Annotated in this window: 49 protein-coding genes and 2 pseudogenes (2 of these 51 cut by a window edge); 24 read left to right on the forward strand and 27 right to left on the reverse strand. The window is 67.8% G+C overall.

Annotated features, from left to right (window positions below):
• A protein-coding gene (locus FR943_RS13145) for an Rv2576c family protein (RefSeq protein WP_504970601.1) crosses the window boundary here: on the forward strand, positions 1 to 231 show its 3' portion. Its footprint begins 213 nt before the window's first position; 231 of the gene's 444 nt are visible here — the last part of the coding sequence; the start codon falls outside the window, past its left edge; the stop codon is at positions 229 to 231.
• Positions 232 to 280: 49 nt separating this feature from the next.
• Here FR943_RS13145 and FR943_RS13150 read toward each other — a convergent pair whose 3' ends face one another.
• Positions 281 to 1,720 (reverse strand): hypothetical protein, encoded by a 1,440-nt coding sequence (locus FR943_RS13150; RefSeq protein WP_217157709.1) that lies wholly within the window; start codon positions 1,718 to 1,720, stop codon positions 281 to 283.
• 145 nt (positions 1,721 to 1,865) lie between these two features.
• Between FR943_RS13150 and FR943_RS13155 the strand changes: the two genes are divergently transcribed.
• Complete coding sequence (locus FR943_RS13155; protein WP_217157711.1) at positions 1,866 to 3,032, forward strand: hypothetical protein; 1,167 nt, start codon at positions 1,866 to 1,868, stop codon at positions 3,030 to 3,032.
• A gap of 154 nt (positions 3,033 to 3,186) precedes the next feature.
• Here FR943_RS13155 and FR943_RS13160 read toward each other — a convergent pair whose 3' ends face one another.
• Positions 3,187 to 5,880: a cation-translocating P-type ATPase gene (locus tag FR943_RS13160; RefSeq protein ID WP_308170539.1), complete on the reverse strand. Its 2,694-nt coding sequence runs from the start codon at positions 5,878 to 5,880 to the stop codon at positions 3,187 to 3,189.
• A 141-nt stretch (positions 5,881 to 6,021) separates the two neighbouring features.
• Between FR943_RS13160 and FR943_RS13165 the strand changes: the two genes are divergently transcribed.
• Positions 6,022 to 7,032, forward strand: coding sequence for an Rv2578c family radical SAM protein (locus tag FR943_RS13165; protein WP_217157713.1), 1,011 nt, complete (start codon positions 6,022 to 6,024; stop codon positions 7,030 to 7,032).
• 15 nt (positions 7,033 to 7,047) lie between these two features.
• Here FR943_RS13165 and FR943_RS13170 read toward each other — a convergent pair whose 3' ends face one another.
• The 5 genes from FR943_RS13170 to FR943_RS13190 all read right to left on the reverse strand — a co-directional run bounded on the left by FR943_RS13170 (position 7,048) and on the right by FR943_RS13190 (position 12,007).
• The gene (locus FR943_RS13170) at positions 7,048 to 7,482 is read right to left on the reverse strand and encodes an SRPBCC family protein (RefSeq protein WP_217157715.1); all 435 of its coding nucleotides are present in this window, start codon (positions 7,480 to 7,482) and stop codon (positions 7,048 to 7,050) included.
• Between the two features lie 80 nt (positions 7,483 to 7,562).
• Positions 7,563 to 8,840 (reverse strand): acyl-CoA dehydrogenase family protein, encoded by a 1,278-nt coding sequence (locus tag FR943_RS13175; protein ID WP_217157718.1) that lies wholly within the window; start codon positions 8,838 to 8,840, stop codon positions 7,563 to 7,565.
• Positions 8,841 to 8,842: 2 nt separating this feature from the next.
• Entirely contained in the window at positions 8,843 to 9,985 is a 1,143-nt protein-coding gene (locus tag FR943_RS13180; protein WP_217157720.1) for an acyl-CoA dehydrogenase family protein, read from the reverse strand.
• Positions 9,986 to 10,025: 40 nt separating this feature from the next.
• Positions 10,026 to 11,255, reverse strand: coding sequence for an amidohydrolase family protein (locus FR943_RS13185; protein ID WP_217157722.1), 1,230 nt, complete (start codon positions 11,253 to 11,255; stop codon positions 10,026 to 10,028).
• Positions 11,256 to 11,368: 113 nt separating this feature from the next.
• Positions 11,369 to 12,007 (reverse strand): TetR/AcrR family transcriptional regulator, encoded by a 639-nt coding sequence (locus FR943_RS13190; RefSeq protein ID WP_217157724.1) that lies wholly within the window; start codon positions 12,005 to 12,007, stop codon positions 11,369 to 11,371.
• Between the two features lie 92 nt (positions 12,008 to 12,099).
• Between FR943_RS13190 and FR943_RS13195 the strand changes: the two genes are divergently transcribed.
• On the forward strand, positions 12,100 to 12,951 hold the full coding sequence (locus tag FR943_RS13195; RefSeq protein ID WP_217157727.1) for an LLM class flavin-dependent oxidoreductase: 852 nt from the start codon (positions 12,100 to 12,102) through the stop codon (positions 12,949 to 12,951).
• Between the two features lie 62 nt (positions 12,952 to 13,013).
• Positions 13,014 to 13,856, forward strand: a complete 843-nt coding sequence (locus FR943_RS13200) for an acyl-CoA thioesterase (protein ID WP_217158225.1) — start codon at positions 13,014 to 13,016, stop codon at positions 13,854 to 13,856.
• An 87-nt stretch (positions 13,857 to 13,943) separates the two neighbouring features.
• Here FR943_RS13200 and FR943_RS13205 read toward each other — a convergent pair whose 3' ends face one another.
• From FR943_RS13205 to ypfJ, 7 genes are read right to left on the reverse strand one after another with little or no spacing between them, the layout of a single operon-like run.
• Positions 13,944 to 14,762, reverse strand: a complete 819-nt coding sequence (locus tag FR943_RS13205) for a mycofactocin-coupled SDR family oxidoreductase (RefSeq protein WP_217157730.1) — start codon at positions 14,760 to 14,762, stop codon at positions 13,944 to 13,946.
• On the reverse strand, positions 14,759 to 16,318 hold the full coding sequence (locus tag FR943_RS13210; protein ID WP_217157732.1) for a flavin-containing monooxygenase: 1,560 nt from the start codon (positions 16,316 to 16,318) through the stop codon (positions 14,759 to 14,761). The genes FR943_RS13205 and FR943_RS13210 overlap by 4 nt, the downstream gene beginning before the upstream one ends.
• Positions 16,315 to 16,905 carry a TetR/AcrR family transcriptional regulator gene (locus FR943_RS13215; protein ID WP_217157735.1) on the reverse strand — a complete coding sequence of 197 codons (591 nt, stop codon included), beginning with the start codon at positions 16,903 to 16,905 and terminating at the stop codon, positions 16,315 to 16,317. The genes FR943_RS13210 and FR943_RS13215 overlap by 4 nt, the downstream gene beginning before the upstream one ends.
• Before the next feature lie 32 nt (positions 16,906 to 16,937).
• The gene (locus FR943_RS13220) at positions 16,938 to 17,384 is read right to left on the reverse strand and encodes an SRPBCC family protein (protein ID WP_217157737.1); all 447 of its coding nucleotides are present in this window, start codon (positions 17,382 to 17,384) and stop codon (positions 16,938 to 16,940) included.
• The gene (locus FR943_RS13225) at positions 17,384 to 18,313 is read right to left on the reverse strand and encodes an RNA polymerase sigma-70 factor (protein WP_372448126.1); all 930 of its coding nucleotides are present in this window, start codon (positions 18,311 to 18,313) and stop codon (positions 17,384 to 17,386) included. Before FR943_RS13225 ends, FR943_RS13220 begins: the two co-directional genes overlap by 1 nt.
• Positions 18,314 to 18,361: 48 nt before the next feature.
• Complete coding sequence (locus FR943_RS13230; protein ID WP_217157739.1) at positions 18,362 to 19,996, reverse strand: DUF885 domain-containing protein; 1,635 nt, start codon at positions 19,994 to 19,996, stop codon at positions 18,362 to 18,364.
• A complete protein-coding gene (ypfJ, locus tag FR943_RS13235; RefSeq protein ID WP_217157741.1) occupies positions 19,989 to 20,879 on the reverse strand; it encodes a KPN_02809 family neutral zinc metallopeptidase in 891 nt (296 codons plus the stop codon). The genes FR943_RS13230 and ypfJ overlap by 8 nt, the downstream gene beginning before the upstream one ends.
• Positions 20,880 to 20,953: 74 nt before the next feature.
• On the opposite strand from ypfJ, the gene FR943_RS13240 reads away from it, so the two are divergent.
• On the forward strand, positions 20,954 to 22,429 hold the full coding sequence (locus FR943_RS13240; protein WP_217157743.1) for a carboxylesterase/lipase family protein: 1,476 nt from the start codon (positions 20,954 to 20,956) through the stop codon (positions 22,427 to 22,429).
• Here FR943_RS13240 and FR943_RS13245 read toward each other — a convergent pair.
• Entirely contained in the window at positions 22,426 to 22,929 is a 504-nt protein-coding gene (locus FR943_RS13245) for an SRPBCC family protein (RefSeq protein WP_217157745.1), read from the reverse strand. The two genes, FR943_RS13240 and FR943_RS13245, sit on opposite strands and share 4 nt — an antisense overlap.
• A 111-nt stretch (positions 22,930 to 23,040) precedes the next feature.
• Here FR943_RS13245 and aspS point away from each other — a divergent pair, with 111 nt between their 5' ends.
• The gene (gene aspS, locus FR943_RS13250; protein ID WP_217157747.1) at positions 23,041 to 24,810 is read left to right on the forward strand and encodes an aspartate--tRNA ligase; all 1,770 of its coding nucleotides are present in this window, start codon (positions 23,041 to 23,043) and stop codon (positions 24,808 to 24,810) included.
• On the opposite strand, the pseudogene FR943_RS13255 reads toward aspS, so the two are convergent.
• The 8 genes and pseudogenes from FR943_RS13255 to FR943_RS13290 form a co-directional block, all read right to left on the reverse strand.
• A pseudogene (locus FR943_RS13255) lies at positions 24,807 to 27,694 on the reverse strand (FAD-dependent oxidoreductase). The gene aspS and the pseudogene FR943_RS13255 overlap by 4 nt on opposite strands.
• A complete protein-coding gene (locus FR943_RS13260; RefSeq protein WP_217157749.1) occupies positions 27,691 to 28,092 on the reverse strand; it encodes an SCP-2 sterol transfer family protein in 402 nt (133 codons plus the stop codon). Before FR943_RS13260 ends, FR943_RS13255 begins: the two are co-directional and overlap by 4 nt.
• Entirely contained in the window at positions 28,085 to 29,107 is a 1,023-nt protein-coding gene (locus FR943_RS13265; RefSeq protein ID WP_217157752.1) for a hypothetical protein, read from the reverse strand. The genes FR943_RS13260 and FR943_RS13265 overlap by 8 nt, the downstream gene beginning before the upstream one ends.
• Positions 29,104 to 29,370, reverse strand: coding sequence for a hypothetical protein (locus tag FR943_RS13270; RefSeq protein ID WP_217157754.1), 267 nt, complete (start codon positions 29,368 to 29,370; stop codon positions 29,104 to 29,106). The genes FR943_RS13265 and FR943_RS13270 overlap by 4 nt, the downstream gene beginning before the upstream one ends.
• Entirely contained in the window at positions 29,367 to 29,822 is a 456-nt protein-coding gene (locus FR943_RS13275; RefSeq protein WP_217157755.1) for a hypothetical protein, read from the reverse strand. Before FR943_RS13275 ends, FR943_RS13270 begins: the two co-directional genes overlap by 4 nt.
• A complete protein-coding gene (locus FR943_RS13280) occupies positions 29,819 to 31,000 on the reverse strand; it encodes a polyprenyl synthetase family protein (RefSeq protein WP_217157757.1) in 1,182 nt (393 codons plus the stop codon). The genes FR943_RS13275 and FR943_RS13280 overlap by 4 nt, the downstream gene beginning before the upstream one ends.
• 9 nt (positions 31,001 to 31,009) lie before the next feature.
• Positions 31,010 to 31,825: a hypothetical protein gene (locus FR943_RS13285; protein ID WP_217157759.1), complete on the reverse strand. Its 816-nt coding sequence runs from the start codon at positions 31,823 to 31,825 to the stop codon at positions 31,010 to 31,012.
• Positions 31,826 to 31,898: 73 nt separating this feature from the next.
• The gene (locus tag FR943_RS13290) at positions 31,899 to 36,185 is read right to left on the reverse strand and encodes an AAA family ATPase (protein ID WP_217157761.1); all 4,287 of its coding nucleotides are present in this window, start codon (positions 36,183 to 36,185) and stop codon (positions 31,899 to 31,901) included.
• Positions 36,186 to 36,325: 140 nt separating this feature from the next.
• Between FR943_RS13290 and FR943_RS13295 the strand changes: the two are divergent.
• Positions 36,326 to 36,613: pseudogene (locus tag FR943_RS13295) on the forward strand (nitroreductase/quinone reductase family protein); the annotation flags it as partial.
• Positions 36,614 to 36,688: 75 nt separating this feature from the next.
• Here the strand turns inward: FR943_RS13295 and FR943_RS13300 are convergent.
• Entirely contained in the window at positions 36,689 to 37,873 is a 1,185-nt protein-coding gene (locus FR943_RS13300; protein WP_217157764.1) for a thiolase family protein, read from the reverse strand.
• A gap of 96 nt (positions 37,874 to 37,969) precedes the next feature.
• On the opposite strand from FR943_RS13300, the gene FR943_RS13305 reads away from it, so the two are divergent.
• Positions 37,970 to 38,434, forward strand: coding sequence for a winged helix-turn-helix transcriptional regulator (locus FR943_RS13305; RefSeq protein ID WP_217157766.1), 465 nt, complete (start codon positions 37,970 to 37,972; stop codon positions 38,432 to 38,434).
• Positions 38,435 to 38,528: 94 nt separating this feature from the next.
• Positions 38,529 to 39,458, forward strand: a complete 930-nt coding sequence (locus tag FR943_RS13310) for a DUF389 domain-containing protein (protein WP_217157768.1) — start codon at positions 38,529 to 38,531, stop codon at positions 39,456 to 39,458.
• Here FR943_RS13310 and FR943_RS13315 read toward each other — a convergent pair.
• Entirely contained in the window at positions 39,445 to 40,146 is a 702-nt protein-coding gene (locus tag FR943_RS13315; protein ID WP_246584978.1) for a GAP family protein, read from the reverse strand. The genes FR943_RS13310 and FR943_RS13315 overlap by 14 nt on opposite strands.
• 145 nt (positions 40,147 to 40,291) lie before the next feature.
• Between FR943_RS13315 and FR943_RS13320 the strand changes: the two genes are divergently transcribed.
• The 5 genes from FR943_RS13320 to FR943_RS13340 all read left to right on the forward strand — a co-directional run bounded on the left by FR943_RS13320 (position 40,292) and on the right by FR943_RS13340 (position 47,214).
• On the forward strand, positions 40,292 to 42,940 hold the full coding sequence (locus tag FR943_RS13320; RefSeq protein WP_217157770.1) for a circularly permuted type 2 ATP-grasp protein: 2,649 nt from the start codon (positions 40,292 to 40,294) through the stop codon (positions 42,938 to 42,940).
• Positions 42,937 to 43,863 carry a transglutaminase family protein gene (locus FR943_RS13325; protein WP_217157772.1) on the forward strand — a complete coding sequence of 309 codons (927 nt, stop codon included), beginning with the start codon at positions 42,937 to 42,939 and terminating at the stop codon, positions 43,861 to 43,863. Before FR943_RS13320 ends, FR943_RS13325 begins: the two co-directional genes overlap by 4 nt.
• Positions 43,856 to 44,881 carry a zinc-binding metallopeptidase family protein gene (locus FR943_RS13330; RefSeq protein ID WP_217157774.1) on the forward strand — a complete coding sequence of 342 codons (1,026 nt, stop codon included), beginning with the start codon at positions 43,856 to 43,858 and terminating at the stop codon, positions 44,879 to 44,881. Before FR943_RS13325 ends, FR943_RS13330 begins: the two co-directional genes overlap by 8 nt.
• A 98-nt stretch (positions 44,882 to 44,979) precedes the next feature.
• Positions 44,980 to 45,813 (forward strand): DUF3097 domain-containing protein, encoded by an 834-nt coding sequence (locus tag FR943_RS13335; protein WP_217157776.1) that lies wholly within the window; start codon positions 44,980 to 44,982, stop codon positions 45,811 to 45,813.
• Positions 45,814 to 45,843: 30 nt separating this feature from the next.
• A complete protein-coding gene (locus FR943_RS13340) occupies positions 45,844 to 47,214 on the forward strand; it encodes a replication-associated recombination protein A (protein ID WP_217157778.1) in 1,371 nt (456 codons plus the stop codon).
• Between the two features lie 67 nt (positions 47,215 to 47,281).
• On the opposite strand, the gene FR943_RS13345 is transcribed toward FR943_RS13340, so the two are convergent.
• Positions 47,282 to 47,590, reverse strand: a complete 309-nt coding sequence (locus FR943_RS13345) for a GlsB/YeaQ/YmgE family stress response membrane protein (RefSeq protein ID WP_217157780.1) — start codon at positions 47,588 to 47,590, stop codon at positions 47,282 to 47,284.
• An 88-nt stretch (positions 47,591 to 47,678) separates the two neighbouring features.
• Complete coding sequence (locus FR943_RS13350) at positions 47,679 to 48,299, reverse strand: antibiotic biosynthesis monooxygenase (protein WP_217157781.1); 621 nt, start codon at positions 48,297 to 48,299, stop codon at positions 47,679 to 47,681.
• A gap of 115 nt (positions 48,300 to 48,414) precedes the next feature.
• Between FR943_RS13350 and FR943_RS13355 the strand changes: the two genes are divergently transcribed.
• The 9 genes from FR943_RS13355 to aroB form a co-directional block, all read left to right on the forward strand.
• Positions 48,415 to 48,816: a secondary thiamine-phosphate synthase enzyme YjbQ gene (locus FR943_RS13355; protein WP_218045559.1), complete on the forward strand. Its 402-nt coding sequence runs from the start codon at positions 48,415 to 48,417 to the stop codon at positions 48,814 to 48,816.
• 116 nt (positions 48,817 to 48,932) lie between these two features.
• A complete protein-coding gene (gene alaS / locus FR943_RS13360; protein WP_217157783.1) occupies positions 48,933 to 51,623 on the forward strand; it encodes an alanine--tRNA ligase in 2,691 nt (896 codons plus the stop codon).
• A 5-nt stretch (positions 51,624 to 51,628) separates the two neighbouring features.
• Positions 51,629 to 52,147 carry a Holliday junction resolvase RuvX gene (gene ruvX, locus FR943_RS13365; protein ID WP_217157785.1) on the forward strand — a complete coding sequence of 173 codons (519 nt, stop codon included), beginning with the start codon at positions 51,629 to 51,631 and terminating at the stop codon, positions 52,145 to 52,147.
• On the forward strand, positions 52,140 to 53,384 hold the full coding sequence (locus tag FR943_RS13370) for an endolytic transglycosylase MltG (RefSeq protein ID WP_217157787.1): 1,245 nt from the start codon (positions 52,140 to 52,142) through the stop codon (positions 53,382 to 53,384). Before ruvX ends, FR943_RS13370 begins: the two co-directional genes overlap by 8 nt.
• A complete protein-coding gene (locus tag FR943_RS13375; RefSeq protein ID WP_217157789.1) occupies positions 53,374 to 54,183 on the forward strand; it encodes a shikimate dehydrogenase in 810 nt (269 codons plus the stop codon). Before FR943_RS13370 ends, FR943_RS13375 begins: the two co-directional genes overlap by 11 nt.
• Before the next feature lie 15 nt (positions 54,184 to 54,198).
• Positions 54,199 to 54,615: a prepilin peptidase gene (locus FR943_RS13380; protein ID WP_372448140.1), complete on the forward strand. Its 417-nt coding sequence runs from the start codon at positions 54,199 to 54,201 to the stop codon at positions 54,613 to 54,615.
• 117 nt (positions 54,616 to 54,732) lie between these two features.
• The gene (gene aroC, locus FR943_RS13385; protein ID WP_217158238.1) at positions 54,733 to 55,962 is read left to right on the forward strand and encodes a chorismate synthase; all 1,230 of its coding nucleotides are present in this window, start codon (positions 54,733 to 54,735) and stop codon (positions 55,960 to 55,962) included.
• Positions 55,962 to 56,687 carry a shikimate kinase gene (locus FR943_RS13390; protein WP_217157792.1) on the forward strand — a complete coding sequence of 242 codons (726 nt, stop codon included), beginning with the start codon at positions 55,962 to 55,964 and terminating at the stop codon, positions 56,685 to 56,687. The genes aroC and FR943_RS13390 overlap by 1 nt, the downstream gene beginning before the upstream one ends.
• A protein-coding gene (gene aroB / locus FR943_RS13395; RefSeq protein ID WP_217157794.1) for a 3-dehydroquinate synthase crosses the window boundary here: on the forward strand, positions 56,680 to 57,671 show its 5' portion. Its footprint extends 88 nt past the window's final position; the window shows 992 of its 1,080 coding nt (coding positions 1-992); the start codon lies at positions 56,680 to 56,682; the stop codon falls past the right edge of the window. The genes FR943_RS13390 and aroB overlap by 8 nt, the downstream gene beginning before the upstream one ends.

A 57,671-nucleotide genomic window follows, 5' to 3' on the forward strand; every position in this document is an offset into this window, starting at 1 on the left:
GCTGATGCGTACAAGTACCTGCAGAAGGCCACGGTCAATGTCGGACCGGACGCCCCGTGGGTGTTCGAGACGACCCTGGCCGATCCGCAGTGGGCGATCTTCACCGTGGCGAGCACGACGCACGGTGGTCGGGCACAGCCCAATGCGCACTGCGAGATCGCCGTCGACGGCCAGCTGGCCGTGCAGAACGACCATCCGTACAGCCCGCGGTGCCAGCTCGGCCAGTGGTAGTTGGGCCCGCTCCGCGGGCGTGGTGATCCGGCCGGCTATGTCATCCGGGTCATCCGGTGAGTAACTCGCCGGACAGCGTGTAGACGGCGGTCCCGCCGTGGGCGTCGTGGAAGTCGACCTCGATCACGACCTCGTCCGCGCGGGCACCGCCGTCGCTGCCCCATTCGCCGATGGTGAGGGCGGCCTTGCCGCGGTCCACCGGATCGACCTCGTACCGGCGCATGGCGTCGTCGCGGGCGGCGACCACGACGGCTGGGGAGACGTCGGAAAGCCGGAACCGGGTGAATTGGCCCTCGCCGATGGGGTCCTCGGCTGACGGGAACCGACCCGCCTGCGCACGGATCCGGGAGTATCGCTCACCTCGGTAGAAGTCGACCGAGAAGTCGCCGTCGCTGCCGGTGGACAGGTCGATGTCCTTGATGTCGGCGGCATCGGCGGGTATGCCTGCCGCGGCCAGGGCGGCCTCGACCTGGCGCAGCCCGGCGGCCACGTCGTCGGGTGGCCACCACGACGCGATGGTGCCGTCGGTTTTCCCTTGCACGGTGATGCTGGGTTGGCCGAACCTGCCCTGTGCCAGGACCGGACGCTCGGCGCCGAAGATGTCGTCGTTGTTCCGGGCGATCTCCACCACGGCTGCCTCCCGGTGCTCGGGCGGCAGCATCGCCGCGGCCCCGGCGAGGAAATCGCGGACCGAGAACCCCTGCAGGTCGTCGACGGTGAACGTGTCGCGGCTGCGGGAGGCGGTCGTGGCTTCGCTGGTCGTCCAACCGTCGGCATCGCCTTCGTGGACCCGCACACGGTCGGCGCCCAGGTACACCTCGACGTCGACGTCGGTGTCACGGATGTCGAAGTCCAGCAGGGCGGTCAGCGCGTCGGGGGCTTCGGTGCGCAGGTGGGCCAACGCCTCGTCGTACCACTGCCACAGCGGCCGTGAACCGGGGTCGGCGGAGATCGCGCTCGGCGCCGCTGCCGACACACTTCGGGTCAGTGGCTTGAGATCCCAGATGCCGCTCGGCGGCAGCAGCATCGTGGCCCACATCGCGGCCAGCGCCGCCAGGGCGGCCGGGGCGTGCCCGCGCCCACCGCGGTGCTCGGTGACCGCCAGGCCGCCGGGGGGCGCGCCGAGGGCTTCCGACGGCAACTCGCCTCGGCCGTCGGTGACGAGGCCGGCGATCTGCGCGCGCGACAGCTGCGCCTGGTGGTGAAACCGGAACGGGGCATCGCCCGCGGGGCGGGCCTCGCCGGCGACGACGGTTGAGGCGATCGCCGGGTTGGCCGCCGACCGGTCGATCATGTCGACCGTGACCGGGACGAGTTCACCGGCAGCACCGGCGGTGACCGGCCGGGTCAAGGCGCCGGCGACAACCGCCATGCCCATCGCGGCGAGCGCGACCGCGAGTAGCAGAAACCAGCCGCCGGAATGGGCGCCGATCGCGACACCGGCGCCCAGGCACACGCCGCCCACTGTCGCGCGGACGATCGAATTCATGGTTTCCCGACCACCTTTCGATGGCGAGAGTTGGTCCGTCGGCGTTGCTGCGCGACCTCAGACATGGGGTAAACCATACGCACGGGCGCGGTGATCAGCGGCCGCACGGTAGTGTCCGTGGCGTGCGGCGGAACGGTGCGAGGGCATGAGTGTCGGGGCGCCGCCGGGCGAGGATCTCGCTCTGGTTTCCCGTACCGAATACCTTGAGGTGCAGGATCGCATCCGCAGGGGTGTCGGTCTGGCCCTGTTGGTCGCAGCGGTACCGCTGTTGGTCATTCTCGTTGCCGCTGGAATCGCGCCACAGGTCGTCATGCTGATCGTCGGTGCGGCCCTGTCGAGTTCGGTCGCGTTCGGCGTTGCCGGGCGGTGGACCCGGCGACGGGCTGCGGTGCGGTTGGGACTCGTCGACGGGCAGATTCTGATCGGCACCGAGGACAGCAAGGACGTGGTGCGGCCGCTGACCGATCTTGTCGACGTCGGCCTGTCCGCCGCGACGTCGCCCGAGACCCGGGTCGCGCCCGGCGATCGCGATCTGCGTGTTGCAGGTGCGCGCTATCTGCAGTTGACCTTCCGGGACGACGCCAGTTACCACGTCGCCCTGCTGGAGACGGATCCGGTGGCCGCCGAGATTCTGCGTCGGCTGGAACGCGCGGTCCCGGAGAAGCCGCGCAAGTACCAGCAGATGAAGGCCGCCGGGCAACACGGCAGTCCGCCCCCGCCGACCCCCGAGCGGGCGTTCGCCGCGGCGGAGCCGGAAGCAGTGGTGAGTGCACCGAGCGCGTCACCGGCCGCCGATGTGCGGTTGTGGGAGGCGGCCTGCGTTGTCCATCGGCGGGTACTCGCCGAATACGGCGCCTACGAGCTGGATCCTGCGCTCTACCTGCGGTATCCGGGCGTCACCGATATCACCCGCGATCACGTGATGGATTTTCATACGGCGCTGGGCGAGGCGCAGGCGCTGGCCACCGATGTCTATCCGGGCGATGCCGGGTTCGCCGGCCGCTACCGTGCGGCAGTCGACGTGTTGCGCCGCCAGTGGGCGCGGTGCGAGCGGGATGGCAAGGCGACCGGGACCAGTTATCTGGCCGACGACGACCGCGCGGACCTGGATACCGCCGCCAAGCTCTACAACCATGCCCGCGCGGCCGATCAGCCCGGGGAGAAGACGGCCTACCTGCGGAAGGTGCAGCAGATCATCGTTGATCTGGACGGTCGCGGACGGGTGCACCTGCCACGGCCGGTGATCGCCGCGATCGAATCTCAGGTTCGTCTGGCGCTCGAACCGGGGTCCGGTTCGACTCCCACGGATTGAGACGACCACTTGACGTCGGCCTCGAACGGGTGTTCGATAAGTGTGTGCGTACGGGGCGGCTCCGCCTCCGTCCCGGCGCGTGATTGACTGGGCATGCGCCCACGGCGCGCGCCGATGCCGTACCCGAAACCGCGGCATCGGCGCACCCAGTCGTTCAGTACCCGAGCCGGCGACCCACCGCTTTGGCGGCTTCGACGATCAGGAAGATCACGGTCGCCAAGACGAGCGCGATCGCCCAGCCCCGCGGGGAGATCGGCGCGGAGTGGAACCAGGTGTGCATGAACGGGGTGTAGACGAACACCAACTGAAGGGCGATCAGCGCCGCCGCCATTCGCCAGATCCACGGGTTGCCACGGAACACCGCGGGCCGCAGGCTTGAGGCGGTCAGGAACCGGCAGTTCAGCAGGAACGCCAGCTGCCCCATCACCAGCATGTTCACCGCGGCCGTCTGGGCGACCGGCAGCGGGTACCCGGCGGACTGCGCGATGAAGAACACGCTGACCGACGCCCCGGCCACCAGGACGGACACCAGCGCGATCATCGACACGTCCGGCAGCGACACCAGGGAGCGGTTGGCCGACCGGGGTGGTCGCGCCATGATGCCGGGTTCGGCCCGCTCGAAGACCAGCGCCAGGGACAGTGTGATGCTGGTGACGGTGTTGACCCACAGGATCTGTACCGGCTGCAGCGGCAAGGCGAATCCGAACAGGATCGCCACCAGGATCACCAGCGACTGAGAACCGTTGGTGGGCAACAGGAACAGTACCGATTTTCGGATGTTGTCGTAGATGCGCCGGCCTTCTTCGACGGCGCGTTCGATGGTGGCGAAGTTGTCGTCGGCCAACACGATGCCGGCGACTTCCTTGGTCGCCTCGGTGCCCTTGATTCCCATGGCGACGCCGATGTCGGCGCGGGTGAGCGCGGGTGCGTCGTTGACCCCGTCACCGGTCATCGCCACCGTTTTGCCGTCGGCCTGCAGCGCGCTGACGATGCGCAGTTTGTGTTCGGGGCTGGTGCGGGCATAGATGTCGACCTCGTCGACCATGTCGCGCAGCGCCGGTTGGCTCATGGCCTGGAGATCGGCGCCGGTGAGCACCTTCGGATTCGGGTCGGTGGTGATGCCCATCTCGCGGGCGATCGCCCGGGCCGTGCCGCCGTGGTCGCCGGTGATCATCTTGACCCCGATACCGGCGCTGTGGCAGTTGGCGATGGCCGTCACCGCCTCGGGCCGCGGGGGATCGACGATGCCGACGATGCCGAGGAACTCCAACCCGTCGTCGACATCGGCGGCGGTCACCGTGTCGGCGCCGGCGGGCGCACCGGTGCGGGCGGCGGCGAGCACGCGAAGACCCTGATCGCCCAGTTCATCGATGCGCGCCTCCCAGTACGCGCGATCCAACGGCTCGGTGACCTCGCCCCGCAACTGGGTCGTCGACCGGTCCAGCAGACGGTCGGGTGCGCCTTTGACGTGCAGTGTCCGGTCGCCGCCGGGTGCCGCGTTGAGGGTCACCATGAACTTGTTGGCCGATTCGAATGGCAATTCGGCCAGTCGGGGGCTGTCGGCACCATCGAACCCGGCCTTGACCGCCAATGCCCGCAGCGCACCCTCGGTCGGCTCGCCCACCACCCGCCACTGCGCGTCGACCTCGGTGAGGCGCGCGTCGTTGCACAGTGTCATCGTGGCGATCAGGGCCGCCAGACCGGGATCGTCGGCGGGGACCGTCGGGCGGCCGTCGCATTCGATGTGTCCGTCGGGTCGATATCCCGTTCCGGACACCGTGTAGTCGTGTTGTGCGATGCAGACCGTGCGTACGGTCATCTCGTTCTGGGTGAGGGTGCCGGTCTTGTCCGAACAGATGACATCAACCGCGCCGAGCGCTTCCACGGCCGGCAGCTTGCGGACGATCGCGCGCCGGCGGGCCATCTGCTGAACACCCAGGGCCAGCGTGATCGTCACCACCGCAGGCAGCCCTTCGGGGATCGCCGCGACGGCGAAACTGATGCCTGCCGAGATCAGCTCGTTGTCCGAGAAGCCGTGGATCAGCCGGCCGGTGACCAACATGACCGCCGCGATTCCCAGGATGAGCAGGGACAGCTGACGACCGAACTGGGTGAGTTTGCGGGTCAGGGGAGTGTCGATGCCCTTGGCCTCGGTGATCAATGTCTGGATGCGGCCGAGTTCGGTGGCGCTGCCGGTTGCGGTCACCACCCCGGTGCCCGAGCCGGAGGTGACGATCGTGCCGGAGTACACCATCGAGGTGCGGTCGCCGAGGCCCGCCTCGGGGTCGACGTGTGCCACATCCTTGGCCGCGGGCAGTGACTCCCCGGTCAGTGCCGCCTCATCGACGCCGAGGTTGGTCACTGCCAGCAGCCGCATGTCGGCCGGGACCCGGTCGCCGGACCCGATGCGGACGACGTCGCCGGGAACCAGGGCTTGGGCATCGACGTTCACCCAGTCGCCGTCGCGTCGAGCCCGGGCATTGAGCGAGAGCGACTTGCGGATCCCGTCGAGCGCCTGCTCGGCTTTGCCTTCCTGGAGGAAGCCGACGACGCTGTTGATGATCGCCACCACCATGATCACCGCGAAGTCGACCCATTCGCCCAGGATCGCCTTCAGTACCGCGGCCGCGATCAGGATGTAGATCAGGACGTTGTTGAACTGCGCGATGAACCGCATGAGCAGCGATTTGCGCCGGGGTGCGGGCAGCCGGTTGGGTCCGAACCGGGTGAGTCGGGCGTCGGCTTCGGTGGAATCGAGTCCGGCCGGGGAGGAATCCAGCTCGGTCATGACCTCGTCGAGCCCACGTGCGTGCAGCGGCGGCTGTCTGGCCGCGTCAGTGAAGTCCACCGCTGGTCCCGGCAACCGATCCGCCTCTCCCACGAATTACCTTGATCGTCCACGGGATTGGTCGGCGCTGCAACCGTCGGGCCTCTTCGACAGGCGTGGAATTACCTTGACATAAGCATCGAACAGTTGTTCGATGGAAGCATGCGGTGGGACGGTCAGTCGGTGCGGGTGGACGACGGCGCGTTGCCCGGTCTGCAACGGCTGGGCTTCGTGCGCAGCGTCCGCACGCCGCAATTCGACGGCATCACGTTCCATGAGGTGCTGTGCAAGTCGGCGCTCAACAAGGTTCCCGCGGCGTCGGCATTGCCGTTCCGCTTCACGGTCAACGGCTACCGCGGCTGCAGCCACGCCTGCCGGTATTGCTTCGCCCGACCGACGCACGAATACCTCGACTTCGACCCCGGGGCGGATTTCGACAGCCAGGTGGTGGTCAAGACCAATGTCGCCGAGGTCCTGGGCCGTGAACTGCGCCGCCGATCGTGGACCCGTGAGACGGTGGCGCTGGGCACCAATACCGACCCCTACCAGCGGGCCGAGGGCCGTTATGCGCTGATGCCGGGAATCATTGCGGCACTGACCAATTCCGGGACGCCGTTCTCCATCCTCACCAAGGGCACACTGCTGCGCCGTGATCTTCCGTTGCTCGCCGAGGCGTCGGGTCGCGTCGCGGTGAGCGTTTCGGTGTCCCTGGCGGTCGGGGATCCAGAGCTGCACCGGGCGGTGGAGCCGGGCACGCCGACCCCGGACGCCCGTCTCGGCCTGATCACCGCGATCCGTGACGCCGGTCTGGACTGTCACGTGATGGTCGCGCCGGTGCTGCCGTATCTGACCGATTCGGCCGAGCAACTCGATGATCTGCTCGGCCGGATCGCCGCGGCTGGTGCCGGCGGGGTCACGGTGTTCGGCCTGCACCTACGGGGCACGACGCGGGGCTGGTTCATGTCCTGGCTGCAGCGCGACCATCCCGAGCTGGTCGCGGATTATCAGCGGCTGTACCGGCGTGGTGCGTACCTGCCCGGCGACTATCGCGACATGCTCCGGGCGCGGGTGGCACCACTGGTGGCCCGGCACGGATTGCGGGGGCCGGCGCCCGGGGCGAGTGTCGCTACCGTGCCCGAGGCCGTGGCGCCGGCGCAACCGGTGCTCTTTTGACGGCCGAGGCTTCGGCTAAGGTTCCAGCGCCTTGGCGCAGTTGTCGAGGATGGCCCGGAAATTCCACGGGAGCAGCCGTGAGCTGATCGCTTCCATCGCCTTGCCGCCTGCGCGCAAGGGGTGGGTGTAGCTGGTGGTCCAGTCGATATGCGTGCCGTCACCGTGTGGTGTGAAAGTCAGTGTCCCACCGTCATGGTCGAACGGCGGGAACGACCCGATGATCAGATACGAGTAATTGTTCGGCCGGTCGTAGGCGGTGATCTCCTCCCGAAACCACATGCCGGCCCCGGTCACCGCCCGGATCGCCGCGACCACAGGTTGCGACCAACCCGCCGCCCAGCCTGACCGCAGCACCAGCGGTGCAGTGGCCAGGGCTGCCGGGTCGGCCATCCAATCGAAGACCTGCTCGCGCGGGGCGGCGATCACCCGCTCCAGACGAATGGTGGGCATCAGGATCCCCCTGCGTTGTCTGGTCCCCACCGTACCCGGCACCCCTTCCGGGATGGCCGTGCCCGATCACCGGGCCCCAGTCAGCTCTTGTTGCGTTTGACCTGATTGAACGGCACACCGCGGTCGGCGGCGAGCTCGCGCGGGAAGCCCAGGATGCGCTCGCCGATGACGTTGCGGGCCATCTCGGACGTACCGCCGCCCAGCGATCCGGTCTGTCGCGACAGATAGCGGATACCGATGTCGAGAAGCCCGACGCGGTCCGGGCTCTCGGCGGTGCCCTCGTCGACCACCCCGGCGGTGCCGGCGATGGCCAGTGCGGTGTCCACTTCCAGCTCAGTGGTTTCGGCGTGGAACAGCCGGATCAAGGTCCCGGCGTTCGGCGGCAGGGAGCCGTTGGCGATCGAGCGTGAGACGTGCTCGATGAGCTGTTGCTTGACTTCCCGTCGGACCAGGGCGCGCCCGGCCAGATCCTGCACCCGGGCGTCGTCGCCCTGGCCGGTCGCCTCGGCCAGACCGACGTGGTCCGGCGGCATCTCGTTGGCGTTCTCGGCGCCGGTCCCGCTCGCGAATTCCGACCCGCCGCCGACGGCCCGCCGCTCGTGGTGGAGCTGGCGCGAAGCCACCGTCCACCCGTCGTTGACCTCGCCCACCACCGCGTCGTCACCGAGCTCGAGACCGTCGAAGAACTCTTCGCAGAATTCCTCGTTGCCGTTGACCTCTTTGATGCGGCGCATGGTGATGCCCGGGGAGTCGAGCGGCACCAGGAACATCGTCAGGCCCTCGTGCTTGGGCACCGTCCAGTCCGTGCGGGCCAGCATCAGTCCGTAGTCGCCGGCGAAGGCGCTGGTGCTCCAGGTCTTGGCACCGTTGATCACCCACGTGCCGTCCTCACGTCGGTCGGCCCGGGTGATCACACCGGCCAGGTCCGAACCGCCGTTGGGCTCGCTCAGCAGCTGCACCAGTACCTCGTCGCCACGGATGGCGGCCGAGATGCGTTCGCGCTTCTGGGCTTCGCTGCCCATGTCGAGGATCGTGGCCGCGCAGATGGTGAACGACGGGGTGTTGAGGATCAGCGGCATCTCATAGCTGCGGCATTCGGCGTCGAACGCCTTCTGGTAGGAGTAGTCCAGCCCCAGCCCGCCGTATTCGCGCGGGAAGCAGATCCCGGCAAAGCCCCCTTCGTACAGCCGCTTCTGCAGTTCCTTGGCCCGTTCCCAGGACGCCGCCTCGGCCCGCACCGAGAACGGCGGATGGTCCGGATCGATCGGGGGCATGTTCTCGGCCAGCCAGGCGCGGGCCCGCGCCGCGAATTCGGCCACCGATTCCGTTGTTCCGGGAGCGGTCACGGTTTCTGTCATGCTCAGGACTCCTCGCGGGCGCGGGTCTTGCGGTTCAATGCGTACACCGCACGGTGGTGGTCTTCGGGTGATCCGAACATGGCGCGGTAGAGGGCAACTCGCCGTAGGTAGAGGTGCAGGTCGTGTTCCCAGGTGACACCGATGCCGCCGTGTAACTGGACGCAGTCCTGCAGCATCACCGGGGCTCGTTCGGCCACATAGGCTTTCGCGACACTGACCAGGAGTTCGGCCTCGGGTGAGCGGTTACCGACCGCGGCGACCGCGCCGGCGGTGACACCGCGGCAGGCCTCGAACCACATCTTCATGTCGGCGGCCCGGTGTTTGAGGGCCTGGTAGGACGCCAGCGGACGGCCGAAGCTGTGCCGGTCGAACAACCATTGGTTGGTCATGTCCAGCACCGCATCGAGGATTCCGACGATTTCCGCGCACTGCAACACCAGGGCGACTTGACGCTGGCGTTCGATGACTGCCGGGGTCTGCTCGGCGGTGCCCACCACGGCGTCCTCGCCGACGTCGACACCGTCGAACTGCACCCGTGCGTACTGCTTGGCCAGGTCCACCGACGACTGCGGGGTGACCGTCACGCCGGGCGCGCCGGCGGGCACGACGAACTGTCGTAATTCGCCGTCGCACAGGGCCGGAACCAGAAACAGATCGGCCTTGTCGCCGGCCTCGACCCGGTCCTTGGCGCCGTCGAGGCGGAAGCCCGAGGCGGTGCGGGTCGCGGTGGTGACGGCATCCAGCGGTGTGAACGGCCGTTGGGGTTCGTACACCGCCCAGGACGCCACGAGTTCGCCGGAGACCAGTGATTCGATGGTCTGCTCGTGGCCGGCCGGCGCCTCGACGAGCCCGGCCAGCACCACGCTGACCGGATGCAACGGCCCGGGTGTCACGGTGTGGCCGGCCTGCTCGGCCACCAGGGCCAGGTCGGCCAAACCGTCGCCGGACACGCTGCCGCCGCCGAGCTCCTCGGGAACCAGCAAGCTGGCCCAACCGAGTTCGGCGGCCCGTTGCCACCAGTCGGATTCGAACGACACCCCGGCGCTGTGCCAGTCACGCAGATGACTCAGTGAGGCCTCCTTTTCCAGGAAGGCCTGCGCGGTCGAGGCGAACAGCATCTGTTCGGGATTTGCCACGTCTGTCATGAAATCGGTTCAGCCTCTTGTCATATCGGTGTGTGGGGTATCAGTTCAGCACGAGTGCGGGGACATCGGGCTTGTACACCTTCTTGTTCTCGACCTTGAACAGGTCGACAAGGTTGCCACCCATCACCTTTCGGACACCTTCGTCGTCGAGACCGTGTGCCTGCAGGTCGTCGACCAGGTTGATGGGGTCGGCCAGCCCTTCGGGGTGCGGCCAGTCGGACCCGAAGATCACCCGGTCGATGCCGCACAGGTCGGCCATCTGCTTGAAGTCGTCCTCCCAGAACGGGGCCACGTACACGCCGCGCTTGAACGCCTCGATCGGATTCTCCGGGAACTCGTTCGGCATCTTCGAGTAGACGTCCTTGAACTGGTAGAACAGGTACGGCACCCAGGAGGCGCCGTTTTCCACGGACAAGATGCGCAGATCCGGGTTGCGGGTCAGGGCACCGTGGCAGACGAGTGCGGCCATGGTGTCTTCGATCGGCCGCTTGCCCATCGCGACCATCCGGAACGACGTCGGCTTGAACGGCAGGAACTCTTCGGCCGGTTCCCAATCGTTGAGGTACTGCGCGTAACCGCTGTCCGAGGCGTGCATGCACACCGGGATGCCCGCCTTGACGCAGGCGTCCCAGAACGGGTCGAACTCCGGGAATCCCAGCGAACGGGTGCCGCGGTAGCCGGGCACCGGCGCCGGCCGCACCAGCACGGTCTTCGCGCCGCGTTCCAGACACCACTCGAGTTCTTCGAGGGCGCGGTCCACCACGCCGAGGTTGATGACGGGGGTGGAGAAGATGCGATCGGCGTAGTTGAACTGCCAGGTCTCGTACATCCACTCGTTGAGGGCGTGGATGATGTCGAGGATCAGGTCCGGATCGTCCTTGAGGCGTTCCTCGACCAGGCTGGCCAGTGTCGGGAACATGATGGTGTAGTCCAGGCCGAGGCTGTCCAGAACCTCAAGGCGCGCTTCGGGATTGCGGAAGGCCGGGATCGCCTTCATCGGCTTGCCCATCACCTCGCGGTAGCTCTTGCCGCCGCTGCCGTGCCGGAAGTACTCCTCCTGGGCGCCGGGGCGGGCGACCACCTCGAAGGTCGGGTTGGGGATGTAGTCGCTGATGTGGTTACGCACCACGATCTTGGTGCGGCCGTGCACGTCGATGTAGTCGATGACGCCCTTGCGGTGTTCCGGCAGGAACTTGGTGAGGGCTTCTTTGGGCTCATAGAAGTGGTTGTCAGCGTCGAACACCGGGTAGGGAAGCTCGCGTGAGGGCATGTTCGCCTCCTGGAAGAGTCAAGTTATCCGAAACTGGTAATGACGTTACCACGCGGTGACCAGCATGGACGAGCCGATTCGGGCGATCGCTCAAGGGGCGGGAAAAGTCCAGGTCAGACCGGTGATGGCGGGGATAGTAGGCCGCGCACGCAGAACGCGTAGATGTGCTCGCCGTCGATCGGCGCGCCGTTGAGTTCCACGCCGAGGGAGCGCAGCCGCATCGCGCCCAGCACTGACTGCATGATCAGCGCCGCGGTGCACTGGACATCGATGTCGGAGCGGAACGACCCGGCCGCGATCCCCCCGCGCAGGATGTCGCCGATGAGCTCGTGCAACGGTGCCAGGACCCGGGCGTATTCACGGGGGAGCGACTCGGCGAGGTGATCGTTGTAGAAGGTCAATCCGCGGTTGATGCTGTCCTGGGTGCTCGAGGCGGCCGGGGTGGTGATGCGCTCGATGAGCGACTGCAGCGCCGCGGGTCCGGCCAGGCCGTCGACGTCGGCGCGCCAGCGCTGTGTGGACTCGGCCATGATCTTGTCGATCAGGGCCAGCAGCAGCTCATCCTTGGTGGAGAAATGCTGGTAGAACGACCGTAATGAGGTCTTCGAGCGCTCCACCACCTCCAGCACGGTGAAGTCGGTGCGCCCGGTCTCGCCGAGGATGGTCAGTGCCGACTTCATGAAGCGCCGGGCCCGATCGGCGTGCGCCTCGGCACGTGCCTGTGCCGCCGGTCGTTCGGCCGCCCTAGCCATTGCGCCATCACCTCCGTCATGCTCCACTTGCGAGAATGACGTTACCGTTTCTGTAGAACCAATAGGCGGGTAGTGATTACTGTGGTGCAGCGATGAGTGAATGGTTCCTGTTCCTGCCCCAGGTGCGGTTGGACATTGGCGGCATCGTTGAGCGGGCGCGGGTGGCCGAGGCCAGTGGGTTCGACGGCATCGCGTTCATCGACCACTTGGAGGCTCCCGGCGCCACCCACCAAAGCATCTGGGAGGCAATGACTGTCGCCACCTGGGTGGCGGCGCGCACGGAGCGGCTCCGGATCGGCCACCTGGTGCTCTGTGATGCCTTCCGGCATCCGGCGGTGCTGGCCAAGCAGGCCGTGACGTTGTCGGAGGCCACCGGTGGGCGATTCGAGTTGGGTCTGGGCTCGGGTTCGTGGCCGCAGGAGTTCGACCGCTTCGGGGTCGAGACCGGCGATGCCGCCGCCCGGGTGCGCAGGCTGGGAGAGAACCTGGAGCTGCTGCAGCAGTACTGGGGTGCCGACGACTCCGCCCGGACGCAGGTTCCTCGTCCTTCCCATCCAATCCCGTTGGTACTGGGCGGGACCGGCAAGCGGATGATGGATCTGGTTCGGGCCCACGCCGACTGGTGGAACATCCCGTCGCATCAGCTGGACCGGCTGCCGACCCTGCTGCCGACCGTGGACACCGCACGGGTGTCCCTGCAGCAGATGGTCGGATTCGTGGGTCGTGGTGCCGACCGCGCGACGGTCACCGAGCGCAGTACCCGGCTGTTCGGGCATCTGGGCGACGGATTGGTATGCGGCGACGCCGCCGAACTCGGCCGGCACTTCGCCGGGTTGTCGGCCCAGGGGGTCGAACGCTTCTATGTCTGGTTCGCGGATTTCGCCGCGCCACAAACTATTTCGGAATTCGCCGAGACCGTGATCAACCAGGAGGGAAAACCATGACCGCCGGAACCAACGAGGCGTCCGCCGCCACCGGGGCCGAACCCACACAGTGGACGCTGCAGATGCTGCTCGACCTGTTCGACGCAGAACCCGCGGGGGAAAACCGCTTCACCGTGCCGAGCGGCCTGGCCGGCGTTGACGAGCGCCAGGTGGTGGAGGGTACCCAGATCCTGGGTGCGGCCATCGTCGCCGCGGCAAAACGCTTCCCGGAGAAGTCGATTCGCTCGGCGCACGCGGTGTTCGCCCGGGCGGTGATGGTGGGACCACCGGTGGAGCTCGACATCGACGTGATCAGCGAAGGGCGTTCCACGGCCAGCGCGGTGATCAGCGCCTCGCAGAACGGCAAGCGCTGCATCACCGTCACGGTGCTGGCCGATGTGCCCTCCGATGACGTCATCCGCCACCATCTGCCCCGGCCCGAGGTGGCCGGCCCGGCCGATTCGCACGTGTCACACATGCCGATGTCCGGACGTGAGCTGCGCCTGGTCGACGTCGTCGACGTGAACAGTCCCGACGAGGTCGGCCCGCCGGAGCTGTATGCCTGGCTGCACTACGATCCCGTCCCGGCGCGCGATGATCTGGCCAAGGCGCTGATCGCGTACTTCACCGGGCACCTCGGTATTTCGACCACGATGCGGGCCCACGAGGGCATCGGCACCGCCCAGGCTCATCTCACCGTCTCGACCGCGCCGATGACCGTCACGGTGAGCTTCCACGAGCCGGTGCGCTGGGACGGCTGGCTGCTCTACAGTCACGAGAGCACCCAGGTCGGGGCTGGCATGTCGTATGTGCGCGGCGCAGTGCACACCGAAGCGGGGGAGCTCATCGCCTCGTTCAGCCAGGACGGGCTGATCCGGCCGCTGCGTACCACCGACACCAACATCTCCGCGCACTCGCGCCTCTAGTCCCACCGCGAGCAGACGCAAAACTGCCCCAAATCCCAGCAGGGTTTGGGGCAGTTTTGCGTCTGCTCGGCAGGGGAAATGCGCGGCTCAGATCTTCAGATACCCCTTGTCCGCCGGGATCTGGGCGGCGGTCACCAACGACGACGCATCGCCGGCCAGCCACACCACAATGTCGGATATGGTGTCCGGCGGGGCCAGTGAATCCGTCGGCAGGGCACCGGGCGAGAAGCTGTGGATGTAGTTCGGATGGTCGGCGAACATCTGGTACATCGACAGGTCGTTGCCCATCGGGGTGTCGGTGCCGTACGGGTGGATCGAGTTGACCCGGATGCCGAACTCGCCCAACTCGACGGCGAGTGAATTGGTCAGTCCGACGACACCGAACTTGCTGGCGCAGTAGTGACCACACCCGGGCACGGCCTTGACACCGGCCGCCGAACTGACAGTGATGATGGACCCGCCGTTGCCGGCCTCGATCATCGGCGGCACCACCGCCTGCACCGTGTTGAACACACCGGTGAGGTTGACGTCGAGAATGTCCTGCCACTGCCGAGCCGAGATTTCCCACAGCCGGCCCCAGTTGAGCACGCCGGCGTTGGCCACGACGATGTCGAGCCGGCCGAACTGCTCGACCGCGTCGGCCACCAGTCGGCGTTGACCGTCGGCGTCGCGCACGTCGATCTCGCGAGCCACCATCTTGCGACCTTCGCCCTCGACCAGCGCCACCGTCTCGGCCAGGTCGTCTGGGGTGGCAGCGGCATAGCCGTTGTGTTCGGCGACCGGCGCGCAGGCGTCGAGCGCGATGATGTCGGCGCCGGCGCGGGCCAGGCGCACGCAGTGCGAGCGGCCCTGCCCGCGGGCCGCGCCGGTGACGTAGGCGACCCGCCCGGCCAGGGGAGTGGTCATACCGGTTGCTCCTCGGGTTGTGCGGCGGTGTGGACGGCGGTGAACTGGTAATCGGAGAGCGGGGAGTGCCGGGCGAACTGCCGGGATCCGGTGATCGTCTGCGGCCGGTAGTACGGGGTTTCCTGTTGCGAGTTGACGAAATAGGTGTTCAGGCCCGACGCCGCGGTGTAGTACAGGTGCGCGACGCGACCGTCGCGGCGCATCCGGGCGTTCCACCGGTTGAACGCATCCTGGCTGACGGTGGCGACCTGGGCGCCGCGGTGACGCGTCTCGTCGATGATGCGGACGGCGTGGGCGGCCATTGTCTCGACGTAGTCGGGCCAGGCGAAGCCGACGAATCCGAGCGGGCCGACGATCTCCCAGCGGTTGGGCAGCCGCGGGTGCGCAGTGCCGGCGTAGCTCTGCAGGCCGTGCGCCCGGTAGTACTCGGCCAGGTCGAATCCGTTGGGTCCGAGGATGGTTCCGGGCCGGTAGGTCTCGGGATCGATCCACAGTTCGTAGCCGGTGGCCGGCACCAGCAGATCGGCCGGGTGTTCGACGCCGTCGCTGGTGCGAACACCGGTCGCGGTGATCCGTTCGATCGGCGTGGTGATCAGGTGGGTGGTGGGGTTGTTCAGCGCCGGCAGGAAGGTACTCGAGATCACCGGCCGCTTGGCCAGAATGCCGGAGCGCGGCACCAGGTTTCGGCGGGTGGCCGGATCGTGGACGACGGCCCGCAGCAACAGCCGGTACAGCAGCCGCGACCAGCCGTCGTAGAGTGGCATCAGGCGGCGCAACACCCGGTCGGGTAGCCGGGAGAACGCGTGCACGATGGGCGCCACCATGAAGGCATCCATGGCGAGCCGGCCGGCGGTGTTGACGAGGGGGACCATCCCGGGCAACCGCAACAGCCGCTGCATCCACGGTGCGATGTCGAAGTCGACCTTCGGCAACACCCAGGCCGGTGTGCGTTGGTACACGTCCAGATTGGCGGCCTGGGCGGACAGCGCGGCCGAGATCTGCACACCTGACGAGCCGGTGCCGATCACCGCGATCCGCTTGTCGCGGGTGTCATAGGAGTCGTCCCAGGCGTTCGGCCGCAGCACGGTGCCGGTGAAATCGTCCAGGCCGGCGATATCGACGGTCGGCTTGGCGTTCACGTACCCGCCGACCGAACTGATCAAGAAACGCGCGGTCACCGGCGGCCGGTCCCGGATCTGCAACTGCCACATGCCCTGTTCGTCGTCCCAGAGTTGGCGGGTCACTTCGGCATTGGCGTGCAGGTGGTCGTAGAGACCGAGATTGGCGGCGGTGTCCCGCAAATAGCGGTAGATCTCCGGGCCGGGGGCGAACAGCCTGGACCACTGCGGGTTCGGTGCGAACGAGAGCTGGTACCACAGGATCGGGATGTCCACGGCGAGGCCGGGGTAGTGGTTGTCGCGCCAGGTGCCGCCGAAGTCGTCACCGCGTTCGATGATGACGAAGTCGTGGATACCCTTCTGGTGTAAGAGGTGTGCCGCCGCGATCCCACCCGGACCGGCGCCGATGATGGCGACTTCGTAATCTGGCTGCGTCATCGCTGCCCTCCGGTCAGGCCGACGACGATGTGGTCGGCTACGAATCGTTTGACGGCACGCGGACTGTCCAGGTTCACGCCCATCGGCGGCAGCAGTTCGAAGCTCATCAGCAGGCGCACGATCCATTCACTGGCGCGTGCCGGTGCGATACCCGCGCCGACCTCGCCGCGCTGCTGGGCGGCTCCGACGTGTGGTTTCCACAGGTCGATCGAGCGTCGCATCAGGTCGTCGCCGACATTGCGCAACAGCAACACCAGGATGCTCTCGTTGATGCCGCGGGCTGCCACGGAGTCCGACTGCTGCCGGTGCGCGCAGATGAGCACTGCCGCGGCCGCCACCTGATCGGTCAGGCGGTCGTGTCGGTCGAGTTCGGTGGCCATCGACTCGACGAACCCCGACGCCAGGTGATCGAGCGCGATCTTGATGGCGTTGTCACGGCTGCCGAGCGAATTGTGGACGGTGCCACGCGAGACGCCGGCCGCTTCTGCTACCGCGGTGAGGCTGAATTGTCTTGGGCCGTACCGTCGTAACGTGGCGGCCGCGGCGCCCAGCAGCGATGGGGACACGCTGCGATCCGCGCTGGGCATTTGAACACATTAGCGATATCTGTTCAAGCTGGTCAGCGATTGACCAGATCCGTCGCTGCCGCATCCAGCACGTCGTTGAACACCCTGCTCAGCACCGGACGGCCGACCCACCGGGTCAGCACCCCGCCGATGAGTGGGAACTTCACCCGGAACGTCGTTGTCCACGTGACGTGCGTTCCCCCGTCCACCGCAGCGAAGCTCACCCGGCCGAACCGGTGTTCCGACGGTGGAAAACTGCGTTCGACCGAGTAGTCGAATGAGCGCGGGGCGTCGTAAGCGGTGATGCGTTCCCGGAACCAGCCGATCACCCAGAACAGGATGCGCAGCGCTCCTTGCCCATACGGGGCTCCCTGGCCGGGTTCGGCCAAACGCTGCCGAAGTACCAGCGGCGAACGCGTGAAATTGGCCGCGTTGCTCAAGAAGTCGAACACCGCCTCTGGCGGGGCGGCGATCGTGCGTTCGACGGTGACAGTCTGCATCAGTCCTCCTGTGGTCGGGCCAGGGTGCGCGTCGCAGCGGCGCCGCGCAGTTTGTCGGGGTTTCGCATTGCGTACAGGGCGGTGATCTGTCCGTCCGTCAGCTCGATCAGCAGAACCGAATCCAGCTTCCCGGCTCGGCGGAATGTGACGGCCGGCATCGAGTTGTAGTTCGCGAACGAGACTTCGCAACCGGCCATGGCGCCCCCGGCCAATCCCGCCATGAACTGTGCGACGCGCTGGGGCCCGATCACCGGGCGACGCGCGGCGGCCACCTGTCCGCCGCCATCGGACAACGCCACGATTCCGGGAGCCATCACCGCGATCAGGCCGTCGACGTCCCCGGTGTGCGCAGCCTTGAGAAACTTGGTGACGGCGGCACGCGCCACCTGTGCGTCCGGCGTGAATCGCCGCCGCCGGGCCTGCACGTGTTCGCGTGCGCGATGGGCGATCTGGCGCACGGCGGTGTCGGATTTGCCTACCATGCGGGCGATCTCGGGATGGCTGTAGCCGAACACCTCGTGCAGGACGAACACCACACGTTCGTCGGGGCTGAGGGTTTCCAGGACCAGCAGCATCGCCATCGACACCGATTCGGCCAGGACCGCGTCCTCGCTCGCGTCGGCGGCGGTCTGGATCGGCTCTGGCAGCCAATTGCCCACGTACTCCTCGCGCCGGCGCTTGCCGGCACGCAGCGCGTTGAGTGCCTGGCGCGTGACGACCTGCACGAGATAGGCGTGCGGGTAGCTGACGTCTCCCGCCGCGATCCAGCGCAGATAGCTTTCCTGAACCACGTCTTCGGCATCCGCAGCGCTGCCCAGGATCTCGTAGGCCAGGGTGAACAGCAGCGGTCGGTACCCGTCGAATATCTCGGTCGCGTTCAGGTGAGCCCCCCTCTGTCGTCGGTGGTCACCCTCTGAGACACCGCTCACCGGCCCAACCGTGACAAGCCTCAGCTGTGAACTACATCACAGCGCCGATCAGGAGTCGGACAATGCCGATCTGAGCACGTCGAGTGGCAGGCCGCCCAGATCCAGTGCGCGGGTGTGGAATTCTCGCAGCGGCGAGCCCCGGCGCAGGGCATCGTCACGCAGTTCGTGCCAGATCCGTTGCCCGATGGCGTACGACGGAGCTTGCCCCGGCCAGCCCAGGTAGCGATCCAGTTCAAAGCGCAGGTTCTCCTCGGCCATCGCCGAATGCGAGGTCAGGAAGTTCCAGGCCCGCTCGGCGTCCCAGACCTCGCCGTCGGGTGCGGTCAGGCCGCAGTGCACACCGATGTCGAGGACCACCCGGGCGGCCCGGAAACGTTGCGCGTCCAGCATTCCCATCCGGTCACCGGGATCGTCGAGCCAGCCCAGCTCGGCCATCAGCCGCTCGGCGTAGAGCGCCCAGCCCTCGCCGTGGCCCGACACCCAGCAGCCCAGCCGCCGCCACCGGTTGAGCTGTTCGGCCTGCGCCACGGCGCGGCCGATCTGCAGGTGGTGGCCGGGCACGCCCTCATGGAACACCGTGGTGGTTTCCTGCCAGGTGTGGAAGGTGTCCACGCCGGGGGGAACCGACCACCACATCCGCCCGGGGCGTGACCAGTCCTCGGAGGGGCCGGTGTAGTAGATGCCGCCGGTCTGGGTCGGCGCGATCCGGCATTCCAGGGTGCGCAGTGGCCCGTCGATGTCGAAGTGGGTGCCGGCCAGGGCATCGACCGCGCGATCGGAGAGGTCCTGCATCCAGGCCTGCAGGGCATCGGTGCCGCTGATCACGTAGCGCGACTCCTCGTCGAGCCGGTGCAGGGTTTCGGCCACCGTGGCGCCGGGATAGAGCTGCTGTGCGATCGACTCTTGTTCGGCCACAACGGCATCGAGCAGCTCCAAACCCCACTCGTAGGCCTCGTCGAGGTCGATGGCGCTGCCCAGGAACAACCGTGACATCAGTCGATAGGTGTCGCGGCCACAGGCATCGGCTTCCCGGGAACGCGGGGCGATGTCTTCGCGCAGTACGTCGCCGAGCCGCCGATAGGCATCGGCCGCGGCGTCGGCCCGCCGTCGCAGTTCCGCCTGCAGACGCGGATTGCCCGGCGCCGCACCGGTACCCATTTCGGCGAACAGCTCGGCGATCTGCCGGGATTGGATGACACCGCGGGTGACCTGGCGCACCGCCGGGGCGTGGTCGGTGGCGATGGTTTCGCGCAGGGCCTGCCCGTAACCCGCGGCGCGCTCGGGTACCTTGGCCAACCGCGCCGAGATCAGGGCCCAGTCGTCGTCGGTGTCGGTGGCCATCAGGTCGAACACGTCGCGCATCGTCTGCAACGGCGAGGCGATGACGTTGAGCTCACCCAGATCCAGGCCGGCCTCGTGCACGTCGACGATGGCGCCGAGACGTTCGCGCAGTGCGGCCACGGTCACCACGTCGACATCGTCGACGGGCTCGACACCGTCGAGCTCGGCCAGCGTCGCCCGGGCGGCTTCGGCACGTGCGGTGACGCCCTGCGGTGAGTAATCGGTCACCTCGTGGTCATGACCCGTGATACCGAGTTCTGTTGCGGCGCATGGATCGAGCCGCGCGTAGGTATCGAGGTAGCGCTCGGCTACCGCGTCGATGGGAGTGGCGTTCCTAGCCAAGGTTGTTCGCGGCGAAGGTGTCGCACTTGTTCGGGTCACCGGTCTGATAACCGATGGTGAACCACTTCTGGCGCTGCTCGGAGGAGCCGTGGGTCCACGCTTCGGGGTTGACCCGGCCGGTGGCCGCGGCCTGGATGCGATCGTCGCCCACCGAGGACGCTGCCGACAGGGCGTCGGCGATGTCCTTGTCGCTCAGTGGTTCGAGGAACGGTACGTCGGTGCCCTCCTGCCGGGTGATCGACGCGTAGTGCGCCCACACCCCGGCGTAGCAGTCGGCCTGTAGCTCCGTGCGCACCCCGGCACCGGTGGCGCCCTCCGGGTCGCGCTGGGCCCTGCCGAGAACCCCGAGCAGATCTTGGACGTGATGGCCGAATTCATGGGCCACCACGTACTCCTGGGCAAGCGGTCCGCCGCTGGAACCGAAACGGTCGACGAGCACCTGGAAGAAATCGGTGTCGAAGTATGCCGTCTTGTCCACCGGGCAGTAGAACGGTCCCACGTCACTGGTGGCCGGCCCGCATCCGGTGTCGACCTGTCCCTTGAACAGTCGTACGTGCGGACGGGTATATCCCTGGAGCAGTTGCTGCCACACCCCGTCCACCGAGTTGCCGGTGGCCACCACGCGGCACTCGACCTTTTCGTTGGCGTCGGCGCCGGTCTTGCACTGGCTCAGGTCGAAGCCCTCCGCTTCCACCCCGCTGGTTCCCATCTCTTGCTGCTGGGGCAGCACGGTGCCCGGGTCCACCCCCAGGAACATCGCCAGCACGACGACCAGCAGCCCGCCCAGGCCGCCGCCGATCGCGATGCCACGACCCGGTCCGCGTCCGCCGCCGGTACTGGAGGTAGTGCTCGTGTCGATCTGCATACCCTCGTTGAAGGTCATCGCGTCGCTCCATCGCATTCGGCGGTAGGTCCGTGCTCAACGGCCTGTTCAGCTTGCCACATTAGGATTCAGGCGTGTCCGTCGTTGCGGAACATTCGACCATTGCCCACACCACCCATGGGCAGCTACGCGGTACCCGTGAAGGCGGTGTCAGCGTCTGGCGCGGTGTGGAGTACGCGCAGCAGCCCGTGGGGGCCCTGCGGTTTCTGGCCCCGCAGCCCGTGCTGCCCTGGGCCGGGGTGCGCGACGCCGTCGAGCACGGTCCGTTGCCACTACAAGGCCGATCGTTCGTCGGGGGAGGCCGTGACGATCCCAAGGTCCGGGACGAGGCTTGCCTGACGGTCACCGTCTGGTCTCCGGACACCGCTGGGGCGCTGCCGGTGATGGTGTGGATCCCCGGCGGCGCCTTTGTCTACGGTGCGGGTCAACTGCAGCTCTACAACGGCTCCCGGTTGGCCGCCAACGGCAACGTGGTCGTCGTCAACGTCACCTACCGGCTCGGCGTGTTCGGCGGATTCGAACTCGGTGACCTGGGTGAGGGATTCGACGACAACCTGTGCCTGCGTGACCAGATCGCGGCCTTGCGGTGGGTGCGTGACAACATCGCGGCCTTCGGAGGTGATCCCGACCGGGTGACGGTGTTCGGTGAATCGGCCGGTGCCACATCGGTGTTGGCACTGCTGGCCAGCCCGGCTGCCGAAGGCCTGTTCGCCCGGGCCATCGCGCAGAGCCCGGCGCTGCCGTTGATCGCCGACCGCGAAGCGCGGGCCCGCCAGTCGCGGCGCTTCATGCAATTGCTCGGGGTCGGGGCGGAGCAGCTCAAGGTGCTGCCCCAGCGCCAGTTGCGTCGCGCCGCCGGTCAACTGCAGCTGGAAAGTGCGCAGCAGACACCGACGTTGGCCTACGGGCTGACCCACGGCGTCGATCTGCTGCCGCTGCACCCCATCGAGGCGGCGCGGACCGGTGCGGTGTCGCCGGTCCCGCTGATCATCGGGACCAACAGCCACGAGGCATCGATGTTCGCCTGGGGCAAACCGCCGATGCTGCCGACCACACCGGCCGGTGTGCAGGAGTATTTTCGTCGCCGGCCCGCCCACGTCAGGGACCGGCTGTTGGCCGCCTACCCCGATCTTCCGCGGCGACGGGCACTGGTGGCGTTCGGGTCCGACGTCATGTTCGGCGCGCCGACCTGGGCTTTCGCCGACGCCTACAGCGCGGACGCGGCCACCCATGTCTATCGGTTCGACCACACCACCTGGACGTTGCGGGTACTGGGCCTGGGCGCCACCCATGGCAGCGAGATCGTGCACATCCAGCACAGCTACGGGTCGTACCTGGGCCGCAAGCTGCACCCGCTGGGGCGTCGGGTCCAGCCGTCGGTGGGCCGCCGCATGCAACGCACCTGGCTGGATTTCGCCCGGGCCGAGGTCACCGACTGGCCGCGGTACGACCGCGGGCAGCGACTGACCCGGGTGATCCGCTCCACCCGGGACGAGACGGTCGCCGATCCCGATCGGGACCGGCGCGCGGTCTGGGAGGGCCTGGTCTAGGTGCCGTACCGCTGATCGGTATAGCGGCGGAGGTTGTGCAGGAAACGCTGGAACAGCCAGGCCATCACGGGCCGGCCCAGCATCATCCCGAACTGTCCGGCCAGCCCGCTGGGCTTCATGGCCATCACCCAGGTCAGGTGGCAACCGTCCGGGGTCTGGACCACGCGGTAGTCCTCGGCGAAGGCCGAGATCGCGTTCGACGTGCTGGTGTTGAATCGGAACGCCATGTGTGAGAACGGTTCCCAGGCCAGGAATTCCTCGTCGCCGACGATGTGCCCGCGCATCGTGACAGTGCGGGTGGTGCCCACGCCGCGCGGTTCGGGGCTGGTCCACTGCACGTCGGTGATGACAGTCGCCCACTGCGGCCACGAGGTCTCGTCGGAGAGCACCTCGAAGAGTTGCTCGGGCGTGATCGCCAGATCGACGGTGCTGACGAAGCGGAACGGCGCGCGGTCGATGAAGTCCAACTCGACGCGCTCGCACTGGTAGGTCCGGGCCATGGGTAGACACCCTAAGGGAGTGTGTCTAGTGGTGGGTCGGCCCGCCCGGATCTGCCCACGTCGACTCTCTAGACTGGTCAGTCGTCCTTACCTTCTTCATGAGGAGTTTTCGTGCTGCGCAGCCACGCCGCGGGTTCACTGCGGCCCGCCGATGCCGGTCAGACGGTCACCTTGGCCGGATGGGTGGCGCGCCGTCGTGACCACGGCGGCGTGATCTTCATCGACATCCGCGATGCGTCGGGCGTGTCGCAGGTCGTGTTCCGTGAAGGCGATGTGCTCGCCGCTGCCCACCGGTTGCGCGCCGAGTTCTGCATCGCCGTCACCGGTGTGGTCGAGGTACGTCCCGAGGGCAACGAAAACCCTGAGATCCCGACCGGCAAGATCGAGGTGAACGCCACCTCGCTGACCGTGCTGTCCGAGAGCGCCCCACTGCCGTTCCAGCTCGACGAGACCGCGGGCGAGGAAGCCCGGCTCAAGTACCGCTACCTGGATCTGCGGCGGGAAGGCCCGGGTAACGCAATCCGGTTGCGCTCCAAGGTGAACGCCGCCGCCCGTGGCGTACTGGCCGAGCACGACTTCGTCGAGATCGAAACCCCGACCCTGACCCGCTCGACCCCCGAGGGTGCCCGCGACTTCCTGGTGCCCGCGCGTCTGCAGCCCGGATCGTTCTACGCGCTGCCGCAGAGCCCCCAACTGTTCAAGCAGCTGCTCATGGTCGCGGGCATGGAGCGCTACTACCAGATCGCGCGCTGCTACCGCGACGAGGACTTCCGCGCCGACCGCCAGCCGGAGTTCACCCAGCTGGACATGGAGCTCAGCTTCGTCGACGCCGACGATGTGATGGGGATCGCCGAGCAGGTCCTGCGGGCGGTCTGGTCGACCATCGGTTACGAGCTGCCGCTGCCGTTGCCGCGGATCAGCTACGACGAGGCGATGCGCCGGTTCGGCTCCGACAAGCCCGACCTGCGGTTCGGTGTCGAACTCATCGAGTGCACCGAGTACTTCAAGGACACTCCGTTCCGGGTGTTCCAGGCCCCGTATGTGGGCGCGGTGGTGATGTCCGGCGGAGCGTCGCAGCCGCGTCGCACCCTCGACGGCTGGCAGGAATTCGCCAAGCAGCGTGGCCACAAGGGGCTGGCCTATGTGCTGGTCGGGGAGGACGGCACGCTGGGCGGTCCCGTGGCCAAGAACCTCACCGACGCCGAGCGCGACGGCCTGGCCGCCCACGTCGGTGCCAAGCCCGGTGACTGCGTGTTCTTCGCGGCGGGCCCGGCCCGCACGGCGCGTGCGCTGCTGGGTGCCACCCGCATCGAGATCGCCAAGCGTCTGGACCTGATCGACCCGGCCGCCTGGGCGTTCACCTGGGTGGTGGACTTCCCGATGTTCGAACCGGCCGACGTGGCGACGGCCTCGGGCGACGTCGCCGTGGGCTCAGGTGCCTGGACGGCCGTGCACCACGCCTTCACTGCGCCGAAGGTCGAATCGGAGGACACCTTCGATACCGATCCCGGCAGCGCGCTGTCCGATGCCTACGACATCGTCTGCAACGGCAACGAGATCGGCGGTGGCTCCATCCGTATCCACCGGCGCGACATCCAGGAGCGGGTGTTCGCGATGATGGGAATCGACCACGACGAAGCCCAGGAGAAGTTCGGATTCCTGTTGGACGCCTTCACTTTCGGCGCGCCGCCGCATGGTGGCATCGCGTTCGGCTGGGACCGCATCACCGCGCTGCTGGCCGGAGTGGACTCGATCCGCGAAGTCATCGCGTTCCCGAAGTCCGGCGGTGGCGTCGACCCGCTGACCGACGCGCCGGCACCGATCACCGCAGCGCAGCGCAAGGAATCCGGAATCGACGCCAAGCCGGAGGTGAAGGCTTAACCGCGCTGGACGTTGTCCTGTGCCCGCCTGACCAATCCGGCGAACGTCGAGTTCGGTAGCGGTGAGATCCCGGTGACAACGCGTGCCGACGCCGCCGGGGTGTCCCGCCGCAGGGCGGCGAGGTCGTTGCGGGGCACTTGGCTGCCCGGCCCGAGCATCGGTGCCCGCTCAACCCGGGCCTCGTCGAAGGGCGGAAACGTCGTCCGCTGGGTGCCGGTTCCGACGCCCGAACCGCTGCCGGTGCTCGAACCGGTGGCGGGTCCGGCGGACTTCGGTGTCCGGCCTCTACCGACGTCCGGCTGATCCGGTGCGTGGGCCCGCCGAGCTGATTCTCCGGCGATCGAATCGTCATCGTGGCCGGGCTCCGGCGGGGGTGGTGCGCTGCCGGTGACCTGCTCCAGATACTGCCGCCAGGCTTGCAGATACCCGAACAGTTGCTGGGTATAGTCCGCGGGCAGCTGCGCCGAAGTCGGCGCCGGCGGTGCGGTGGGCGGCACCGGGTAGGGCGACGGAAACGACGGCGGATAGGACGACGGATGCGACGGCACTGCGCCTGAAGCCCACGGATACGCCAGGCCGGTGGTCATCGCCGCCAACAGCGGCTCCAATAGTTGCCGCCAGGCCTGCAGGTACGCGTAGAGCTGTTGGGAGTAGTCGTTCGGGTACGTCATGATGGCCCTCCGGGTGTGGTGAGGATGTCCAACGGGTGCGGTAGCGCGCGTTGACAGAAGTCGGCATCGAGAAGGCGTAGCGCCCTGGTGTCGGCCGGTTCACGGTTCTCGATGTCGAAGATGTAGCAGTAGTCACCGGCCGGAGTCGGCATCCGGATCGGGCTGGACAGTCCCTGGTCGAGAAAGCCGTACGGGAAAAGCCAAGGCAATATGGCGTTCTCGCGGCGGTCGAGGCCGCCGGATTCCACCCAGACGTAGTGGTCCAGGATGGCGTTGACCGCATGTCGTGCCGACTCGCAGGCGGCCTCCATCGACGTCATCCGAGTGAAGGTCCGGGTCCAGGTGCCGGCGAACACCACCGAGTTGTGGTGCACCTGGTAACCGCCGTGGCGGGCCTGCCAGACATGGCGCAGCTCGAGGTCTTCCAGCCACCGCTGGTCAGTCGGTGTGAAACTCCACGAGCTGCCGTGCGGGTTCCACGGATCACCGCCGGGGCGATTGCTCCAATCGCCGACGATCGGCACCAGGTACGGCGTCTCGTTGCGGACCACCCGGCCCGTGTCGGATCCCGGCCCCGGACCCGTCACCAGGCCCCGATCCAGCGCGTACCAGGCGGGCCAGGGCAGCACCTCTTGCGGAGCGTCGGCGGCGTCATTGGTCACCGCGGCGACGATCTGGCGCCAGACCTCACCGGCGATCTCGTCGGCGGTGCAGTCCCGGGCCGCTTTGCCGCGCCCCAGTGCATCGACGAGATGACGCGAGGGCGTGTTGAAGTCGCCGATGTCGACCGAGAGCACCGCGGCGTACCCATCGCGGGCCAGCACCGGCCGGTTCTGCCACATGACGTGTTGGTTGATCGAGGACAGCGCCCACTCTGTCCCGGCGTAGTACATGTGTCCGCGAATGAGCTGAAACTCTGTGTCGAAATAGAATTGGATACCGCTGAGGGTCTGGAACCGATCCCAGGGCACGCGTCCGAGGTCGGCCATGCGGTACGGATCGCGCGGAGTTGACGGCCGGGTGTCACCGGGCTGCAACGGGCCGTCAGGTGGCGGCGGGGACGTGGTGAAGCCGTGCAGACGGGCGACGGTGCCGCCGGTGCCCGCCGCCCGCAGCGCAGCTGTGATCCGTTCGGCGGCAGGCGCATCCACCGCCACCACGGTGTAGTCCGGGTTCAGCCGGGTCCCGTCGGCCAGCACGATCTGGACTCGGGGTCGCAGATGCGGTGGCTGCTCGGGGTCGACGTCTGGCGGGGCGAGGTGCTCCGCGGCGCCCCGGACGAAGCGGACACCGAGGCAGACGAGGTGTCGATACCAGTGGTCGAACCAGGCCTCGGTGGTGGGGCCGTTGAGTACCCCGTCGGCCTTGTCGTCGCGGCGATCCATGTTCAGGTAGAGCTGGAGGTAGGTGGTGATGTTGGTCCGCGCGTCGCCCCACTTGGGGTCGAATGCGGCCAGTACCCGCGGCATTTCGCTGAGTAACGCGTCGAAGTTCGGCGAGTAGGAGACCGGGGTGTGGCGGGTGTCGCTGTCGCGTCCGGTGAAAAAGTCGTAGGAGGACAGGTTCTGCAGTTCCCGCTCCCGGCGCAACGGACTGGTCACCAGATAGCGCAGCAACCGGCCCTGAAACGTTGCCACATCGGCGGCGCTGAACCCCAATTGGCCGAGTTGGCGCAGGATTCCGAAGAATTCGGCCAGGCTGCGTGGCAGCTCTCGGGGAAACACCAGAGAGGGCTTGCCATCGACCGTAGTGCCCTGGGTGACGACGCGCCGGACGTTGTCCATGACGGTGCGCGACGTCGGCTGCCAATCCACTGTGTTGCTGCACTGATAGACCGGGATCCGTTGGAACAGGTCCCAGATGTGCAGATAGTAGGCCGGGAAGAAGCGAAAACCGTGTTCCCCCGGGACGGCTCGCTCGGGCGGCCGCGGGCTGCCCGGCCGGCCCGGGAAAGGACGCAGTACTGCGTGACCGCCGTCGCTGGACCCCACCGTCGAGAACTGGGATGCGGCCAGGCCGCCGAGCTTGACCGGGGGATCGGTCCCGGCGGTGCCGCGCAGCCGGGCACGCTCGTCGGGTCGGGGTTCGTACACCGTCACGTCGAAACCGCGCTCGGCCAGCTCGTGCGCTGCGGTGAGACCGGCGATACCGGCGCCGATGACCATCACGGTCGGTGGCGGGGTGCGGGATGCGGGCGTCCTCATCTTGGTCATGGCGTTTCCGTCCGCAGCGCGGCCAGCAGGTCCGGATGAGCCGGTGACCGGACCACCGCGTGGACGTAGGCCAGCAGCGTGTCGTGAGCTCGCAACACCGCGTCCAGGGTGCCGCGGACGCACAGCAGGTCGGTTTCCACGGCATCGGCGAGTTGGACTCTGGCATCGAGTATTTCGAGTATTGCGGCGCGCGACGTACAGATCCGGACTCCGGCGGCAGCCGGGCCGTCGAGCACCTTCAGTGCGTCGCCGCCGGACAGGCAGAAGATCTCGTGGTCCACATCGATTTCGACCACCAGCGGTCCGAGCCGGTCGGCGACCAGTCGGTAGCCGGCCGGTCCCTCGTCGGCCAGGTGCTCGATCGACCGTCGCAACAGCGACGAAACCCGCTCAGCCATCGAGGAACTCGAATACGCCCGCGCCGGTGAACGCGATATCGCGGCCGCCGATTCTTCCGGTCACGGTGGCGGTGCCGTTGGTCTCGTACAGCACCGTCGAGCGGGTGAGGCACAGCTCGCTCGGCTGCGCGAGCCGCGCGTAGGAGCCGGTGCGGAATTCAGCGTGCACCTTGTCGTCGACGCGCGCGGCCGCGATCCGGAACCGTTCCGGGATGCCCGACACCGTGCCGTCGAGGACCAGCCGCATCGGCGGCGGCAACGTGCAGTCAGGCGGCGCGGCCGGTGTGCCCACCCGTTCGGTGCTGACCGCGGCGTGTCGGAAGATCGCGGCGGGCTTGTCGTGGTGCCAGACATAGAGCGCCTGGGACAGGTAGTGGAGGCGACGACGGTCGGTCATCTGGAGAAACACCATCGACCAGGGGTCGCCGGGCTCCTCCGGCAGGATGGTGCCCCAGACCCAGCCGAAGTCGTCGCCCCACCGGAACCGGCCCCAGTTGTGGTCGTGATACGCGAGCTCGCCGGCGATGCGGTGTTCGGCGTCGGCGAGGCGCAGCCGGCCCTCGGCCCGCAGTCTCGGGACGAACAGCCAGTTCATCCGGCCCGCGCCGACGGGCTGATTGTTGACCACGAAGGGCCGGCTGACCGGGGTGAACACGAGATCGCCCTGGATCCGGCTCCCGGGCAGGTCGAGTTGCACCCGGTAGCCGTCGGGGCCCACGGTCATCGTGTTATCGCCGACCGTGAGGTTGCCGAGATCGGCCGACACCTCGAGATCGGACCCGTCGAACCGCTCGATGGCTCCGCTCCATCGGCCGTCGTGGGCGATCACGATCACCCGCGGCACCAACCGATGGCGCCCGGCGGCGGTGGTCTCATCGGTGAGGCTGAGGTTGATCAGGATCCGTCGGTCCGCACCGTGAATCACGAAGTGGTGCCACTCTTTGTACCCGTCGGGGTCCGCGGCGGCCAGTACCGGCGCTCGCAGGAAATCACTGCCGGCAAGTACGGCGGTCATCGTAGCCACCTCGCCGGGATCTCCGGTGACGACACGGTACCGGGCGGTTCGGGATCGGTCGGAACCACACCCTCGATCGCCGTTCCGAGCGCGGCCAGCCCGAGCAGCGCGTGAACGAAATCGTCGGCGGGGCGTGCGGGCCGCGGTTCGACGGCCGTGTCGCCCAGGGCGCGAATGGTCCGGGCCACCGAAACCAGGCCCATCAGATAGCCGAGAAAACTGCTCTGTTCGGCGAGTGCCGCACGCGGGTCGCAGAGGGTCATGCGAAACCTTCCGGACGGAGCCGGGCCAGTATCGCGTCATCGAGCCCGCGTCCGATGACGGTGTCGGCCAACAGCTCGGCCCATGCACGTGGAGCGGAACTCGGTGCTGCGGGTCCGTCGAGCACGTTGAGACTCACCGTTTCCCAGAGACGACGCAGATTCTCCACCGACTCCGAGACGGTGAGGGCGTCCCGCAGTCGAGCGCCGTCAGGACTCTGCGCGTAGCGCCGGCCTTCGGCGACGAGCAGATCGTGCAGTCCGCGCGCTGCGGTCGGATTGCCGAGGATGGCGCGCCGAGTTCCGAGCAGCAATTCGTGGGCGGCGCGCTCGGCACCGGTGACGTCGTCGGCGCAAGGCAGCAGTGATGGGGCCGCACGCTCGACGAGATCGAGAGTGAGCGCCCGGATCCGGTCGAGTTCGGCGAGCATGCCGATCAGGAGTTCAGGGTTCATCGGGTTCGCCCGTGTACGTAGTCGACCAAATCGGTCAGGGTCTGCCGGTGGTGGCTCGGTGGCAGCCAGTCGAGATCGCTCAGCGCCACTGCCGCGCACTCGGCGTGCGCAGCGGCGACGTCCCTGGCGTGGGGGAGTGATCCGGTCCGCTGCAGCAGGCCGAAAAGCCAGTGAATGTCATCGAGCGTCTTTGTCTCGCCGATCTGTTGTGTACGAAGGTAATTCGCAATGGATCGGCGTCCGGAGCGGGAGAGTTCACCGCGGGTGGCGAGTCGATCCAGCAGTCCGGTCAGCCCTGCGATGTCGTCAGCTCGTGGCCGCCGCTTGGCCAGGATATCCACGGCGCGTTCACGGTCGGCCGGTTCCGCGCAGCGCAGTGCGTGCAACAGCATCAGCGTCCGTTTACCTTCCCAGAGGTCGCCGCCGATCTCCTTGCCGTAGTCCTCGGGTGTGGCACGCAGGTTCAGCAGGTCGTCGGTGATCTGGAACGCGGCCCCGAGATGGCGGCCCAGATCTTCCAGTGCGGCCAACTGCTCGGGCCCGGCGCCGGCGGCGATGGCGCCGGCCTGCAGAGGGGTGATGAACGAGTACCAACTCGTCTTGAGCTCCACCATCCGCAGGTAGTCGGTGTCGCCGAGGCGCCAGGTGTTGTTGCGCACCCAGTCCAGTTCGATGGCCTGACCGTCGACGGTCTGGCGGGTCATGTGCGCCACGGCTTTCAGGATGCGCAGTGCCGGTCCCAGTCCGATGCGCTCGACGTTGTCCAGCAGTGGCTGTAACGAGAGTGACAGCATGGCGTCGCCCACGTTGACCGCGACGGGGACGCCATGGTCTATGTGCAGCGCGGGTCTGCCACGCCGCCACCATGATTCATCCTCGATGTCGTCGTGGATGAGGAAGGCGTTGTGATAAAGCTCGAGCGTTGCTGCCGTGGGCAGGATGGCGTCCAGGTGGCCGCCGAGACCGAGGCAGACGGCGATGCTCAGCGCCGGCCGCAGGGCCTTCCCGCCCCGCCGGGGGTAGTCGAGGATGAGTTCGCGCAGGCTGTCGGGTTCCGTTCCGCTGCCGTAGATCCGGGTGATCTCGGCATCGCAGACCTCTTTGCACAACGTCAGGTAGGCGTCGAGCGGATTCGGTTCGGTGGGCCCGGCCGGCGTCTCAGGCAGCGTCGAGGTCATGGCGGATCGCTACGGGATCGGCTTCCCGTACAGCGTGACGAGGGCTTTGTTGTCCTTGATCCGCAGGGCGAATCCGATCCGGACCGCCAGCGCGAGGCGAGAGTTTGGGGCCTCGCCGACCACTTCGAGACCGGGAGAGACACTGACGGCAAGATCCACCGGTTCCTCGCCCGGTGAGGCGTCCGGGGCACCCGCGTGGGCGATGAGCCGGCGCCGGCCCAGCATCACCATCACGGTGCCCTTTGTGCCATCGAACACACCGCTGCCGCTGGGCACGTTGAATTTCTCGTCGAACTGTGACGCCCGATGTAGCGAGTTGACGTGTGCGCCGGACGGCAGTTCGTTGGTGAGGGGATACCCCGTCGTGACGTCGGCAAGATACTTCAGGGCCCGGGTATTGGTGACCAAACATGCCGGCGCGCGGTACCCCGCGTCTTCGACCTCCGCCCGGGCATCGATGAGAAATCCCAACAGGTCCGGAATGTAGGCGGCGTCGGCGGGCAACTTCGCAGCTGCATTGTCACGAAGCGCGCGCAGCACCCTGTTGTCCACCCGGCGGGCGAGTTTGGTGGCCGCCCAGTTCACCTCGGCGATCAAGGAGTCGGGGGTGGGCGCGTGGGTCTGCACCAGGGTGACCCGGAAACCGACCTGCCGGTGGCGGATTCGCAGGAACTTCGGCTGGTTCACGACCTCGCTGGGGACCCGGCTCTGGCCCGGATCACCGGTGTCCCAGTGCGGGATGGCCTGCCAGGCGATACAGGTCTGCTCGAACGTCTCGGTGATTGCCTGGTTGGCGATGGCCAATTGTTCTGTATTCAAATACATTTGCCGACCCCCGTCGCCCGATCTTCAAAGCATGGCAGACGGCATTGACGGTTGGGGTATTTTTCGATGTAACTCACTTTTGATGCAACACGATCCCTTGACCCGGTGCCATCTCGCCCCGGGCCACGGCGTCGCAATGTGCCAAGTGCAGTGGCGCGACCGGATCGTTGGGTAGCAACTGCCGGCACCGCTCGAACGCGGCGTGCGCCCCGGCGACATCGCCGGCATCGAACAATGTGAAGGCCTCGTCGAAGGCCGGCTGCGCGGACCGCTTCGCAGCCCGGCGTTCCGCTGAATCGTCGTTGTAGACCTCGTAAACCGTGACCGGCTGTCGTCGGTTCACCACCATTACCCGCTCCATCCGGCGGATGTCGAACTCCGCCGACGTGCCGAGCCGCCCGCGGGTGGTATCCGAGATCAGCAAAGCGGTGCCATACCGTTTGGTGGTGCTCTCGATGCGCGCGGCCAGGTTCACCGCGTCGCCGATGATGGTCAGCACCATCCGGTTCACCCCGCCGACCAGGCCGACGCCGACCGTTCCGGTGTTGATGCCGATGCCGGCCCGTAGCTCATCGGAACCGTGCGCCTGGCGGTCCTTGTTGTGCTCGCGCAGGGACTGCAACATGCCCAGCCCGGCCCGCACGGCGTCGGATTCCGACTCGAACACCGCGACAACCTCGTCGCCACGCACGTCTTGGATGAACCCGTTGCAGCTGATGATCGGCAGTTCGACCGCGCGCAGGAAACCCATCGCCAGATTGCCGGCCTCCGCGACGTCCATGTCCTCCACCATCGCCGTGTAACCGCGGATATCGCTGATCAGCACCGTCATCTCACGTTCGACGCGGTAGCCGGCGCGGACTCGGCGCAGATCGTCGATGTCGAGGATGCGCAGCAGTTCATTCGGGACGAATCGGGATTGCACGTCGATGAGCGATTGTCGATGCTCGTCGGCCGCCTTCAGTCGGGCTTCGAGCTGGAAGTTCCACAGTGGCGCGGCGGCCTGGGCGCACAGGAAGGCGACCGCTTCCTGCTGATCAGAGGTGAAGTGTCCGCCGGTATCGGAGTGCTCGGCCACGATGACACCGATCACCCTGTCCTGCATGAGGATTGGCGAGGCCAGCGTGTGATCTTCGGCGCGCTGGACGCCGCCGGCAGCCACCTGCCGGACCAGGTTGACGTGCTGGCTGGGTTCGGGGATATCGACATCGAGGATGGCGACGGCGCCGTGGTCGTAGTCGGCCCGTACCGCCCAGGAATCCCCGCGCGCCCGGGTGACCAACTGCACGCAATCGGCGCCGGTGGTGTCGGCCACCGAGCCCAAGATGATCCTGGCGACCGCATCGGCGTTGCGGGCCCCCGACAGTGTCCGCAGCAACTGGTGCGCCCCGACCGGGTCGATACCGACCGAACCCGGATGCACCAGATCGCGGCTGAGCAACCAGGGGTACTGCCGGGCGAGCCAGTCGGTGCGGATCGTCACCCCCAGGCTGAGCCAACGTTGGTAGGCGGTGCGTAACATATGGTCGCGCAAGGTCATTCGCGACGTCGCGGCGTACAGCAGCGCTGCCTCTTCGTGGGCGCGTGCCCCGATCATGGGCAGCTGATGTTCCTCGGCGAGCGTGATTGCCCGGTGCAGATGGCGCTCGGCCTGCCCGTGGCGTCCACGTACCCGCGCCCACGCACCCTGGATCAGTGCATAGGCCGCGGCATAGTTTTCCGGACAACCTTCGGCGTACTTGCGGTGCAATGCCGTTGCCCTGCGCACGAAGTGCACAGTCGACCGGTCCCGCGGCGCGTGCTGCATGAGGCTCAGCGCACCGACGAGATACACCAGTTGAGAGATGGCCGTACCGGCCAGCCCATCGATGTGACGGACGGTTTCTTCGGTATAGGGGATCGCACCCGCGTGATCACCAGACCAGAAATGCAGGCCCTGTTTCATCGCCGCCGCGATGCCCATGACGACCTCGTCCCCGTCGCGTTGGGCGGCGGCCAGGACTTCACGCTCGTCGTAGCCACTCTCCCCGGCCAGCAGAAAAGGATCCTCGCACCGGCCCATGAGGTTCAACGCCATCTGCTGCTGCGCCTGGCACAACGTTCTCGGGGCGGGTTGCGAACGGAAGTGCGGGATCAGGGACTGTGCCAGTGTGTCAATCTCGGCCAGGGGGCGGCCAACCCAGAACGACTGTGAGATCAGTGTCGCGGCGAGGAAGCCGGCATACTCCTGGTCGCCCTGATCGAGGGCCTCGGTGACGGCGTCGCGGAGCAGCCCGAGGCCATCGCGAAGTGGATGACGCCAGTGCTGGATGAAGTTCAGGTGCAGGAACAGCGTCTGCGGGCGCGACTCACGGAATTCCGGGCGCTGCGCGAGCACCATGGCGACCTCGCCGAATCGTTGGCTGCCGGTGTGGTCGCCCAGGATCACCAACAGCAATCCATAGCTGGCCAGTACCAGTGGCGACGACGGGGTATGGCCGTAGGCCAAGGTGAGGTCCAATTGCTTGCGCACCAGCAGCGGAAAGAGGTTGGGCCGCACGATGTAGGACAGGCTGCGCAACTCGGCCAGGATCCGTTGCAGCTCGATTACCCGCTGGTCCCGGCAGATCGGAAGATCGAGAAGCCGATCGTTGCTCCACTGGCGCATCGTCAGCCGCATCCGCAGCATGGCATTGGCCATCCGCGGCTTGCCGGCCTCGGACGGCAACAGTTCGCCGAGCTCTTCAAGGGCGGTCAAGCCGATCTCCAGCGCCTCGGGCAGCCGGTTCTGTGCGACGCGCCCTTTGAGCCGCAGGTAGGCGATCCGGGCGCGGTCGACGGGGCTGGTCAGCGCCCGCTCGGCCTCATCGAGCAGGCGGTACAAAGCGGCGGTGTCGCCGACCAGCAGCGCGGCATCGGCGGCGTCGAACTGCAGCTCGCGGGCCAGCTCGGGGCGTGAGGCCCAGCGCTGCGGTCCGAGCAGGCGCAGGGCCTGGACGCAGTACTCGAGAGCCAGCGGAAATGAGGCCTGTCCCCGGGCCTTGCGGGCAGCCCGGTGCAGCACCTCGACGAACCGGGCGCGCTCGGTGTCGTCGGTTATCCCGTGTGCCCCGATGCCGATGTGACGGGCGGCATCGAACAACCGGTCCTCGCCGAGGTCGACCAACCGGCGGCCCAACCGCAGGTGCACCTCGCGCTGCGCGTCCGCGGACAGGCTGTCCCGGGCTGTTTCGGCCACCCGATCATGGCTCAATCGATAACGGGCATCCCGGCTGATCGCATTCGCAATCCGCCGGCCACCGCTGTCCAGGGCGTCAATCGCATGCAACTGCAAGCATGACCAAAGAGCGTGTGCCACAACGTCTGTAGACTTTGCGCAGGCCGCGGCGGCATCAGCCAGATCGAATTCGGTGCCGATGCACGCCAAGCCGCTCAGCACTGCCAGGTGATCAGGGGTCAACTGGTTCAGGTAGCTGCCGAGGAACTCCGCCTCGGTGGCAGAAACCTCGAGGGAGGACAGCACGCGTAGATCCCATCCCGGCTTCTTCCCGTCGTCGGTCCCGAGTAGCGCGCCTTCGCGCTGCGCGCGGTACAACAGCTGCCGGATCAACAGGGGATTGCCGCCGGTGCGTTGATGAAATTCGGTGGCGGCCTCGGGGAGCTCCACGCTGTGGCCGACGACATCGGCGAGAAGGTCTTCGACATCTGCTACTCGCAGCGGGTCCAACGGCAGACTGTGCAGCACCGGCGCGGTGAGATTTGCCGCGTCCACGTCAAACTCGCCGGCCCGGTGTGCACCGAGCACCAGGACGTTTCGCGGGGCCACCGCCAGCGTTTCCGAGAGCAGCAGCAACGAGTCGCGATCGGCCCACTGCAGATCGTCGATCGCCAGGACCACGGTGCGTTGGGAAGCCGTGGCCACAAGGAGACGGATGACGGCGCGGTGCAGCCTTCGGCGGGTCTCGGCGGCGTCGAGTTCGGCCACCGGTGCGGTGGTGTCCAGCACCGCGGCGAGCTCGGGCACCAGGTCGGTGAGGACGCTGGTGAGCGGCGATGCGCGGAGTTCGGCGCACCAGTGGTCCCGCTCGGATTCGTCTGCGGACATCATCGAGTGCACCACCGCGGTGAGCGCATCACGCACGGCCGTGTAGGGCGCCGGTGCACCCTCGCTGCAGCGGCCGTACGCCAGGGTGCAGTTGCGACTGGCGAGTTCGTCGCCGAACGCCTGGATCAGGGTCGATTTGCCGACTCCCGGTGCGCCGCTGAGCAGGACGCATGTCCCGCCGTCCCGTTCGGCGGCGGCCGCGGCAGCGCGTAGTTCACCGAGCTCGCGCCGTCGGTCGACCACGCGATCGTTGATGTCGAGCGCCGCCGATGTCACCGCACGTAGCGCCCCTCTCCGGATGGGCGTGGCCGAGACGAATTGACCAGATGGTCAGCATAGCCAGGATCGCTGGTGAGCGTGGTTTTCCGGGCCGGTTTGGCGGTTCAGGTCGCCCGGGTGGAATAGTTTGGGCCCCCGGCGGCCCATTCGAGGGCGGAACTTTGTTGCTGCTGCACACCATCGGTGCCAAGTCGGGTCAGCCTCGGCTGTCGCCGCTGGCCTACCTGGACATCGACGGCAAGATCCTGATCGTCGGTTCCTACGCCGGCGGCCCCAAGGACCCGGCGTGGGTACACAACCTGCGGGCCAATCCGCGGGCCCGGGTCGAGGTAGGTGTCGAGGCGTACGCCGTCACCGCCCGGGAGTTGCCGGATGACGAGCGCGATGCGGCCTACCCGAAGATCATCGAGCTGGTCCGCGCTTAGCCAGCTCTCGCCGAAACCGCATTCCAGCAGGCGTTTACTCGCACTTTTTCTGCTGGAATGCGGTTTCGCCGGGTATTACAGTCGCTCGATGATGGTGGCGTTGGCCATGCCGCCACCCTCGCACATGGTCTGCAGGCCGTAGCGTCCGTCACGTTGCTCGAGCGCGTTGACGAGGGTGGTCATGATGCGTGCCCCGCTGGCTCCCAGCGGATGCCCGATGGCGATCGCCCCACCGTTGACGTTGGTGCGCCCCAGGTCGGCTCCCGTATCGGCAGCCCAGGCCAGTACCACCGGCGCGAACGCCTCGTTGACTTCGAACGCGTCGATGTCTGCCAGCGTCAAACCCGCACGCGCCAGGACCTTCTCGGTGGCCGGGATGACACCGGTCAGCATGTAGAGCGGATCCGAGCCGACCACGGTCGTGGTGTGAATACGGGCCAGCGGCTTGAGTCCGAGACGCTTGGCCGTCTCGCCGCTGGTGATCATCACCGCGGCGCTGCCGTCGGACAGCGACGACGAGTTGCCCGGGGTGATCGCCCAGGTGATCTGGGGGAAGCGGGCCGAGTAGGCCTCGTTGTAGAACGCGGGTTTGAGGCCGGCGAGGGTGTCGACGGTGGTGGCGGGCCGGATGATCTCGTCGGTGCTCAGTCCGGCGATCGGGGCAAGTTCGGCTTCGAACAACCCGTCCTTGGTGGCCCGGGCCGCCTTCTCGTGGCTGCCCGCGGAGAACTCGTCCAGTTGGGCACGTGAGAATCCCCATTTCGCCGCGATCAGTTCAGCGCTGATTCCCTGTGGGACAAGGCCTTCGGAGTAGCGTTCGGCGAAGGACAGGCCGAACGGGTCGCTGCCGGGTAGCACCGAGGTGCCCATCGGTACCCGCGACATGGATTCCACCCCCGCGGCGATCACGATGTCGTAGGCGCCGGCCAGCACGCCCTGGGCCGCGAAGCTGATCGCCTGTTGGGAACTGCCGCACTGGCGGTCGACGGTGGTTCCGGGAACGCTTTCCGGGAACCCCGCGCCCAGCAGGGCGTTGCGGGCGATGTTGACGGCTTGGTCACCCACCTGGGTGACCGCGCCGGCGATGACGTCATCGACCAGTACCGGGTCGACGCCGGTGCGGGTGACCAGTTCCCGCAGGCTGTGCGCCAGCAGGTCCGCCGGTAGGACGCCGTGCAGTGCGCCGTTGGCCTTGCCTTTGCCGATGGGGGTTCGAACCGCTCCGACGATCACTGCGTCGCGGCCTGCATATCCGGTCATCTGGCCCTCCTGATGCTCCACGCTGAGTATAGTTATGGCTACCCAGGTATAGCACCTGGGTATAGTGAGAACAACTCAGGGATGGGGTTTGATTCCGTGGGAATGCTTCAGGGCAAGCTGGCCGACCGCGATGCCTGGTCGGCCGTCGGACGCTGCCCGATCGAGAGGACCATGGCGTTCGCCGGCACCAAATCGGCGATGTTGATCATGCGCGAGGCCTTCTACGGCACCACCAGATTCGACGACTTCGCCCGCCGGGTCGGGATCACAAAGGCGGCAACCTCGGCGCGGTTGTCGGATCTGGTGGCCGCCGGGTTGTTGACGAAACGGCCCTATCGTGAGCCGGGGCAGCGCGAGCGCGACGAATATGTGCTCACCGAGTCCGGAATGGATTTCATGCCGGTGGTGTGGGCGATGTTCGAATGGGGACGCAAACATCTCGGCGACACCGGCCTGCGGCTGGCGCATGACGGCTGCGGCGCCCTGGCCGGCGTCGAGATCCGTTGCGAGGAAGGACATCAGGTGCCGCCGGAGGAGCTCATCGTCCGCTACGAACGTTGACTTTGAATCCACGCAGACCGCTACTCGCACAACTGCAGCGCCAGTTCGAAGTCAACGCTGGGTTGGTGAGATCGAGGGACGCTAGTCTCGGCCCGTGCTGCACTTACGCGTCATTGCCCCGGCTGATCTGCGTGATCCCGTTCTCAACGTCTTGCGTGACGAGCCAGGCGTCGCCCACGTCGTGGTGCACACCGGCGCGGCGATCGATCCGGCCGGCGACGAGATCACCGCCGATATCGCCAGGGAGGCCGCCAACGACGTGGTGGAGCGCCTGAAATCCCTTGACGTGCAGCACTTCGGCGCCATCACCCTGGAGCCGCTAGACACCGTTCTCTCGAGCGCCGCCCATCACGCCGAGGACGTTGCCGACGGCGACGCGGCCGACGCTGTCATCTGGGACGAGCTGATCTCCCGCACACGTGAGGAATCCCGTCTGAATGCCACGTTCCTGATGTTCCTGTGCATCGCGTGTCTGCTGGCCGCGGTCGGCGTGGTCACCGATTCGGCCGTCACCGTCGTCGGCGCCATGGTGGTCGGGCCCGAGTTCGGCCCGCTGGCTGCGCTGGCGGTCGCCCTCGTGCAGCGCAAGCTGTCGTTGGCGCGGCGGGCCGGTGCGGCGCTGCTGATCGGATTCCCGCTGGCCATGATCGTCACCGCGATCGCCACGCTGGGCTTCGAGGCGTTGGGCTGGGTGCAGTTGTCCACGGTCAGTGAACTGACCCAGGTCGACTTCATCTTCCAGGTCGGCCCGTTCTCGCTGGTGGTGGCCCTGCTCGCCGGTGCGGCCGGGATGCTGTCGCTGGTCTCGTCCAAATCGGCGGCCCTGGTCGGGGTCTTCATCTCGGTGACGACGGTGCCCGCGGCCGGTTTCGCGGTGGTGGCGGCCACCGTGGGCGACTGGGCGGTCGCCGGCAATTCAGTGCTGCAACTGGCGGTCAACCTCGTCGGCATCACCGCGGCCGGTGTCCTGGTGCTCGCGGTCTACCGTCGCACCCGGGCCCGCCGGGCCGTCACAGGTGGCTGAGGCCTTGGGCGAGGAAGAACACTCCGACCGCGCCGGCGATCACCGCCACCACCAGTCGATGGTGCACACCCATCCAGGCGTAGAGCCGTTCGACGGCCGAGCGGGTGGCCGACGGAGCCACCCAGAAGCTGATGATGGGCAGCAACGCCGCCAGGAAGCCCACCAGATTGAACACCACCAGGGCTGCCATCTGCTCGGCCAGCGCGGCGCCGGAGGTCAGTGCTGCTGCCATCGCGGCCAGGTAGTAGGGGGTGGGAAAGCCGTTGATGAGGCCCAGCAGTGCGGCCGCCCACGGCGCCTCGCCACGAAGCGCTGCCTGCATGCCTGCCGGCAGCCGGGACAGCTCGGGCGGTGAATCCACGGTCGGTGGCGCCCCGGCGGCGACGGCCACTGATGCCGATCGGCGCGCTCGCACCGCGGTGACCAGGCGTTCCAGCACGCCCGTGGCCGACAGCACGGCGATCACCAGCGCCACGCCGCCGATGCCGATCTCCACGGCACCGGGCATCGTGCGGCCGCCGTCGTCGGTGGCGTTCTTGAACACGAACACCACTGCGGCGCCCACGGCGACATTGGCGGTGAACGCGACGAGGAAGAACGGCAGCAACAGTCGAACCGGACGCGACCGTGACAACATGAAGGCGACCACCCCGATCCGCAGGGGGTCGACGGCTGCCACGACAGCCATCACCAGCACGGTGCTCCACATCGTCGGTGGCCTCATCCCTTCGCTTCAGCTACTGAAGCTGAATTCAACCAGCGTCGGCCGATTCCGGCCGAATCCGCTGCACCGAGCGGCTTCGGCGGAGGTCGGTGCGTACCGTTCTTCACTGATGGTTCTTCGTGCGGGTGATGTGGATGTCGACGGTGTGCTGGCCGCCTACCGCAGTTCGCGGGCTCAGCGCGCGCTGTTCGATGTCCGCGACGACGGAGCCGGCGCCGGCTACGACGAGTTGGTCGACGCGTCGGGTGAGGTCCGCCCGGCGTGGCGGGGATTGGCCGAGGGCATTGGTGAGCGCGGCCGCGAGGGGCTCGACCAGTTGCGGGCAGCGGTGCGCGGGCTCGTCGACAACGACGGCATCACCTACATCCAGGTGGACCGGCACGGCGAGGTGGTCACCGACGGGGACGGCACCGCGGTGCCCGGTCCGTGGCATCTCGACGGCCTGCCGCTGGTGGTCTCGGCCGAGGATTGGGACGGCCTGGAATCGGGGCTCGTGCAGCGCTCCCGGCTGCTCGACGCGGTGCTCACCGACCTGTACGGTGCCCAGCGGTCGATCACCAGCGGGGTGTTGCCGCCGTCCTTGCTGTTCGGTTACCCCGGTTACCTGCGGGCGGCCCGCGGCATTGTGGTGCCCGGACGTCATCAACTGTTCCTGCACGCGTGTGACATCAGCCGGGGCGACGACGGGGGGTTCACCGTCAACGCCGACTGGACCCAGGCGCCGTCGGGGGCGGGTTATGCGCTGGCCGATCGGCGGGTCATCGCCCACGCCGCCCCCGACCTCTACGAGCGGATCGGCCCGCGGCCGGCGTCACCGTGGGCTCAGGCCCTGCGTCTGGCGCTGCTCGACGCGGCCCCCGAGGCCGCCGCGGAACCCGTCGTCGTGGTGCTGAGTCCCGGTATCCATTCCGAGACCGCCTTCGATCAGGCCTACCTGGCCGGGGTACTCGGCTTCCCGCTGGTGGAGAGCGCGGACCTGGTGGTGCGGGACGGGACGCTGTGGATGCGGTCGCTGGGTACCTTCAAACGCGTGGACGTGGTGCTGCGCCGGGTCGACGCCGAATACCTGGATCCGCTCGACCTGCGTCCGGATTCGCGGCTCGGTGTGGTGGGTCTGGTCGAGGTGCTGCGCCGCGGCGCGGTGACAGTGGTCAACACGCTGGGCAGCGGAATCCTGGAAAGTCCTGGGCTGACCCGGTTTCTGCCGGACCTGGCCGATCTGCTGCTCGATGAGACGCTGCAACTGCCAACCGCACCGATGTATTGGGGCGGTATCGGCATCGAGCGCTCGCATCTGGTCACCAAGCTGTCCTCGTTGTTGATCCGTCCGGTCAACGGTGGGGCGACGATTGTCGGGTCGACGCTGTCGGCGGCTGCCCGTGCGGACCTGGCTGCCCGTATCGAGGCCGGACCCGAGCAGTGGGTAGGGCAGGAGTTCCCCCAGTTCTCCACCGCACCAAGCAATTACCGTTCCAACGGGCTGTCGGCGGCCCATGTCGGTATGCGACTGTTCACGGTGGCCCAGCGGGGCGGGTATGCCCCGATGGTCGGTGGACTGGGCTATGTGGTCGCCCCGGGCAACGCTGCGTATCGAACGAACACCCTTGCAGCCAAGGATATTTGGGTGCTCAGTCCACAGCGGGCGACGGTCGAGCGAGCTCCGGTGCCTGCTGAGCTGCCACCTCCAGGAGCCACGCCGAGTCCGACCCGGGCGGTCAGCTCGCCCCGCGTGCTGGCCGACATGTACTGGATGGGGCGGTACGCCGAACGTGCCGAGAACATGGCGCGATTGCTCACCGTCACCCGGCAGCGCTACCACGAATACCGCTATCGCCAGGATCTCGAGGCCAGCCAGTGTGTGCCGGTGCTGCTGGGTGCGCTGGAGGCGATCACCGGTACCGTCGCCGGAGCCGCTGGAGTCGCCGATGACCGCGCGATGATCGAGAATGCGCCGTCCACGCTGTTCTCGGCCACCGCCGACCGGCACCGGGCCGGATCGCTCGCGCAGTCGGTCGATCGGCTCGGGTCGGCGGCCCGTGCGGTGCGGGACCAGATGTCCAACGACACCTGGATGGTGTTGGCCGGGGTGGAGCGTGCGGTGTTGCGGCCATGGACCACGCCGCCGTCGTCGCCGACGGCCGCGGAGGCTTATCTCGCCACCGCCCACAGCCAGACCCTGGCCGGGATGTTGGCGTTGGCCGGCGTGGCCGCAGAGTCGATGGTGCACGACATCGGTTGGACGATGATGGATCTCGGCAAACGCATCGAGCGCGGATTGGCGCTCACCGCACTGCTGCGGATCACCGTGACCACCGTCCGCGGCGCCGACGCCGAACGCGAGGTGACCGAGTCGGCCCTGGTGGCCTGTGAATCCTCGGTGATCTACCGGCGCCGCAACCCGGGCCGGGTCAGCGTCGCGGGGATTGCCGAGCTGGTTCTGTTCGATGCGGAGAATCCCAGATCCCTGATCTACCAACTGGAACGCATCCGGTCCGGGCTCAAGACCCTGCCCGGGTCGTCGGGCTCGTCGCGGTCGGAACGTCTGATCGACGAACTGGCCACCCGATTGCGCCGGCTCGATCCCGCCGAGCTCGAGGTGGTCACCGACGAGGGGGAGCGGGCGGCATTGGCGGAGCTGCTCGACGGGATGCATGCCGGTCTGCGTGACCTGTCGGAGGTCATCACCGCCGCGCACCTGTCGTTGCCGCGCGGGATCCAGCCGCTGTGGGGCCCCGATGTGCGGCGGCTGGTGCCATGAGCGAACCCGCGCCCGCAGCGCGCACCCGCCGCTACGAGATCACCCACCACACCGTCTACCGATATTCCGCCGACGTCACCAGTTCCTACGGTCGTGGCTTTCTCACCCCGCGCGACCTGGACCACCAGCGCTGCCTGCGACATGAGCTCGTGATCGAGCCGGAACCCGCCGACCGGTCCACCAGCCGGGACGCGTACGGCAACCTCAGCTCGTATTTTCATGTCACCCGGCCACACCGCACGTTGAGCGTCACCGGATACTCAGTGGTGGAGGTGGATCCGCCTGCCCCCGAACACTATTCGGGTGCATCGGCCCGGGCGCCGTGGGAATTGGCCCGGCCGGTCGGTGGCGACGGCGCCCTGGCCGCCGAGTTCACCCTCGATCTGTCGCCGCCGGAGATCACCGATGCGGTGCGGGACTACGCGGCGCCCAGTTTCCGGCCCGGGCGTCCGCTGATCGAGGTGCTGCGCGAGTTGACGTCGCGAATCTACGCGGACTTCACCTACCGGTCCGGCTCGACGACGGTGTCCACTCAGGTGGCCGAGGTGTTGGCGGCCCGCGCGGGCGTGTGCCAGGACTTTGCCCGCCTGGCCATCGCCTGCCTGCGGGCCAACGGCCTGGCGGCAAGCTATGTCTCGGGGTATCTGGCCACCGACCCGCCGCCGGGCAAGGACCGCATGATCGGGGCGGACGCCACCCACGCCTGGGCGTCGGTGTGGACGCCCCAGAATGTCTGGCTGGGCCTGGATCCCACCAACGACCAGATGGTCGACGAGCGCTACATCGTGGCGGGCTTCGGGCGGGATTACGCCGACGTGCCGCCCCTGCGCGGCATCATCTACACCGATTCGGACAGTAGCGTGATCGACGTGAGTGTCGATGTGGCGCCGTGGCGGCCGGATCGCGAGGTGCGGCATGCGTGATTTCACCTGCCCGCGCTGCGGCCAGCGGCTGGCTTTCGAGAACTCGCTGTGCCTGTCGTGCGGCAGCCCACTGGGCTTCTCGCTCGACGACATGGCGCTGCTGGTCATCGCCGATACCGGCGAGAGCGGGCACGCCGGTGCGGTCGACGCCGATCAGTATCAGCTGTGCGCGAACATGCACCTGGCCGAATGCAATTGGTTGGTTCGTTCCGGGCATGGCAGTCTGCTGTGCGCGTCGTGCGTGTTGACCCGCACCCGGCCGGCCGATACCGACACGGCGGCGCTGGCGGCGTTCGCCGAAGCCGAGCATGCCAAGCGCCGGTTGATCGCCGAACTGCACGAACTGCAGCTTCCGATCGTCGGCCGTGACGAGGATCCGCAGTTCGGGCTGGCGTTCGACCTGCTCTCCAGTGCGTCGGAGCAGGTGTTCACCGGGCATCAGAACGGGGTCATCACCCTGGATCTCGCCGAGGGCGACGATGTGCACCGCGAACAGTTGCGGATCGCCATGGATGAGCCGTATCGCACGCTGCTGGGCCACTTTCGGCACGAGATCGGCCATTACTACTACTACCGGCTGGTGGCGCCGTCGGACGACTACCGGGCCCGGTTCGGCGAGCTGTTCGGCGATGCCGACGCCGATTACCAGGCCGCCCTGGACCGGCATTACCGCGACGGCCCGCCTGCGGGCTGGGCGGATGATTACGTCTCGTCCTACGCCACCATGCACCCCGCCGAGGACTGGGCTGAGACCTTCGCGCACTACCTGCACATCCGTGACACCCTCGATACTGCCGCGGCCTTCGGGTTCGCCCCGGCTGGCGCGTCGTTCGGCCGGAAGATGTTGGGGCCGAGCGGATTCGACACGATCATCGAGATGTGGCTGCCGCTGGCCTGGGCGTTGAACATGGTGAACCGGTCGATGGGTCACCGCGATCTGTACCCGTTCGTGTTGCCGCCGGCGGTGCTGGAGAAGATGCGTTTCGTGCACACCGTCGTCAACGAGATCACTGCCTAGTGGTCCCGGCCTGATGTCGCGGCGGACAAAAGTGACAGCACGGTCACGATCGAATGTCGCAACCCGGTTGGGGCGGCCCCCGTTTTTAGGATCGCCGCGTGACTGATCGCTATGGCTCCGATGTGTTGGCCCGAAACCCGCACACCCCGAAGATGACTCGATCCAAGGAACAGCCCGCAGAAAAGGGCCTGGTGGTCGAGGACGCACAGAGCGGTTTTGTGGGCGCGGTGGTACGCATCGAGGGCGGGCGCGTCGAACTCGAGGACCGCCGGGGCAAGATCCGCACCTTTCCGATGGGGCCGGGTTTCCAGATCGACGGCAAGCCGGTCAGCCTCGTCGTACCCAAGCGGGTGACGGCGCCCGCGCGGACCGCATCGGGTTCGGTGGCGGTACCGAATGCCAAGGCGCGGGTGGCGCTGGCCAGCCGGATCTATGTCGAGGGCCGCCACGACGCCGAGTTGGTCGAGCAGGTGTGGGGCGCCGACCTGCGCATCGAGGGTGTCGTCGTCGAATACCTCGGCGGTGTCGACGACCTGGCCGACATCGTGGCCGAGTTCGCACCCGGGCCGGGGCGCCGGCTGGGCGTGCTGGTCGATCACCTGGTCACCGGCTCCAAGGAGGCCCGCATCGCCGAGGCGGTGCGCCGTGGCCCGGGTGGCGCGCACACCCTGGTGGTCGGGCACCCGTTCGTCGACATCTGGCAGGCGGTCAAACCGGCCCGGCTCGGGATGAAGACCTGGCCGACGATTCCGCGCAACATCGAGTGGAAACACGGCATCTGCGAGGCGCTGAGCTGGCCGCATCGGGATCAGGCCGACATCGCCGGGGCCTGGCAGCGGATCCGCGGCCGGGTCCGCGACTGGAATGACCTGGAGCCTGCGCTGATCGGCCGGGTCGAGGAGCTCATCGATTTCGTCACCGCACCGGCGTAGTCCGTCGCGTCGGCGTGGTAAGCAGAAGGCGTGTCCGACGGTTTGTTCGACGTGCCAGGCGCCCCGGGGCCGGGTGACCCCGGGTCGCTCACCGCACCCGGCACGGGGTTGGTCGGCTCCTCGCGCGAGCGCTCGTCGGCACCACTGGCGGTGCGGATGCGCCCGGCCGGCCTCGACGAAGTCGTCGGTCAGACCCACCTGCTGCAGGCGGGCTCGCCGTTGCGGCGCCTGGTCGAGGGTTCGGGCGCGGCATCGGTCATCCTCTATGGCCCGCCCGGCACCGGCAAGACCACCCTGGCCTCGCTGATCTCGCAGGCCACCGGGCGCCGCTTCGAAGCGCTGTCGGCGCTGAGTGCCGGCGTCAAAGAAGTGCGGGCTGTGATCGATGTGGCGCGGCGGGCGGCCGTCCACGGCGAGCAGACCGTGCTGTTCATCGACGAGGTCCACCGGTTCTCCAAGACCCAGCAGGATGCTCTGCTCGCGGCGGTGGAGAACCGCGTCGTCCTGCTGGTCGCGGCCACCACGGAGAACCCGTCGTTCTCGGTGGTCGCGCCGCTGCTGTCGCGGTCACTGATCCTGCAGTTGCAGCCGCTGACCGGGCAGGACATCGAGACCGTGGTGCGCCGTGCCATCACCGACCCGCGGGGTCTGGGCGGCGCGGTCGAGGTGACCGACGAGGCCGTGGACCTACTGGTGCAGCTGTCCTCTGGTGACGCGCGCCGTGCGCTGACGGCCTTGGAGGTGGCTGCCGAACCGGGGGACCGGGTGACCGTCGACACCATCGAGCAGTCCTTGGACAAGGCGGCGGTGCGCTACGACCGCGACGGGGATCAGCACTACGACGTCGTCAGCGCCTTCATCAAGTCGGTTCGCGGGTCCGACGTCGATGCGGCGCTGCACTACCTGGCCCGGATGCTGGTGGCAGGGGAGGATCCGCGGTTCGTGGCGCGCCGGTTGATGATCCTGGCCAGTGAGGACATCGGGATGGCCGACCCGACCGCGCTGCAGACCGCCGTCGCGGCGGCACAGACGGTGCAGCTGATCGGGATGCCCGAGGCGCAGCTGACGCTGGCTCATGCCACGGTGCATCTGGCCACCGCGCCGAAATCCAATGCGGTGACCACGGCACTGGGTGCGGCGATGAGCGACATCCGGGCCGGCAAGGCCGGGCTGGTGCCCGCGCACCTGCGCGACGGCCATTACTCGGGTGCGCAGAAACTCGGCAACGCCGTGGGCTACAAGTACGCCCACGACGATCCAGATGGCGTTGTGCCGCAACAATATCCGCCGGACGAGCTGGTCGGCATCGACTATTACCAGCCCACCGGACGCGGTTTCGAACGCGAGCTCGTCACCCGGGTGGACAAGCTCCGCGCCATCATCCGTCGCATCCGGCGCTGACCGCGCAACGAAAACCACGGTCCCGGTTGAATATTCAACCGGGACCGTGGTGCGGTGGTGCAGCTTGTCAGCGCAGCAGGCCAGACCGTCGAGTTCCCAGGATGCCGGTCTTTCTGCGTCCCATGAGGGCGGATATCAGAGCCACGCCGAGCGTGGCCACGATGAGCTGGACCAGCAGCTCGAGCCAGTCGACGCCGCTGGTGGCGGTCGGAATGCCCATGGCGCGGGCGAGGGCGGTGCCGATGAACGCGGAGACGATCCCGACGAGGATCGTCAGCAGTATGCCGATCGGTTGTCTGCCGGGAACGATCAAGCGGCCGATCACTCCGACGACGATGCCGATCAGGATCGCGCTGATGATGCCGGTGATGGTCATTTCTCCTCCAGGGCTGATTTGGCTGGAAGGGAGATACCCCGGTCGATCAACGTCGAAACGGCGCCGTCAATTCTGTTCCCGTTCTCCGTCAGGCCATCTCGGGCACGCGCAGATGGGCCAGCACGAGTTCGAATTCACCGACATCGAGCTGCTCGGCACTCAGGTCACGCAGGCGGGCGGTGCGCAGCGCGCGGGCCTCGTCGCGGTTGTGGTCCATCGCCTCGGCACTGTCGAACGTGGCCGAGGACACCGCCCGGCCCGAGCCGCGATCGAGCATCAGGCTGGCGCTGCAGAACCCTTCGAGGTCTTCCATGGCCGGTAACACCGAGCTGCGGTAGAACTCCACGGCCCGGTCGAACAGCTCGGGCCGGGTCCGCAGCCACGTCGCCCGCACACACGCGCCCGGGCCGGAGTACTGCTCGCGATGCACCATCGCGATCTCCCATTCGTCGACCGTCGCGGTCCCGGCGAAGGTCTCCACCACCCGATGGCGCAGCGGTGCGACGGCGGCCGCGCTGGCATGCATGGCCTCTTCGGAGCGCCAGGCCGTGGTCAGGACGCATTGGCCCGATTCCCGGTCCACCATCAACGACAGGCCGACACAGCCATCCACATCATCGAGGACGGGCATCACCTCGTCGCGGACATGCGCGATACCGGCGTTGACGGCCTGGGGGCGCGCCGCGATCGTGGTTGAGCGTGCGAACACGATCCACCTCTTCCTGCCAGGGCGGCGCCCCGGTGGCGCCACCGGTTCCACCCTCACCTTCCTCCGGTGTGTCGCGAGTGGCAATGGTGTTGCCGCCGACTCGTAGGCTGAACTCATGGACACCGACGTGATCGACGTGGACACCTCGCGGCGGCGCATCGTCGATCTCACCGATGCGGTGCGCGAGTTCTGCGGCGCGCACCGCGACGGGCTGTGCAACGTGTTCGTCCCGCACGCCACTGCCGGGGTGGCCATCATCGAGACCGGTGCCGGATCTGACGACGACCTGCTCGATACCCTGGAACGGTTGTTGCCGCGCGACGACCGCTACCGGCACAGCCACGGGTCGAGGGGCCACGGCGCCGACCACGTGCTGCCGGCCCTGGTGTCACCCTCGGTGACGGTGCCGGTCCAGGCCGGCCGCCCGCTGCTGGGAACCTGGCAGAGCGTGGTGCTGGTCGACCTCAACCGGGACAATCCGCAGCGCTGCGTGCGGTTGAGTTTCGTGGGCCAGTGAGCCGCGCCGGGCTCGTCGGCTTTTCGGCCTGAACGCGCAGAACGGTAATGTAAAGCGGTCGAACTGGTAGTTGCCTGCGCAACCCAGCCACCCACGAACACGAGGACAGAGACGACGTGCAGACACACGAGATCAGGAAGCGCTTCCTCGATCACTACGTGAAGGCGGGTCACACTGAGGTGCCCAGCGCCTCGGTGATCCTCGACGACCCCAACCTGCTGTTCGTCAACGCCGGCATGGTGCAGTTCGTGCCCTATTTCCTCGGCCAGCGCACCCCGCCGTGGGACCGGGCCGTCAGCGTCCAGAAGTGCATCCGCACGCCCGACATCGACGAGGTGGGCATCACCACCCGGCACAACACCTTCTTTCAGATGGCCGGCAACTTCAGCTTCGGCGACTACTTCAAGAAGGGCGCCATCGAGCTGGCCTGGAGCCTGCTGACCAACCCGGTCAGCGAGGGCGGCTACGGCTTCGACCCGGAGCGGCTGTGGGCCACGGTCTACCTCGACGACGACGAGGCGATCGAGCTGTGGCAGGAAGTCGCCGGGCTGCCGCTCGAGCGCATCCAGCGCCGCGGCATGGCCGACAATTACTGGTCGATGGGCATCCCCGGGCCGTGCGGGCCGTGTTCGGAGATCTACTACGACCGCGGCCCCGAATACGGCATCGAAGGTGGCCCGGAGGCCAACGAGGACCGCTACATCGAGATCTGGAATCTCGTGTTCATGCAGAACGAGCGCGGGGAGGGTACCTCGAAGGACGACTTCGAGATCCTCGGGCCGCTGCCGCGCAAGAACATCGACACCGGCATGGGCGTCGAGCGCATCGCCTGCCTGCTGCAGGGTGTGGACAACGTCTACGAGACCGACCTGGTGCGTCCCGTCATCGACCTCGTCGCCGGCATCGCGCCCCGCGGCTACGGCAAGGGCAGCCACGAGGACGACGTGCGCTACCGCATCATCGCCGACCACAGCCGCACCGCGGCGATCATCATCGGCGACGGCGTCAGCCCCGGCAACGAGGGCCGTGGCTATGTGCTGCGCCGGCTGCTGCGCCGCATCATCCGCGCCGCCAAGCTGCTGGGCGTCGAGCAGCCCATCATGAGCCAGCTGATGACCACGGTGCGCGACGAGATGGGTCCGTCCTACCCGGAGTTGGTCAGCGATTTCGACCGGATCAACCGGATCGCCGTGGCCGAGGAGACCGCGTTCAACCGCACTTTGGCATCCGGCTCGCGGCTGTTCGACGAGGCCGCCCAGGCGACGAAGAAGTCCGGGGCCAGCGTGCTGTCCGGCTCGGATGCGTTCACCCTGCACGACACCTACGGCTTCCCGATCGACCTCACCCTGGAGATGGCGGCCGAGGCCGGTCTGACCGTCGACGAGCAAGGCTTCCGGTCGTTGATGGCAGAGCAGCGCCGGCGCGCCAAGGCTGATGCCGCCGCGCGCAAACAGGCCCACACCGACCTGTCGGCCTACCGCGAGCTGGTCGACTCCGGCCCGACCGAGTTCACCGGCTTCGACGAATTGACCACGGAAGCAAGGATTCTCGGAATCTTCGTGGACGGCAAGCGGGTTCCGGTGGTGACCCACGACGGGGTGGACGCCGAGCGGATCGAGCTGATCCTGGACCGCACCCCGTTCTACGCGGAGTCCGGCGGTCAGATCGCGGACGAGGGAACGGTCACCGGTACGGGCGCTTCGGCTACCGCCAAGGCGGCCGTCACCGATGTGCAGAAGATCGCCAAAACCCTGTGGGCGCACCGGATCAACGTCGAGTCCGGTGAGTTCGTGGAGGGTGACACCGTCACCGCCGCAGTGGATCCCAAGTGGCGGCACGGCGCCACCCAGGGCCACTCCGGCACCCACATGGTGCATGCCGCGCTGCGACAGGTGCTGGGCCCCACCGCTGTTCAGGCCGGTTCGCTGAACCGTCCGGGCTACCTGCGGTTCGACTTCAACTGGCAGGGGGCGCTCACCGACGATCAGCGCAGCCAGATTGAAGAAGTGACCAACGAGGCCGTCGAGGCCGACTACCAGGTGAACACTTTCATCACCGCGCTGGACAAGGCCAAGGCCATGGGCGCCATGGCGATGTTCGGCGAGAACTACCCCGACCAGGTGCGGGTGGTGGATATCGGCGGACCGTTCTCGCTGGAACTCTGCGGTGGCACCCACGTGCACAACTCGGCCCAGATCGGCCCGGTGACCATCCTCGGGGAATCCTCGGTCGGTTCCGGTGTCCGCCGGGTCGAGGCCTACGTCGGCCTGGAGTCCTTCCGGCACCTGGCCAAGGAGCGCGCCCTGATGGCGGGCCTGGCCTCCTCGCTCAAGGTGCCGTCGGAAGAGGTGCCCGCCAGGGTCGCCAACCTCGTCGAGCGACTCAAGGCAGCCGAAAAGGAACTGGACAAAGCCCGGCTCGCCAACGCGCGGGCGGCCGCCGCCAACGCGGCCGCCGGCGCCGAGACCATCGGCAAGGTCCGGCTGGTGGCGCAGCGGATGGCGGCCGGCATGTCCGGCGGTGACCTGCGTACCTTCGTCGGCGACATCAAGGGCAAGCTCGGCAGCGACCCGGCGGTGATCGCGTTGATCGCCGAGGGCGAGAACGACTCGGTGCCGTTCGTGGTAGCGGTCAACCCGGCGGCACAGGATCTGGGGCTGCGGGCCAACGAACTGGTCAAAGAGTTCGGCGCGGCGGTCAACGGCCGCGGCGGCGGCAAGGCGGACATGGCACAAGGTTCCGGTAAGGGGGCGGCGGGTATCGACGCGGCATTGGCCGCGCTGCGCGCCGAGATCGGCCGAGGCTGATTCCCGTGTCCGATACGGTCGAGGACCGATTGCCGGACCGCCCGGGGGACGACGACCCCGGACGCGGCCGGCGGATCGGTATCGATGTGGGCACCGTCCGGATCGGGGTGGCCAGCTGCGATCCCGATGGCATCCTGGCCACCCCGGTCGAGACCGTGGCCCGGGACAAGCGGGACCGGTCCGGTAAACACCTGCGCAGGCTCGTGGCGTTGATCGGCGAGTACGAGGCGGTCGAGGTCGTCGTCGGGCTGCCGCGCACCTTGGCCGACCGGGCCGGTATGTCGGCCAGAGACGCCGTCGAGCTGGCCGAGCTGCTGGCCCGCCGAATCGCCCCGATACCGGTGCGGTTGGCCGACGAACGGCTCACTACTGTGTCCGCACAGCGGTCGTTGCGCGAAGCGGGGGTTCGGGCAAAGGGGCAGAAGGCGATGATCGACCAGGCCGCTGCGGTGGGCATTCTGCAGAGCTGGCTGGATCAGCGGCGGGCGGCTCTCGCCGCGCGCGGAGAGGGCATGGATGGCTGAGAAGTGGGGCTCCGACAAAGCCAAACCCGAATCGGTGGGGCCCCCGCGCCGTGGGCTGAGTCCGGCGCAGCGGAAGCGCAAAGCCCGCAAGGACCAGAAGCGGCGCACCACCAGGGGCCTTTCGCTGGCCGCGCTGATCGTCGTGCTGCTCGGGGCGGTGTTCCTGGGGTCCAAGCTGTGGCACAGCATGTCCGGCGGGGCCAACGACTATGCCGGTGACGGCGTGGCCGATGTCGTCATCCAGGTGCATGACGGCGACTCCACGACCGCCATCGCCAAGACCCTGCAGAACCACAAGGTGGTCGCCACGGTCAAGGCCTTCGTCGAGGCGGCCGACAAGAACGAGGCGATCTCGGCGATCCAGCCCGGCTTCTACAAGGTGCGCACCGAGATTCCGGCGGCCAATGCCGTTGAGCGCCTTGCCGACCCCGAAAGCCGGGTCGGCAAGCTCACCATCCCGGAGGGGCGTCAGCTCGACGACACCGCCGACGTCAAGACCAACGCCGTCACCGACGGCATCTTCACGCTGATCTCGCACGCCTCGTGTGTGGAACTCGACGGCAAGCAGCAGTGCGTGCCGGTCGACCAGCTGCGGGCCGCGGCGCAATCGGCCCCGCCGGCCGCGTTGGCGGTACCCGCCTGGGCGGCCGGCCCGGTCGGGGCAATGCCCAACGACCACCGGCGGCTGGAGGGCCTGATCGCGCCGGGCACGTGGAACGTCGACCCGGCGGCCTCGGCCCAGGACATCCTGTCCACCCTGATCGCGGGTAGCGCCGCCGTGTACACCCAGAGCGGTCTGCTCGATACCGCGGCGGCCATGCAGCTGTCGCCCTATCAGATCCTCACCGTGGGATCGCTGGTGCAGCGCGAGGCCAAGCCGCAGGACTTCGACAAGGTGGCCCGGGTGATCTACAACCGGCTGGCCGAACACCGCAAGCTGGAGTTCGACTCGACGGTCAACTACCCGTTGGACCGCCAGGAAGTGGCGACCACCGACGACGATCGGGCCCTGACCACGCCGTGGAACACCTATATGAGCCAAGGTCTTCCGCAGACCCCGATCTGTTCACCCGGCACCGACGCGCTGGCCGCCGCCGAACATCCCGCGGCCGGGGACTGGTTGTACTTCGTGACCATCGACATGCAGGGCACGACGCTGTTCACCCGTGACTACGAACAGCACCTGGCCAACATCGAACTGGCGCAGCACAACGGTGTCCTCGACAGTGCCAGGTAGCGCCCGGAAAGCTGCGGTACTCGGCTCGCCGATCGCGCATTCGCGGTCGCCGCAACTGCATCTGGCTGCGTACCAGGCGTTGGGACTGACGTCGTGGACGTACGAGCGCATCGAGTGCACGGCCGAGCAATTGCCCGGACTGGTCGGCGGGTTGGGGCCGGAATGGGTCGGCCTGTCGGTCACCATGCCGGGCAAGTTCGCGGCGCTCGAGTTCGCCGATCAACACACCGACCGCGCCCAGTTGGTGGGCTCGGCCAACACCCTGGTCCATCTGCCCTCGGGCGGTTGGCGGGCCGACAACACCGACGTCGACGGGGTGGTCGGGGCACTGGGCAGCGCCGGGGATTCGGCACTGGTCATCGGTTCCGGGGGCACGGCGCCGGCCGCGGTGGTGGCGCTGGCCGAACTCGGCGTGCAGCGGATCACCATCGTGGCGCGGGACGAGGGCAAGGCGTCGCGGCTGGTGGATCTGGCGCGCCGGTGCGGGGTGCACAGTGGCTGGTGCGAGCTCGGCGGTGCCGGTCTGCGCGACGCGGTATCCGCCGCCGACTCGGCGGTCAGCACCATCCCGGCTGTCGCGGCGGCCGGCTACGCCGACGTGCTGGCCCGGGTGCCGCGCGTGCTCGACGCCATCTACGACCCGTGGCCGACGCCGCTGGCCGCCGCGGTCGAGGCGGCTGGCGGTGAGGCAATCAACGGCCTGCAGATGCTGTTGAACCAGGCCTACGCCCAGGTGGAGCAGTTCACCGGGATGGCTGCGCCCAAATCGGCGATGAGCGAGGCACTGTCCGGGCCTTAGCCTCAGTTGATGGGGGTGGGGGTAGCCGCTGTCTCGATCTGGATGGTGGCGTTGAGCGCATTCGACATCCGGGAGCGCAGGTTGCCGAATTGGCTGACGCTGTCCGGGGCGGTGCTGATCGTGTGTGTTTCGGCGGTGGCCGGGCGCGGTGCCGGCGCGCTGGCCGGCGCCGCGGCATTGTCCGTGCTGTACCTCGGGGTGCATCTGCTCTCGCCGCGGGCGATGGGCGGTGGCGACGTCAAACTGGCCGTCGGGCTGGGCGCGTTGACCGGGGCGTTCGGAGTTGACGTGTGGCTGTTGGCGGCGCTGGCCGCGCCAATGCTCACCGCGCTGTTGGCGCTCGGTGCCGCCGCACGCGGAATCCGCACGGTGCCGCACGGCCCCTCGATGTGTGTGGCGAGCGCGGCCGCGGTGGTATTGGTGCTGGCGTGACGTGTCGAACGTCGGCTGGTGTTCGAACAATCGCCGGAATCTGGCACACAAGCCAACATTCGGCGGTATCGACCACGGATTTCGGCAGGCAAACCCCGACGTGGGAGAATGGCACCCGTGTTGCGTTGGACCACAGCTGGTGAATCCCACGGCCGCGCCCTGGTGGCCATGCTCGAAGGGATGGTTGCCGGCGTACCCATCACCTCGGCGGAGATCGGGGCACAGCTCAAGCGTCGCCGCCTCGGCTATGGCCGGGGCGCCCGGATGAAGTTCGAACAGGATCAGGTCACCATGCTGGCCGGGGTCCGTCACGGCACCACCCTGGGCGGGCCGATCGCGATCGAGATCGGCAACACCGAATGGCCCAAGTGGGAGACCGTGATGGCACCGGATCCGGTGGATCCGGCCGAGCTGGAGAACAGCGCCCGCAACGAGCCGCTGACCCGCCCCCGCCCCGGCCACGCCGACTACGCGGGCATGCTCAAGTACGGCTTCGACGATGCCCGCCCGGTGCTGGAACGCGCCAGCGCCCGCGAAACGGCCGCGCGGGTCGCAGCCGGCACCGTGGCGCGCGCCTTCCTGCGCGCGGCGCTGGGCGTCGAGGTGGTTTCACATGTCATCTCCATCGGCGCGTCGGCGCCCTACGACGGCCCACCGCCACAGTTCGCCGATCTGGAGAAAATCGATGCGAGCCCGGTCCGGGCGTTTGACGAGGCCGCTGAGTCGTCGATGATCGCCGAGATCGAGGCCGCCAAGAAGGACGGCGACACCCTCGGCGGCGTCGTCGAGGTCGTGGTCGCCGGTCTGCCGATCGGGTTGGGCTCGTTCACCAGCGGCGACAACCGCCTCGACAGTCAGCTGGCCGCCGCGGTGATGGGCATCCAGGCGATCAAGGGCGTGGAGATCGGCGACGGTTTCGAAACCGCACGCCGCCGCGGCAGCGTCGCCCACGACGAGATGTACCCCGGGCCCGACGGTGTGCTGCGCTCGACCAATCGGGCCGGCGGCCTTGAAGGCGGGATGACCAACGGTCAGCCGCTGCGGGTGCGGGCCGCGATGAAACCCATCTCGACCGTGCCGCGGGCGCTGGCCACCGTGGACATGTCCACCGGTGACGAGGCCGTGGCCATCCACCAGCGGTCCGACGTGTGTGCAGTGCCGGCGGCCGGGGTGGTCGTGGAGACCATGGTGGCACTCGTGGTGGCCCGCGCGGTGCTGGAGAAGTTCGGCGGGGACTCGCTGGCCGAGACCCGGACCAACATCGACGCCTACCTGCGGGCGGTGCACGCGCGAGGAGCACATTCGGGCGACGCCGGGCGCGAGTCGGCGGCGCAGGCCCTGGGCTGATGGCGCCCAAGGCGGTACTGGTCGGCCTGCCGGGCTCGGGCAAGTCGACCATCGGCCGCCGACTGGCGAAGGCGCTGAACCTCACCATGCTCGACACCGACGCCGCGATCGAGGAGACCACCGGCCGCACCATCGCCGACATCTTCGCCACCGACGGTGAGGCAGAATTCCGCCGGATCGAGGAAGAGGTCATCCGCTCGGCGCTGGCCAACCACGACGGCGTGTTGTCCCTGGGCGGTGGGGCGGTCACCACCGCCGGGGTGCGGGCCGCGCTGGCCGGGCACACCGTGGTCTATCTGGAGATCAGCGCCGCCGAAGGGGTGCGCCGCACCGGCGGCTCCACCGTCCGGCCGCTGTTGGCCGGTCCCGACCGGGCCGAGAAGTACCGTGCCCTGATGTCCGAACGGGTGCCGCTCTACCGCCGGGTCGCGACCATGCGGATCAACACCAACCGGCGCAATCCCGGCGCGGTGGTGCGCACCATCGTCACCCGGTTGGAAAACCCCCCGGTCCACAAACAACCGCAGAAACCGGCCCAGCAGGCCCGGACGTCCAAGCGGCGCCGTCGTCGTCCGCCCTGGCGGCGCGGTGCGGCATCCTCGCAGTCCTCGCCGTCGCAGTCCTCTTCGCAGCCGGCGAGTTCCGATGCGAAAGGCGCCGAGCCCAAACCCAAACCCACCCCCGCGGCCCTGGCCGCACGCAACGCGGAGCGACATGATGACTGACCCCGTAATCGTCGAGGTACTGGTGGACCGGCCCTACCCGGTCATCATCGGGACCGGCCTGCTCGGCGAACTCGGAAACACCCTCGCGGGACGCCACAAGGTGGCGATCCTGCACCAGCCGGTGCTGAACCAGACGGCTGAGGCGGTCCGGAAACACCTGGCCGACAAGGGAATTGAAGCCCACCGCATTGAGATTCCCGACGCCGAGGCAGGCAAGGAACTACCTGTCGTCGGCTTCATCTGGGAAGTGCTGGGGCGCATCGGCATCGGTCGCAAGGATGCCGTCGTCAGCCTGGGCGGGGGAGCGGCCACCGACGTCGCGGGCTTTGCTGCGGCCACCTGGTTGCGTGGCGTCGACATCGTGCACGTGCCCACCACCCTGCTGGGAATGGTCGACGCGGCGGTGGGTGGCAAGACCGGGATCAACACCGACGCCGGCAAGAACCTGGTCGGTGCGTTCCATCAGCCGGCCGCGGTGCTGGTGGACCTGGCCACCCTGGAAACCTTGCCGCGCAACGAGATCGTCGCCGGGATGGCCGAGATCGTGAAGGCCGGGTTCATCGCCGACCCGGTGATCCTCGACCTGATCGAGGCCGACCCGGAAGCCGCCCTGGACCCCACCGGCACAGTGCTGCCCGAGTTGATCCGCCGCGCGATCGCGGTCAAGGCCGAAGTGGTTGCTGCCGACGAGAAAGAGTCGGCGCTGCGCGAGATCCTCAACTACGGCCACACCCTTGCCCATGCCATCGAGCGGCGCGAGCGTTACAAGTGGCGCCACGGTGCCGCCGTGTCGGTCGGATTGGTGTTCGCCGCCGAGTTGGGCCGGCTCGCCGGGCGGCTCGACGACGAGACCGCCGATCGGCACCGCACGGTGCTGACCGCGCTGGGGCTGCCGGTCAGCTACGACGGCGACGCCCTGCCTCAGCTCATGGACTACATGGCTGGCGACAAGAAGAACCGCTCGGGGATCCTGCGGTTCGTCGT

The sequence above is a fragment of the [Mycobacterium] fortunisiensis genome (genome assembly GCF_019050325.1).
GTDB lineage: Bacteria > Actinomycetota > Actinomycetes > Mycobacteriales > Mycobacteriaceae > Mycobacterium > Mycobacterium fortunisiensis.

Bases quoted from the DNA above. Each gene is read 5' to 3' on its own strand.
- FR943_RS13315 (WP_246584978.1), bottom strand. From the start codon at position 40,146: ATGGCTGTCGTGGCAGCCGTCGACCCCCTGCGGATCGGGGTGGTCGCC.
- FR943_RS13275 (WP_217157755.1), bottom strand. From the start codon at position 29,822: ATGAACCCTGAACTCCTGATCGGCATGCTCGCCGAACTCGACCGGATC.
- FR943_RS13270 (WP_217157754.1), bottom strand. From the start codon at position 29,370: ATGACCCTCTGCGACCCGCGTGCGGCACTCGCCGAACAGAGCAGTTTT.
- FR943_RS13260 (WP_217157749.1), bottom strand. From the start codon at position 28,092: ATGGCTGAGCGGGTTTCGTCGCTGTTGCGACGGTCGATCGAGCACCTG.
- FR943_RS13180 (WP_217157720.1), bottom strand. From the start codon at position 9,985: ATGACAGACGTGGCAAATCCCGAACAGATGCTGTTCGCCTCGACCGCG.
- FR943_RS13325 (WP_217157772.1), top strand. From the start codon at position 42,937: ATGAGCGAACCCGCGCCCGCAGCGCGCACCCGCCGCTACGAGATCACC.
- FR943_RS13355 (WP_218045559.1), top strand. From the start codon at position 48,415: ATGGACACCGACGTGATCGACGTGGACACCTCGCGGCGGCGCATCGTC.
- FR943_RS13245 (WP_217157745.1), bottom strand. From the start codon at position 22,929: ATGGCCCGGACCTACCAGTGCGAGCGCGTCGAGTTGGACTTCATCGAC.
- FR943_RS13330 (WP_217157774.1), top strand. From the start codon at position 43,856: ATGCGTGATTTCACCTGCCCGCGCTGCGGCCAGCGGCTGGCTTTCGAG.
- FR943_RS13265 (WP_217157752.1), bottom strand. From the start codon at position 29,107: ATGACCGCCGTACTTGCCGGCAGTGATTTCCTGCGAGCGCCGGTACTG.
- FR943_RS13370 (WP_217157787.1), top strand. From the start codon at position 52,140: ATGGCTGAGAAGTGGGGCTCCGACAAAGCCAAACCCGAATCGGTGGGG.
- FR943_RS13190 (WP_217157724.1), bottom strand. From the start codon at position 12,007: ATGGCTAGGGCGGCCGAACGACCGGCGGCACAGGCACGTGCCGAGGCG.
- FR943_RS13215 (WP_217157735.1), bottom strand. From the start codon at position 16,905: ATGCCCAGCGCGGATCGCAGCGTGTCCCCATCGCTGCTGGGCGCCGCG.
- FR943_RS13170 (WP_217157715.1), bottom strand. From the start codon at position 7,482: ATGCCCACCATTCGTCTGGAGCGGGTGATCGCCGCCCCGCGCGAGCAG.
- FR943_RS13200 (WP_217158225.1), top strand. From the start codon at position 13,014: ATGCTGCTCGACCTGTTCGACGCAGAACCCGCGGGGGAAAACCGCTTC.
- FR943_RS13155 (WP_217157711.1), top strand. From the start codon at position 1,866: ATGAGTGTCGGGGCGCCGCCGGGCGAGGATCTCGCTCTGGTTTCCCGT.
- FR943_RS13210 (WP_217157732.1), bottom strand. From the start codon at position 16,318: ATGACGCAGCCAGATTACGAAGTCGCCATCATCGGCGCCGGTCCGGGT.
- FR943_RS13285 (WP_217157759.1), bottom strand. From the start codon at position 31,825: ATGTATTTGAATACAGAACAATTGGCCATCGCCAACCAGGCAATCACC.
- FR943_RS13165 (WP_217157713.1), top strand. From the start codon at position 6,022: ATGCGGTGGGACGGTCAGTCGGTGCGGGTGGACGACGGCGCGTTGCCC.
- FR943_RS13320 (WP_217157770.1), top strand. From the start codon at position 40,292: ATGGTTCTTCGTGCGGGTGATGTGGATGTCGACGGTGTGCTGGCCGCC.
- FR943_RS13390 (WP_217157792.1), top strand. From the start codon at position 55,962: ATGGCGCCCAAGGCGGTACTGGTCGGCCTGCCGGGCTCGGGCAAGTCG.
- FR943_RS13150 (WP_217157709.1), bottom strand. From the start codon at position 1,720: ATGAATTCGATCGTCCGCGCGACAGTGGGCGGCGTGTGCCTGGGCGCC.
- FR943_RS13195 (WP_217157727.1), top strand. From the start codon at position 12,100: ATGAGTGAATGGTTCCTGTTCCTGCCCCAGGTGCGGTTGGACATTGGC.
- ypfJ (WP_217157741.1), bottom strand. From the start codon at position 20,879: ATGACCTTCAACGAGGGTATGCAGATCGACACGAGCACTACCTCCAGT.
- FR943_RS13280 (WP_217157757.1), bottom strand. From the start codon at position 31,000: ATGACCTCGACGCTGCCTGAGACGCCGGCCGGGCCCACCGAACCGAAT.
- FR943_RS13345 (WP_217157780.1), bottom strand. From the start codon at position 47,590: ATGACCATCACCGGCATCATCAGCGCGATCCTGATCGGCATCGTCGTC.
- FR943_RS13175 (WP_217157718.1), bottom strand. From the start codon at position 8,840: ATGACAGAAACCGTGACCGCTCCCGGAACAACGGAATCGGTGGCCGAA.
- FR943_RS13300 (WP_217157764.1), bottom strand. From the start codon at position 37,873: ATGACCGGATATGCAGGCCGCGACGCAGTGATCGTCGGAGCGGTTCGA.
- FR943_RS13220 (WP_217157737.1), bottom strand. From the start codon at position 17,384: ATGCAGACTGTCACCGTCGAACGCACGATCGCCGCCCCGCCAGAGGCG.
- FR943_RS13185 (WP_217157722.1), bottom strand. From the start codon at position 11,255: ATGCCCTCACGCGAGCTTCCCTACCCGGTGTTCGACGCTGACAACCAC.
- FR943_RS13205 (WP_217157730.1), bottom strand. From the start codon at position 14,762: ATGACCACTCCCCTGGCCGGGCGGGTCGCCTACGTCACCGGCGCGGCC.